Consider the following 46,396-nt stretch of genomic DNA (forward strand, 5'->3'; position numbering starts at 1 on the left):
CCACACAACCCGGCAGCGCCCTGCTATTCCCCACCCTGTGCCTACCCACCACCGCACCACCAGCCACCGCCCCGGCCTCAACAGCCGACCGCAACCTCATGATGCCCACCCGCAAAAACACCCGCAGCCAAAACCGACTCCGGTGCATCGAGGCCGAACGCGCCCACAACGTCGCCCAGCGAGATAGACCTCCGCCTTAGTGCGCCCCCGCGGCTCTACACTCCCAGCGGCGACTCGACCCGGATCGTCTCGTCGCGGATCAGCCCGCGCAGCAGCGCCGTACTGAACTCCGCGGCGATCTCCTTGGCGCTGCGCCGTCCGCTGGGCCGCAACCAGCGGTAGGCCCCCAGCGTCATGCCGATGTAGCCCAGCGCCAGCACGTGCGAGTCGCACGGATAGAACTCGCCGCTGGCGATTCCGCGGTCGATCAGACCATGCACGTGCTCGTAGACCTGGGCTTCCTTCTCCCGGACCTCGGCGACCTGCTCCTCGGTGAACCACTCGGTGATGTAGGGCTGCTCCTGGAAGTAGACCGCCGCGCCCTCGGGATTGACCGCGATCTGGTCGAGCAGGCGCACGGTGTACTGGTACAGCGCCTCGCGTGCGGTCCACGACGGGTCGTCGTGAACGGCCGCCAGCGTCCGTTCCGCAGCCTGCTGGTAGATGTCATAGAGGATCAGCGACTTGCTGGCGTAATAGTGGTAGACCGTCGCCTTGTTCAGCCCCACCACGTCGGCCACGTCATCCATGCGGGTGCCGTGGTAGCCGCGGGCGGCGAACAACTTGGTAGCGACCGCGAGCAACTCCTCGCGACGAGACGGGGTCTGGGAAGATCCCCCCGGCGTAGCCTTGCCGTTTGCCATGTCCACTCACTCTTCGGCCAGGCCGGTGTCATCGGCGTGTCAATCAACTGGTTGGAAGGATTCTAGGCAGTCCGCTGTCGCACCGTTGACGGGCCGACTAAAGTGGTGGAAATCCAAGCTAAGGGGTTGACGACATGGGTCCTGGTTACGGTTACGATCCGAATCCGGATTACGAGCTGAGCGACGAGGCCGAGTTCTTCTTCAAGTACCTGACTTGGGGTATTCGTGGCGTCGAGAGCGGCGGCGGCTACCCCCCGCAGAACTACCCGCCCGTCTAAACGCCACAACGACTCGTCCTGACGACCCCTGATCCGCGCGGATCGGGGGTCGTTTCGCGTCTGAACGGCTAGGCCGCCGGCATGGTGTCCTATCGTGGCCGGGTGACCTCCCAGCCGAATCTGCCCGGGGCGTGGAATTTTCGCGACGTCGCCGAGACCACCGGCGCGTTGCGCCCCGGCCGCCTGTTCCGGTCCAGCGAACTGAGTCGCCTCGAGGACCGGGGCCGCGAAGAACTGCTGCGACTCGGGGTGTCTGACGTCGCCGATCTGCGGTCACCGCGCGAAGTCACGCGCCGCGGGCCGGGGCTGGTACCCGCCGGTGTCGGCATCCACCTGCTGCCCTTTCCGGATCTGGCCGGCGACCAGTCACCGGACAGTTCGGCTCCGCACGAGGACGCGTTCCGCAACATGATGGCCGAGAAGCCCGACGAGGATTCCGCCGCCGACGTCGCCGCCCGCTACATGCTCGAGGAGTATGCGCGCTTCCCTACCCTGGCCGGGTCCCGGCGGGCGGTGCAGCGGGTGGTGTCGCTGCTGGCAGAGGGTCGGCCGGTACTCGCGCACTGCTTCGCCGGTAAGGACCGCACCGGATTCGTGGTCTCCGTGGTGTTGCGCGCGGCCGGGGTGGACCGCGATGCCGTGATCGAGGACTACCTGCGCAGCAACGCCGCGGTGCCGGTGCTGCGCGATCGGATCATGGAGATGATCCGATCGCGGCCCGAGGCTGAGATCACGCCCGAGGTGCTGACCTTCACCGAAGCGCGGCTCTCCGACGAGGTGCTCGGTGTGCGCGCTGACTATCTGGATGCCGCCGAACACTCGATCGAGGAGAACTTCGGCTCGCTCGACGGGTTCCTGCAGGTCGCCGGCGTCACTGACGCCGACCGCGACGGGTTGCGCGGCGCGCTGCTCGGCTGACAGCAGCGCGCCGCGTCCCGAATCTGACCGGCGGTTACAGCGAGAAGCTGGCCGCTTTGGCCGCCGAAAGATCGGCGATCGTCGACCACTGCGCCGCGATCTCGTCGACCGACGGCGGGTTCTCGAAGGTGGCACCGGCGTTCTCGAACAGCGCGGTCCGCTGCACCTTGCCGCCGCCGGCGATGAACACCGAGCCGGTCTCGGCGACCTCTTCGGTGCACAGGTAGGCCACCACCGGTGCGACGTACTCGGGCTTGAGCTTGGCCAGCACCTCCGGCGGCAGGATGTCCTCGGTCATCCGGGTTGCCGCGATCGGGGCGATCGCGTTGGCCTTGATGTTGTACTTGGCGCCCTCGATGGCCAGCGTGTTGATCATGCCGACCAAGCCGAGCTTGGCCGCACCGTAGTTGGCCTGCCCGAAGTTGCCGAACAGCCCGCTGGTGGAGGTGGCGACGACCACGCGGCCGTAGCTCTGCTCGCGGAAGTGCGGCCACGCCGCGCGCACCACGTTGTAACCGCCGTAGAGGTGCACCTGCAGCACGGCGTCCCAGTTCTCGGCCGTCATCTTGTGGAAGGTGCCGTCGCGCAGGATGCCGGCGTTGCTGACCACGCCGTCGACCTTGCCGAACTCGTCGATCGCAGTCTTGATGATGTTGGCCGCGCCCTCGGCGTCGGCGACGCTGTCGTAGTTGGCGACGGCCCGGCCGCCAGCCTCTTTGATCTCAGTGACTACCTGGTCGGCCATATTGTGCCCGGCACCGGTGCCGTCACGGGCACCACCGAGATCGTTGACCACCACACAGGCCCCCTCGCGGGCCAAGGTCAGGGCGTATTCGCGGCCCAACCCACCACCGGCTCCGGTGACGACGACAACACGATCCTGCACTCCGGACATCAGTTTCCTTCCTCGATTCGATCGCCACGCTAGAACAGACCTAGACAAGGCCTAGCGCCAACTTCCAGGCCTTCTCTGTATACGGGGGATGAATCGAGTCCGCTATGTCGGGTCGGGCATGCCGAGTCAGTTGCGCACTGCGGTGACGAACTCCGAGAACGCGTCCGCATCGTCCGTCACCGACACGTCGACCCAGCGGTTCAGCCGACGCATCTCGGCGGTGGAGGGCTGTGAGGCGGCCTGCCAGCCGTGCTCGTCGAGCCATCCCCGCACCGACGCGCGGTCCTCGTCGGAGTAGATCAGATCCTGGATGTCCAGGCTCTGCGTCAGGCCGACCGTCTCGGCGATCTTCTTGAACCGTTCCGCCATCTGCTGTCGCCGCTCGTCCGAGCGGTGGTTACCCGCGGTCTCCGCCGCGATCCGGCTCCCCGGAGCGCTCAGCGCGGTGATCTGGTCGAACAGCCGGTCCTGGCCCTCGGCGGGCAGATACATCAGCAGTCCCTCGGCCAGCCACGCGGTCGGGGCCGCGGCATCAAAACCGGCGGTGGTCAACGCGGCCGGCCAGTCCTGCCGCAGATCGATGGCCACCGTGCGGCGCTCAGCGGCCGGCGTCACGTTGTTGGCCGTCAGCGTCTGCTCCTTGTAGGCCAAGACCTTCGGCTGGTCGATCTCGTAGACGGTGGTGCCGGCAGGCCAGTCCAGCCGGTAGGCCCGCGAGTCCAGCCCGGAGGCCAGGATCACCACCTGACGGATGCCGGCGGCGACCGCGTCGGCGAAGAAGGCGTCGAAGAAGTGGGTCCGGACCGCCTGGTAGTTGCGCATGTGGTGATAGACCGCGGCGACCTCGGCGTCGATGGCCTCGACCTTGTCGACCAACGTGTCGTCGAGCAGCAACTCCCAGATCCCGGTACCGGCCCCGGCGACCAGGAGTTCGGCGTACGGGTCATTGATCAGCGGATCGACGCTCGCCGTCTCGGACGCGCGGGCGGCGGCCACCATCACCGCCGTCGAGCCGACGCTGGTGGCGATGTCCCAGGTGTCGTCGTGGGTACGGAGTGCGCTCATCGGGTTACCTCGCTTGGTCGCGGCCGGTGTCGCACGCGATAGTACCGATGAAAGTTAGCCGGGCTATTAACTTTATCCGTCGGCTGGCTGACGCAACTGCCAGAGTTCCTGGGTCAACAGCGCCTGCAGGGTGGCCACCACCCCCGCCGCCGCCACTTGATTGCCGACCAGCGACACATAGAACGCGATCCCCCACAACACGGCCAACAGCATCTCGGTCAGCTCGCCCATACCCGAGTCGGAGACCAGCTCTCCCCGGTCGACGGCGTCGGTGAGCGCCGCGGCCAGAAACGCCCGCGGCGGGCCCTGGATGTCGCCGACCAATGACTTCAGCGCTGGGTCGCGCTGAGCGTCCACCACAGCGGTCACCGCAAACGCCGCCACTGTGCGGTCTTCTTCGCCCAGTTGGGTGAAGCACACGATGACCGAGGCCAACTGTCCGACCAGAGTCGGCTCGGCGCGGGCCTGATCGACGGCGTGCTCGAACAGGGTCTCAGCCTGCGTCAGAACAGCCTGGTACAGCAGTTTTTTGCTTGGAAAATAGTGGTTGATCGCCGGGCGGGTCAGCTGTGCCCGCTCCGCTATCGCCTGAAACGTTGTCGCGTGGTAGCCGAACTCGCCGAAGACGCCGCTCGCGGCTGTCACGATGCGCTCCCTGGTCATGCCAGAGCGCGCCCCGCGGGGGCGCCCCACCCTGCGAAAAACCGCATCCCGCACTGAACAAGTGTGGCACGCCGTAGCTGCCAACCCCAGAAAAATCGGAACTACCAAGATTCACTTAAGACTCAGCCGTGCTGTATGCCAACGGAGCCCAGCGAACTAAAGTCGACTTATGGGCGCGGTTCTCTCTCGACAGGCGTACTTCGAGACAGGTTTCGAAGTGCTGTCCGAATTGGGCTACGGCGGCCTCAAGCTCGCCGAAGTCTGCAACCGGCTCGGCGTGACGACGGGCTCGTTCTACCACTACTTCACCAGCTGGCCCGTTTACACCCGTGACCTGGTTCAACACTGGCTCGATGAGCGCACCCTCCAGCATGTGGAGTTCGTACGCGCGATACCCGACCCGCGGCAGCGCCTCGATAGCCTGATTCAGATCGGCCTGACCCTGCCCCACGGGGCCGAAGCCGCCATCCGTTCCTGGAGCTCGGCCGACGCCCGGGTGCACGCGGTGCAGGCGGAGGTGGACCAGCAACGCTTCGACATCCTCTTCGAATCGGCGCAGGAAGTCCTCCACGAAAAACGCCCGGCGCAGCTGTTCGCAAACTGGGCGATCTACCTGCTGATCGGCTACGAGCAGGCTCTGCTGCCGCGCGACCCGTCGACGTTCGAGTGGATCGCCGCCCAGTTGCTCGACGCGCTCGACTCCGGGAGGTTTGCCACGGCGACCGCTGACCCGCCCGGCAAGCCGTCTACAGCGAGCTGATCCGCTGCACGGCCAGCCGTGGCCCGCGTCGTTTGCTGACAGCGAGCCCGCTGTCGATCAGCAACCGAACCACGCGGTGCCGGTGCGGCCGCATCGGCTCCATCAGTTCGACCATGGCTTCGTCGGTGAACACCGCGTCGAGCGGCAGGCCGAGCAGTGTGCGGCCGATCATCGTCGCAAGGTGATAGTCGCCGACCGATAAGGCGTCAGCATCGCCGAACGCGCGCTGCGCGGTTTCCGCCGCGGTCCACTCGCCGACGCCGGGCAGCGACATCAGTGCCGTCCGGGCCTCCGCGGCAGGGCGGGAAACCAGCCGTTCCAGGGAATCGGCTCGACCCGCGCAACTGACGATGGTGCGCGCGCGCCCGCCGTCGACGTTGGCCCGATGGAACGTCCAGGACGGGATGCTCCGCCAGGTCTGCGCTGACGGCGGCACTCGCATTCGCGACGGCGCCGGGCCGGGAGCGGGTGATCCGAACTCGGTGACCAGCAACCGCCAGGCGCGAAAGGCGTCGGCACCCGGTACCCGCTGCTCGAGCACGGCCGGGATAAGCGCCTCCAGCACCCGGCCGGTGCGCACCAGCCGCAGGTGCGGCAGGCGACGATGGGCGGCGATGACCATCGGCTCGGTCGGCGCGAAGTCGGTCGCGACGTCGTGGGCGCCCAACAGGCCCGGCGCACCGTCCAGAAACTCCGGGGCGCCGGCACCCCAGGCCGTACAGTCCACCGCATCGGGTGCCACCTGGACGATGTGTGCCGTCACGGGTCCGCTGGACATCAGGCTGGTTCGCCAGATGGCGCCGTCAACCACCTGCAGGCATGGGTCGCCCGGCCCGCGGCGCAGTGGGCCCAGCGTCAGCGCGGGGCTGGCCGGGCCGGGAAAAGCGACGGTACGGCGAAACGAATTACTGATGACGCGATCATAGGTATCGCTGGTCGTCGTTGACCGCTTCGCGCCGCCCGGTCACGATGGAGGAGTGGCCACCCCATTCGATGATCCGCAGGCGGAACTGGCATGGATGTTTCTCCAGGGCATCTGCGGCGACGACGACCTGGACGACATTTTTGCGCTGGTCAGCGACAACTTCACCTGGTGGAGCATCCTGACGCGTCAGGCCGTCGATAAAGACGAGCTGCGGCTGGAAGTCGAACAGCGTCGTGCCGGCTTGCGGATCAACCTGGAGCTGGTCCGGTGTATCAACGAACACGAGACCGTGGTGATCGAAGCGCTGGGCGACTGTCGCGCCGCCGACGGTTCGCACTATGACAGCCCGCTGGCGTACATCATCGACACCCAGGACGGGCGGATCGTCTCGGTGCGCGAGTACACCGACACCCGGTTCGCCGGGCAATTGCTGGGGCTCTAGAGCAGCTCTGCCGAGCCTCAGGCGTCGGCGACGCTGATGTCGGCCTTGTCGGAGTAGAACGCGACGTGCCCGGCGATCGGGGCAACCGCGGCAAAGGGCTGCTCGTAGGTCCAGATCGCGTCGGCGACGCATCGGCCGGCCGCGGTGGTGACATGAAAGTAGGCGGCATCGCCCTTGAAAGGGCAGTAGCTGGTGGTCTGACTGCGGGCCAGCAGGTCGGTCTTGACATCGGACAGCGGAATGTACTGCACCGCAGGGTGATTCGATTCCTGCAAGGTGAGCGCGTTGGCGCTGTCGGCGATGATCTCGTCCCCGATCCGCACCGTGACCCGCCTACCGGTGGGGTTCACGGTGATCGGGTATTCGTCAGTCGGGATGTGTATCGGGCGTCTGCCTGAATGGCCGTGTGTCATGCCGGGGAACCTCGCTTCTTGGCGTTGCGCAGCTTCATCCAGAAACGCGCGGCCTCCCTGATCGATTCCTCAACCGGTCGAGGCTGCCAGCCGAGTTCGCGCACCGCCTTGCTGTGATCGACCGGGGCTTCGGCACGCATCATCCGCACCGACTTCAGGCTCAGCTCGGCGTCCTTGCCGGTCAGGCCGGCCCGCAGGCTGCCGAGTGCGCCCAGCGCGTACAGCGCCGGTACCGAGATCGACCGCGACGGCGCCGGCATACCCGCTTCGTCGGCCGCGATCTTGACCACGTCCTGCAGCGCGATCATCCGCTCGGAGATCAGGTAGCGCTGGCCGTTGCGTCCACGCTCGGCGGCCAGGATCATCGCGCGGGCGGCGTCGTCGACCCCGACCACTTCCAGCTCGATCCCCTTCATCAGGAACGGCAGCTTGCCGAATGCTGCTCCGGCGATGAACGCACCATGCGGGGTCCGGCCCCAGTCGCCGTCGCCATAGGTGGTGGACACACACATCGCGACGGCGGGCAGGCCGGCTTCGGCGCTGCGCAACACCAGCTCTTCGGCCTGCACCCGGGACTGGACATAGGGCGTCAGTCCGCGCGGGTCGATGATGTCGTCCTCGTTGGCGACGTGACCGCGACGCCGGCCCACGGTGGCGTAGCTGCTGGTGAACACGAATCGGCGCAGGCCGGCGGCTATTTCTTTGCGGGAGGCGACTTCCAAGACGTTGCGGGTGCCCTCGACGTTGGTGCGAAACAGCGGGCTCGGGTCGCGCAGCCAGGCGCGGGTGTCCACGACGCAGTAGTACACGTCATCGCACCCGGCCATGGCCTCGGCCAGGGTGGCCGAATCGAAGATGTCGCCGTGGAACCGCGTGACGTCGAGGTGGTCGATGGAGATGGTGTTGGCGCTGGGGCGCACCATCACCCGGACGTCTTCTCCGGCGTCCACGAGCTGACGGGTCACGTGCGATCCCAGGAAGCCGTTGGCTCCGATGACGAGCTTGGGCTTGCGGCTCATGCGTTTCCTCCGAACTGCTTCATCCAGGCGGCCGCTTCGTCGTCGAGGGTGCCGAGTTCCTGGGCTTTGCGGCACCATTTCATGCTCGCGGCGACGAAGCGCAGCGGATTGTAGATGTCCTCTTGGCGCGACCACAGGCCGTCCCCGGCGTAGGTGACGATCGAGATGTTGGTGGCGCTGATGATGGTGCCGTCGCCCGGGTCGCGCATGGGGTTGTCCAGTTCGCAGATGACCCGCCCGCCGTCCTCGTCGATGACGGTCCACAGGGCCGGGAACTCAGTCATATAGCTGCCCGGGAAGGTCGACATGGTCTTGCGGATCCAGCTGCGCACCTCGTCGCGGCCGTGCATAGTGCCCATCGCGTGCTCAACGTATTCGACGTCGGGGGTGTAGTGCGCGACCCAGGCATCCCAGTCGTGGGTCTCGGCGGCGCGAGCGACGGTCTGCTCGAACACGTCAAATGCGGCCGCGAGTTCTGCGCGGCTGAACTGCGGTTTCGTCATGCCAAGAACTAGAACACGTTCTAGCAAGGTTGTCGAGGGTCCACGGCCAGAATCGAATCTGGGTTTATATTCACCGGCAGTGCTACCGTGACGCCGTCGGCCCACCGCGGGCCGTGAGGAGGTTCGGCAGCCTGTGACGTCCCCCAAGCCCACCGTCGGTCTGCACCACGCCGCCTACGCCTGCGCCGACCTGGAGGCCACCAACCACTTCTACGAAGACCTGCTGGGACTGCCGCTGGTGCACACCGAAGTCGAGCACCTGCAAGAAGGCTTCTTCCGGCACGTCTTCTACGACCTGGGCGACGGCTCGTGCATCGCGTTCTTCGACCTGCACGGCGTCGGGGAGAAGCCCGACTGGTCCAGCTCGTTGTCGCGTCCGAACGGACTGCCGGTGTGGGTGAACCACTTCGCCTTCCGGGCCACCGAGGAGAAACAGAACGAAGTCCGGGCGCGGATGGACGCCGCCGGCATCAAGGCGCTGATGGACGTCGACCACGGCTGGTGCCACTCGCTGTACTACCTGGACCCCAACGGCATCATGATCGAACTGTGCCGCGACACCCCTGGGTTCGAACCCGACCCGGAGCAGGCACACAAGTTGCTGAACAGCACCGAGCGGGCCGCTGACCCCAAGGTGGTCACGTCGAAGACGACCACCACCCAGCTCGGCTGAGCCGGCCGCGCATGGCGCTCGATTCGCTGACGTCGCTCACCGTCACCACGGACGGTCCGATCGCCCGGGTCCGCATCGGCCACGGCGAGATCAACCTGATGGACGCCACCATGATGGGCGACCTGTGGCGGCTGGTGAACTGGCTACGGTCGCCCGCCGGCAGCGATGTACGGGTGGTGGTATTGGAAAGCGCCAACCCCGACTTCTTCATCGCCCACGTGGACCTGGCGTTGCTGGCCGCCTCGGTCGAGAACACCGAGGCTGCCGTCGGCTCCTTTCAGGACTTGGTCGGCGCCTTCCGGGCACTGGACCAAGTCACCATCGGGGTGGTCGCCGGGCGGGTCGCCGGTGGTGGGATGGAACTACTGGTCAACCTCGACCTGCGGTTCGCGGTGACCGGCCGGGCGGTCTTCAACCAAGTCGAGACCGGAATCGGGGTGATCCCGGCCGGTTCCGGCCCGCAGCACCTGCTACACCTGCTGGGGCGGGGCCGGGCGCTGGAGGTCATCCTCGGCCACGACGACTTCGATGCGGCCCTCGCCGAACGCTACGGACTGGTCAACAGGGCGTTGGATGCGGACGCCGTCGGACCCTTCCTGGACCGGCTGGTGAAGCGCATCGCCACGGTGCCGCTGGCCGACATCGCCGACGTCAAGGCCACCCTGGCCGCCCCGGACATCGCCACCGGGCTGGCAGTGGAGCGCTCCGCGTTCGCCCAGATGCTGGCCCGCGGTACGGCGCTGCCGAAGATGCAACGCTTCCTGGCAGCGGGCGGCCAGACGCCCACTGGCGAGCGTCTGCTGGCCGACCTGGTGGGCGGCCTGGACCAGACGGAGCCGGCATGACATCCGCGGACGGCGGGGTCGCGGACGAGTCGATCACCCGTCCCACCGTCCGGGGTCGCGACACCCAGGCGCGCATCGAGCAGGCGGCCCGTGAAGTGATCGCCCGCAAGGGCTTCTTCAAAACGACGATCACCGACATCACCTCGGCCGCCAAACGCTCGCCCGCGTCGTTCTACCACTACTTCGAATCCAAAGAAGACCTGCTGGCGTCGCTGGCCGAGGACTTTCGCGCGTCGGCCAAAAGCCGTGCGGTGCAGGCATTGCACCCGGGCCAGGATCTGCACGACATCATCGAGGAATCGGTTCGCGCGCATTGGGATACCTATCGCGAACACCTCGGAGTCATGGTCGGGGTTTTCCAGCTGGCGATGATCAACGATGAGTTCGCCCAGCGCTGGCGGGACATGTGCGCCGACGCGATCGAGTGGGTGGCTCAAACAGTGCGGATGGCGCAGCGCAAGGGCTATGCGGCCGACGCCGACCCCGAGCTGGTCGGGTCGGCCATCGTCGCCATGCTCAACCACTTCACCTATGTCTGGCTGGTGGCCGGCGGCGACGTCGCAGGCCGCGAACTGGACGAGGAAGCAGCAGTCAAGACGCTCACCGACACTTGGTATCGCTCGGTGAGCTGGCGCGATCAGGATTCAAGGTCAAAGGAGTAATGCAGTGGCAGTAACCCGCGAATTCGTTTCGCTCACTTCGGCATCGGCGGGGGTGAACCCCGCCGGCTATCACCCGGCTCAGGGGCTGTACTGGACCCCGGCCGGCGTCAAGCCGAAGGTGGCGGTGATCGCCAGCCACTACAACGTGGACTTCGCCGAGCACTACCTGGCGCCGCTGATCGCCGAACGCGGCTACGGCTTCCTGGGTTGGAACACCCGGTATCGCAGTGGCGAGTCGTTGTTCCTGCTCGAGCATGCCCTGCTCGATATCGCGGCCGGCGTGCAGTGGTTACGCGAGCAGGCCGGCGTGGAGACCATCGTCTTGCTCGGCAACTCGGGCGGTGGATCGTTGATGGCCGCCTACCAGTCGCAGTCGGTGGACCCGCACATCACCGCAGTCGGCGGCGGGCCCGTTCCCGATGCGGTCAATGCGCTGCCGCCCGGCGACCTCTACGTTTCCACCCAGGCCCACGCCGGACGCCCGGAGGTGCTGACCGCCTGGATGGACCCGTCGGTGACCGACGAGACCGACCCGCTGTCCTGCGACCCGTCGCTGGACATGTACGCCGAGCAGAACACGCCGCCTTATACCCCGGAATTCATCGCCCGCTACCGCCAGGCCCAGCGCGACCGCAATGACCGGATCACCGCATGGGCCCAGGCAGAACTGGAGCGGCTCAAGGCCGGTGGCACCTACGACCGATCCTTCTCGGTACACCGGGTGTGGGCCGACCCGCGCTATCTCGACGCCTCGCTCGACCCGTCGGACCGTCCGCTGAACTCGTGCTACCTGGGCGACCCGCGGCGCGCCAACCGCGCGCCGTACAACATCGCCGCGCACTGCACGCTACGAACCTGGTTGTCCATGTGGAGCCTGCAGACGTCGTTCTGTCAGGGCGCTCCGCACCTGGGCCGGATCACGTTGCCCTCGTTGGTGATCCAGGGCACCGCGGATACCGGCGTCTTCCCCAGCGATGCGCACCACATCCACGACTCGTTGGCCAGCACCGACAAGCAGCTCCATTTCATCGCCGGCGACCACTACCTGGAGCAGCCGACGGACAGCCGCACGGTCTGCGCGGATCTGGTGGCGTCCTGGATCGCCGAACGCACCTGATGGACACGCTCGACTTCGATTTCCGCGACCCGGAGCTGCACGCCGATCCGCTGGCGTACCAGCGACGGTTCGCTGAAGCCGAACCGGTACACCGCAACAGCCAGGGGCTGTGGGTGCTGACCCGCTACGCCGATGTGCTGGCGATGCTGCGTGACGGGCGGGTCAGTACCGACCGGCGAAACCTGTACCGCGGCAAGCTCGATCCGGGCCGCCCGTATCTGACCCACGTGGAACACAACCTGTTCTATCGGTCCGGTGATGATCACCGCCGGCTGCGGGCTCCGCTGTCACGGGCATTCACGCCGCGTGCGCTGGCCTCCTTCGAAGCCGAAGTCGCCGCCCGGGCCCGGTCGTTGGCGGCCGGCCTGGACCCCGATGGCTTCGACCTGGTGGCCGAGTTCGCCAAGCCGTTGCCGCTGGGAGCGATCGCCACGCTGCTGGGAGTGCCCGACAGCGAACTGGACAATCTGGCGACCTGGTCGATGGCGCTGATCGCGGCGCTGGAACCGGCGGCCTCACGCGAGGTGTTCGTCGCCGCGGACGACGCCGCCGCCGGGATGAAGGCACTGCTCGCCGATCTACTGGAGCTACGCCGCGCCGACCCGGGCCACGATCTGCTGTCCGTGGTGGCTACCAGCGGACTGCCGGTGTCGGACGACGAGCTGCTGCACAACGCCATCTTCTTGCTGTCGGCCGGGCATGACACCACCACCGCCGTGCTGACCGGGGCGGCCGCGCTGCTGATCGAGGAGAGCGGGCAACGCGGCCTACTGGCCGACTCCCCGCACGCCGTTGACGAATTGGTCCGGATGATCAGCCCCGCCCTGATGATCTCCCGAGTGGCCGGCGCCCCGATCGAAGTCGGTGACGGGAAAAACACCGTGATCGAAACGGGCGCACCGATCCTGCTCGGGCTGGCGGCCGCCAACCGAGACCCTTCGATGTTTCCCGACCCCGACAGGCTCGACCTGGCCCGCTCGCAGACCGGCCACCTGGGATTCGGGTTCGGTCCGCATGTCTGCCTGGGCGCCCCGTTGGCCCGCATGCAGATCCGCTTGGGCCTGCTCGCCCTGTTCGACCGTTTCCCTGAGTTGACGGCGCAGGCGCCGCCGCACCGCGAGCCGAGCGCCGTGTTGACCAGCTACCGTTCCTATCCGCTGGCGGCTCGCGGATAGCTGCGGATAATCGGGGTATGACCAATTTCCCGAGAGCGATCCTGGCCGGCGGCTGCTTCTGGGGCATGCAGGACCTGATCCGCAAGCAGCCCGGTGTGGTGAGCACCCGAGTCGGCTACACCGGCGACCCCAATGTCCCGAACGCCACCTACCGCCACCACGGCTCCCATGCCGAGGCCATCGAGATCACCTACGACCCCACAGCCACCGACTACCGCAGCCTGCTGGAGTTCTTCTTCGCCATTCACGACCCGACCACGCGTAACCGCCAGGGCAACGACGTCGGAACCAGTTACCGCTCGGCGATCTTCTACCTCGACGACGAGCAGCGCCAGATCGCGCTGGACACCATCGCCGACGTGGAGGCCTCCGGCCGGTGGCCGGGCAAGGTGGTGACCGAGGTCAGCCCCGCTGGGGACTTCTGGGAGGCCGAACCGGAGCATCAGGATTACCTGGAGCGGTTCCCGAACGGCTACACCTGCCACTACATCCGGCCGAACTGGCAGCTGCAGCCGCAGCGCTAGCCGGGATCAGTCCCGGCGGCGTACCGTGATCCGACCGCCCTTCTTGGGCGTGAAGGCCACGCCGCGGGAGTGGAACTTCTCGCCGGGCGCGGTGGTGGGCTCGATGGCCAAGCGCTCCAATACCGTCCGCAACACCACGTCCATCTCCAGGTTGGCGAACGTCGAGCCCGGGCAACGCCGGGTGCCGCCGCCATAGGGCATCCACTCGAACGCCGACGGGCTGCCGTCGAGGTAGCGCTTGGGGTCGAACGCCTCCGGGTCATCGAACGCGCCGGAGTTCTGGTGGAGCTGGTTGATCGCGACGATCACCGAGTAGCCGCGCGGGATCACCCACTCGCCGATCTGGATGCTGGGCGCGTAAACATGCCGTCCGGAGAAGTCGATCACGGTGCGAACCCGCTGCACTTCGCGAATCGTGGCGCGCCGCAACCTGTTCCCGCCTGCGTCCGCCTCGGCGGTCAGTTCGTCGAGCAGTTGGGGGTAGCGGCTCAGCCGCTCGAAGACCCAGGCCATGGTCGATGCCGTGGTCTCATGTCCGGCGGCCAGCAGGGTCAGCAGCTCGTCGCCGAGCTCCTGGCGGGTCATGGTCGTACCGTCTTCGTGGTTGCTACGCAGCAGCAGGGTCAGCACGTCGGACCGGTTCTCGAAATCGGGGTCGGCTCGCACATCGGCGATCAGCTTGTCCAGGATGACGTCGTAGTGGGCACGCCATGCCTCCAGCTGGCCCCACGGGGTGAACCGGCCGTACTGGCGAATCGGGATCGGCAAGGCCGCCAGCCGAGAGCCCAGCGTCACCCACTTGGGCAGGATCGCCCGCAACTGATCCAGTTCGGCGCCTTCGGCGCCGAAGATGGTCCGCAGGATGACATTGAGCGTGATCCTGTTCATCGGACCGAAGGTCTCGAAGGGCTTTCCGGTGGGCCAGCCGGCGATCTCGCGCAGGGTCTCCTCGACGATGATCTGCTCGTAGGCGCGCACGCTCTTGCCGTGGAACGGCGGGCTCAGCAAGTTGCGCCGGCGCCGATGCGCCGCGCCGTCGAGGGCGAACACCGACCCCCTGCCGAGGATCCGCGACAGGTTCGGCTGGATGTTGCCCAGGTCGTCCGGGCTGGTCAGCAGCACCTGCCGGGCCAATTCCGGGTCGGTCACGAAAACCGTCGGCCCAAACAGCGGAACGTCAATGGTGAAGGCGGCACCGTATCGACGGGTCAGGCGTTGCAGCGCCCGGCGCCGGGACAGAATGAACAGCACTCCCGCGGTCAGCTTGGACGCGCGCGGGCCGGGCGGCAGGTTGATGGCCGGGTGAACCTGTGCCGCAGCGGCGTCCGCGGCCGTGCTGGCAACCGTGTGGGTCATGCGACGCCTCCCGACGTGATACCTGGTACCAAAGCGTACCAATGCATGCGGGACACGGTACTCTTTAGTACCAACGAGTGGCAAGACCTAGGCGTAGGGGAGGTACGGCGATGACGGTGGCTGCGGTCGATACCCGGGCGGCCAACACTGCCGACCCCTACCGGCGCCGACTGCTCGACGGGCTGGCCGATTCGATCGCCGAGCGCGGGTACCGGGCCAGCACTGTCGCCGAGATTGTGCGCGCGGCCCGTACCTCCAAACGCACCTTCTATGACCACTTCGCCAGCAAGGAGGAGTGCCTCCTGGAACTGCTGCGGGTGGACAACGAGGAACTGGCGCTACGTATCAGGACCGAGGTGGATCCCGAGGCCGATTGGCAGGTCCAGATCCGCCAGGCGGTACAGGCCTACGTCACCCAGATCCGGTCCCGGCCGGCGATCACGCTGAGCTGGATCCGCGACATGCCTTCCCTCGGCGAGGTGGCCCGGCCGGCGCAGCGCCGCGGGCTAGAGCTGATGTCGAACCTGCTGATCGAACTCAGCGGCAGTCCGGGATTTCGCCGCGCGAATCTGCCGGCGCTGAGTCCGGCGCTGGCGGTGATTCTGCTGGGCGGCCTGCGGGAGCTGACCGCGCTGGCCGTCGAGGACGGCGCCGACATCGGCATCATCACCGAGCCGGCCATCGACGCGTCGATTGCCCTGCTGGGACCCCGAGCCTGATCTACGGTTGATCCATCGGTCACCGAGAATCGGAGAGGACCACCATGCAGCTCTCAACGCGCAATCAACTCACCGGAACCATCACCGATCTCGATGTCGGCGCCGTCATGGCCGTGGTCAAGATCCGGCTCGACGGCGGTGAGCAGGTGATCACCTCGTCGGTCACCCGCGAGGCCGCCCTCGATCTCGACCTCAAGGTCGGCCAGCCCGCGACGGTGTTCATCAAGTCGACTGAAGTCACCATCGGGGTGGACTGAGCCGCTTTTTAGTTCCAGGGCAGCGCCAGCTTGCAGATCTTGCGGACCACGCTGCCGAACTGCTTGAGCAGCGGGCCGGTGTTGTAGGGCACTCCGTAGCGCTCGCAGATCTCCCGCACCTGCGGCGCTATTTCGGCGTAGCGGTGCGCCGGCAGGTCGGGAAACAGGTGGTGCTCCACCTGGAATGACAGGTTGCCGCTGAAGATGTGGAACCACTTGCCGCCGGTCAGGTTCGCCGAGCCGAGGATCTGACGGTAGTACCACATCCCGCGGGACTCGTTCTCGGTCTCTTCAACGGTGAACTCTTGTGTGCCGTCAGGGAAATGCCCGCAGAAGATGATCATGTAGGACCACACGTTGCGCATCAGGTTGGCGGTCAAGTTGCCGGCGAACACCAGTGGCGCGAACGGCCCGGCCAGCAGCGGGAAGGCGACGTAGTCCTTGAGGGTCTGGCGGCGTACCTTCTGCCAGGTCTCCAGCAGCATCTCCTTCTTGTCGACGAATCCGATCTCGCCGGCCCGGATGCGCTCGGCCTCCAGTTCGTGCACCGCCACGCCATATTGGAACAGGACCATCAGCAGGAAGGCGTAGAGCGGGTTACCTAAGAAGTAGGGCTCCCAGGGCTGCTTGTCGCTCATCCGCAGGATGCCGTAGCCCACATCGCGGTCCATCCCGACGATGTTGGTGTGGGTGTGGTGCATGTAGTTGTGGGAGTGCCGCCACTGGTCTGCCGGGCAGGCGTTGTCCCACTCGAAGTCCCTGCCGTACAACGCCGGTTCGCCCATCCAGTCGTACTGGCCGTGCATGACGTTGTGGCCGATCTCCATGTTGTCGAGGATCTTCGACAATCCCAGCATCACGGTGCCGGCCAGCCAGGCCGGCGGGATGATGCTGAAGAACAGACACGCGCGTCCGCCGACCTCCAAGGTGCGCTGCGCCTTGATGATCCGGTGAATGTAGTCGGCGTCGCGCTCGCCGAGGTCGTCGAGGACGCGCTGACGCAGCGCGTCGAGCTCGGCGCCGAAGGCATCGAGATTTGCCGGCAGATCCGATCGTTGGAGAACCTGCGGCTGTTCGAGCGCCTGTGGCTGCTCGGTCTGCGGCTGCTCGAGGACTGACTGAGTCATGATTGGCTCCTTTCGTTTTCTACAGGTCGATTTCGACGTCACCGACGGGAACCGACACGCAGATCTGAATGTCTTCGCTTTCGGCGGTGGAGATCGCGCCGGTGATCAGGTTTCGCACCGCGCCACCGGTTTTGCGGCACGTGCAGCTGTGGCAGATACCCATGCGGCATCCGCTGGCCGGTTGCAGTCCGGCCGCTTCGGCCTGCTCCAGCAGGGTTCGGCCGTCGTCGACCACCGACACGGTGCTGCCGAGGAAGCTGACCTGCCCGCCGGAGGGGTCGGCCGGAACCGTGAAGACCGGGGGTACGAAGCTCTCTGAGATCGCGTCGGGGCACTGCTCGCGCACGGCCGTCACCAGCGCCGGCGGCCCGCACACGTACACCGCTTCGGGGTTCGGCATGGCGGCCTGAAGATGCTCGGCGCTGAAGTAGCCCTGCAGGTCGCCGTCTTCGGGAGTGCGGGTGTAGCCGTGCAGGACCCGCACTCGCGGCATGGCGGCAAGTTCATCGTGGTAGCAGGCCTCTTCACGGCTGCGGGCGTAGTGGATGAAGGTCACGCGGCCCGCATATTGCTCGGCGGCCAGCGTGCGCAGCATCGACATCACCGGGGTGATGCCACTGCCACCGGAGATCAGCAGAATGCGCCGGGGGCGGATCGCCGGGAGCACGAAGTCTCCGCCGACGTTCTCCAGTCCGACGACCATGCCGGGCCGCGCGTTGCGGTACAGATGCTCGGAGACCAGGCCCCCTTCGTGGCGGCCGATGGTGAGCTCGAGGAGCCGTTGCCCCTCGGCGTTCGCCGGCGAGTAGCACCGGGTGCGCCGACGCCCGTCGATGTCGACCGACAGGTTGACGTGTTGGCCTGCTCGGAAGCGGGGGAAGCAGCCGAACGCGTCGTTGGGTTCGAGGATCAGGGTCACGCTGCGCGGGGTGGAACGCCGGACTTCGACGACCCGGGCGCGGGCGTCGTTGCGGGTCCACGTCGGTGACACCAGCTCGGTGTAGCGGTCGACCCCGTGCGGGCCGGTGAGCAGATCGACCAGGCTGGAGCCCAGGACCCGCCGCGTCAAAGTTTGAGTGAACATATGTACACAGTGAACACTTGTTTACGAACAGTCAAGGGCTGTTCGCCGGTTGTGTTACGCTTCACAACAGTGAACAGTCGTACTCCGAATTCACGGTCTGGGCGCACGCGGCCACCACGGCCCGAACGGCCTCCCCGTGTCTCCCGCCCCGAACGGGCGCCCCGCCCCGAACTGCCGGAGCGCGTTTCCCGCGAGGAACGCAAGGAAGCCACCCGGCGCGCGATCATCAACGCGGCGCTCACCCTGCTGGACGAACGCAGCTTCAGCGCCCTGAGCCTGCGCGAGGTGACGCGCGCCGCCCACATCGTGCCGGCCGCCTTCTACCGGCATTTCGAGTCGATGGATGCCCTGGGCCTGGTGCTCATCGACGAATCGTTTCGAGCACTGCGCGAGACACTGCGCGACGCCCGCACCGGCGGGGTGGACCCCAGCCGGGTCATCGAGTCCTCGGTGGAGGTCCTGGTCAACAGCGTGGCCTCCCGTCACGAGTACTGGCGGTTTATCAACCGGGAACGCTTCAGCGGGATGACCGTGCTGCGCTACGCGATCCGCACCGAGATCCGGTTGATCACCTCCGAGCTGGCCACGGATCTGGCGCGTTTCCCCGGGTTCAATGCCTGGAGCTCCGAGGATCTCAACGTCCTGGCGGGACTGTTCGTCAACGCGATGATCGTCACCGCGGAGGCCATCGAAGACGCCCCGGATGCCGAGAGCCTGGCCGAGATCAAAGCCGTTGCCGTCAAACAACTCCGGATGATCGCGGTTGCCGCGGGCGGCTGGCGCAGCAAGCCCTGAGCGGGGCGCCCCGCCGCACGGAACACCCCTGGGAAGCCGGCCGGCATCACCGGCTTCAGGCAGCACCGGCCGGTGGGGCGGAGCCATGTCCGCGGCGCCGCACCTGTACGGCTACCGCAGATTCCTCAGTAACTTTCTGGGCAAATGAGGGAAATTCGGCATGAAGCTGAATTTTTCCTGGGGACCGGCTGCTAGGCTTGCCGCCCAGTGGTCCGCGTAACTTCGGCGAGGGAAATCGATCGTGACAAAGGTGAAGCAGTTTCTGTGCACTACGGCCGTCGCCAGTCTGGTTGCGGGAACAGGAGCAGCGGTAGGGGCCCAGGTGGGCCTGTCGACGGTGACTGCCGACTGGATGCTCACCGCCGAGCACGTGCTGCTGATCGGCCTCGACGGCGTCAACCTCTCCAAGGTCCTGGAGTACGCCTACAACGACGACAGCGGGTTCAAGACCGCCATGGACCAGGGCATCACCGGCGCCACCAGTCTAGTGAACCACACCACCCTCTCCGGGCCTTCGTGGTCGACGATCCTCACCGGCGTGTGGGACGACAAGCACGGGGTCTTCAATAACGTGTTCCGGGCCGAGCCCTACAACGCGTGGCCGTCGGTGTTCAACCTGATCGAGTACAACAAGCCGGAGATCGAGACCACGATCATCAGCAATTGGGAGTACCTCAACAAGTTGGCCGACGCCGGCGGATATTCGGTCGACAACAACGTCTTCGTGCCCGCCGGGGACAGCCCGGCCGACAGCGACGCTGCGGTCACCGCGCTCACTGTCGCCCAGATCCTCGGCACCGCGGACAACCCGGATGACATCTCGAACTTCCTGTTCTCCTACCAGAGCCAGGCCGACCACGCCGGACACGAGTTCGCCGGCGGGTCGGAGGAGTACATGCAGGCCATCATCAATCTCGGGGCCAATCTCCAACAGATCCTGGCCGCGATCGCTCAGGTGCAGGCGATCACCGGCGACGACTGGTCGATCATCGTCACCACCGACCACGGCCACCAGCAGACCGTGACCCTGCCCGGTCTCAGCATCGGCCACGGCTTCCAGTCGCCCAACGAGACCTCGTCGTTCGTGATCTTCGACCAAGCGGGCGACAACGCCTCCGACGGCAGCCAGAACCTGAACTTCTCGACAGCCGACATCACGCCGACGATCCTGTCGCTGTTCGGCATCCCCTTGCGCTCGGACTTCGACGGCGTCTCGCTGGTGGACGACCCGACCGTCCTGAACAGCAACGTCACGCCTGTCGATCTCGAACAAGCACTCACCGCCGCGATCGCGATGTTCGGCTACCCGAACATCGGCAACGATATCGAGCTGGCCATCCGGACTGTGATCGGGTCCGTGCCGTACTTCATCGACAAGTTCATGCACCAGATCGACGGTTTCCTGCAGGGGATCGTCGACCAGGACATCTTCTTGATCAGTGGGCTGGCCGAGGTCGCCCAGCAGATCAACGATTTCTTCGGCGGTCTGACGGTGACCGTGACCAACACGCTGGCAATGGGAGCCGCGCACCTGTTGGGGGCGGGTGTGATCGCGCCCGAAGACGCGCCGCTGCCGGCGCCGGGCAGCGCCGAGTTCTCCGATCTGTCCCTGGTGGCCGCCGACCTGTCGCAGCTGCTCGATGTCGAGGCTCTGCTGGGCTGATCCGCCGAAGCGACGGCAGCAACACCAACCACTCCAACGAGGAGACCCGATCGTGACGAAGGTCAAGCAGTTTCTGTGCGCTACGGCCGTGGCCAGCCTGGTTGCTGGAACGGGAGCCGCGACAGCAGGGACACCGCCGGGTCTGTCCTCGGTGACCGCCGAATGGCTGCTGGCCGCCGAGAATGTGCTGCTGCTCGGCACCGACGGAACCCGAATCGACAAGATCCTGGAGTACGCCTTCAACGACGACAGCGGCTTCAAGATGCTGGCGGACCGGGGCATTACCGCCATCACCAGCCTGACCGGCCACCAGACGCTGTCCACGCCGTCATGGTCGACCATCCTCACCGGGGTGTGGGACGACAAGCATGGGATCGTCAGCAACATCTACCGTCCGGAGCCGTACACAACCTGGCCGTCGGTGTTCAACCTGATCGAGTACAACAAGCCGGAAATCGAGACCACGGTCATCTCCGGCCGGGGCCTGTTCACCGAGATGGCTTCCACGGGCAACTACCCCGCTGACAACATCATCGGCATTTCCGGGGGCTCCACGTCGGCCGAGATGGACGCGCTGACAGCCGACGAGACCATCTCCCGGATTCTCGCGACCACCACCAATCCGGACATCTCGAACTTCATGTTCGCCTACCAGTCCCAGGTCGACCATGCCGGACACTCCTACGGCGCCGAGTCGGACGAGTACACGCAGGCCGTCATCAACGTCGGCGCCAACCTCAAACTGATCCTGGAGGCAGTCGCTCAGGCGGAGGCGGCCACCGGCGACAAGTGGACCATCATCCTGACCACCGACCACGGCCACCAGGCGAATCCGGAGCTGCCCGGCTTCAGCCTCGGGCACGGACTCCAGTCACCCAACGAGACCACCAGTTTCATCATGTTCTCGCTGGCCGGGAACGAGGACCAGGCCGGTGCCCAGAACTTGGCCTACCAGACCGTCGACATCGTGCCCACGATTCTGCAGGCCTTCGGCATCCCCATGCGGTCGGACTTCGACGGCACCCCCATGCAGCTCGACCCGGAATTGCTGAACAGCACCGTCTTCCCCGATGACCTGAGGGCGGCGCTGCAGGCCGCAATCGACACCTACGGCTATCCCGACATCGGCACCCACCTCATGCTGGGCCTTCGTGCGCTGGCCGGCGGTGCCGGCTACTTCCTCCGGGACTGGGCCTTCCCCCCGGTCAACAACTTCCTGCAGTCAATCATCGACCAGGACATCTTCCTGATCAGCGGGCTGGCCCAGGGCGCCCAGTGGGTGTTCAACACCGTCGGCGGGCTGGTGATCGACGTGGCCAACGAGTTAGGCCGCGCTGTCGCATACCTGACCGGAGCAGGTGTCATTGCGCCGAACGACGCCCCGCTGCCCCTTCCCGGCGCCGCCGAGTTCACCGGATCGCTGGAAACCTTGCTGGCCGACCCTGCGTTCAGCGCCCCCGACCTGGACGGCTCCGAGCTTCCCCTGCTGCTGGACGTGGACGCCCTGCTGAACTGATACAACTCGTCTGACACCCGCCCCGTCGGGTGAGATAACCCACTGGCCTCCTCAGTAACACCCTGCGCAAATGAGTAATTTCGGGCAGAAAGCTGAGTTTTCGCTTGGGTAACTGTTAGTCTTGCGCCCAATTGGCTCGCACAACTCGACGGGGGAGTCCGACCGTGACAACACTCAAAAAGTTCCTCAGTGGTGTGGCCGTCGCCGGCCTGGTCGCCGGCACAGGCTCCGTCGTCGGGACGCCGGCGGGGCTGTCCGCAACGACAGCCGACTGGCTGCTTGCCGCCCAGCATGTGCTGCTGATCGGCACTGACGGCACCAACCTCTCCAAGATCCTGGAGTACGCCTACAACGAGGACAGCGGCTTCAAGACCGCGATGGACCAGGGCATCACCGGTGCCGCGACCGAGGTCAACCACACCACGATCTCCGGTCCGTCGTGGTCGACGGTCCTCACCGGGGTGTGGGACGACAAGCACGGTGTGATCAACAACGTGTTCGAGCCCGAACCGTATGACAAGTGGCCGACGGTGTTCAACCTGCTCGAGTACCACAACCCGGACATCGAGACCACGGTGATCGCCGACTGGGACTACATCAACGACATGGCCGCCGCGGGCGGCTATGGGGCCGACAACAACTTGTTCGTCCCGTTCCAGAACAGCTGGGCCGACACCGACGCAGAGGTTACGTCGCAGACCATCGCCCAGATCCTGGCGACCACGACCAACCCGAACATCGACAACTTCATCTTCTCCTACCAGGTGCAGGCGGACGAGGCCGGACACTCCTACGGCGGCGGGTCGGCCGAGTACGCCCAGGCCGTCATCAACGTCGGCGCCAACATCCAGCAGATCTTGGATGCGGTCGCCTACGCCAGGGGCGAGACCGGCGATGACTGGTCGATCATCATCACCACCGACCACGGCCACCAGATGTCGCTGGGCTTCGGCCATGGCTTCCAGTCGCCGAATGAGACCACCCAGTTCGTCATCTTCGACCAGGCCGGCGACAACGCCACCGACGGCAGCCAGAACCTGAACTACTCGATCGCCGACATCACCCCGACCATCCTGCAGCTCTTCGGCGTCCCGCTGCGGTCGGACTTCGACGGCTCCCCGATGTTCACCGACCCCAGCATCGTCAACAGCATCGTCTCGCCGGTCGACCTCAAGCAGTCGCTTACCGACGCAATCGCGATGTATGGCTACCCGAACATCGGCAACGACCTCGCCCTGGGCCTCCGTACCGTCGTCGCCACCATCCCGTACCTGCTCAACGGTGTGGTCGCCGACATCGACAAGTTCCTGCAGGGAATCGTCGACCAGGACATCTTCCTGATCAGCGGACTGGCCCAAGCCGCCCAGCAGGTCAACGACTTCTTCGGTGGTCTGTCAGTGGATGCGCTGCAACTGATGGCCCGCGGCGTTGCCTACCTGACCGGCGCGGGAGTCATTCAGCCGACCGACGCGCCGTTGCCGCCCCCGGGAGGCTCCGAGGCCACCATCATCGAGTCCTTGTTGGCCGACCACAGCTTGTCGGCTCCCGACCTCAGCGACTCCGGCCTGTCGGGACTGCTCGACGCGCTGGTGGGCTGATAACCCTTCGCGCACCGATGCCGCATGGTCAATGACCTTGCGGCATCGGTGTTTCGGTCGAGAGCCATACCAGATGCGCCGCTTCGCCTGTGCTGCGATAACGTCGCTGCAACTGCCTCACCCCGCGGGGCCAGGCACCCTTCTCGATCCCCACTGACCGAAGGAGCGGCGACGCCGTGAAGACACCCATCTGCGAGCAGTACGGCATCGACTTCCCGCTTTTCGCCTTCAGCCACTGCCGCGACGTGGTTGCCGCGGTGACCAACGCCGGCGGCTTCGGTGTGCTCGGCGGCGCCGCCTACACCCCTGAGCAGTTGGATCAGGAACTGACCTGGATCGACGAGCAGGTCAAGGGAAAGCCCTACGGCATCGACATCATCGTGCCCGCCAAATTCGAAGGCAAGGGCGAGAACCTGTCCGGCCGCCAACTGTCCGACCGGATCCCCGATGAGTTCAAGGCGTTCATCGCCGACCTGCTGGCCCAGCATGACATCGAGCCCGATGAGAAGCCCCGGTTGGGATCCGCCATGCTCGCCGGTAGCAACGGCGAACAACTGCTCGAAGTCGCTGTCGCCCACCCCATCCGCATGATGGCCAACGCCCTGGGCGTGCCACCGGACTACATGATCAAGTCCGGCAAGGACAACGGGATCCCGGTCGCCGCGCTCGTCGGCGCCAAAGAGCACGCCCTCAAGCAGGTCGCGCAGGGCGTGGATCTGATCGTCGCTCAGGGCACCGAGGCGGGCGGCCACTGCGGCGAAGTATCCACGCTGGTCGTGGTTCCCGAAGTCATCGAGGCCATCGACAACGCGGTGCCCGTGCTTGCCGCCGGTGGGATCGTCACCGGTCGGCAGATGGCGGCCTGCGTCGCCTTGGGTGCCGCCGGCGCGTGGACAGGCTCGGTATGGCTCACCACTGAGGAGGCCGAAACCGCCCCGCACACCGTGCAGAAGATGCTCGCGGCCACCTCGCGCGACACCATTCGCTCCACCGGACGTACCGGCAAGCCCGCGCGCCAACTGATCTCCGATTGGACTGACGCGTGGCGGCCCAACGACAAGGGCCACCCAACCCTGCCACTTCCACTGCAGTCGATGATCGCCGAACCCACACTGCGTCGCATCGACAAGTTGGCCGCTACCGGACACGCTGGGGCACAAGCCCTGTCCACCTACTTCGTCGGCCAGGGTGTCGGGCTGATGAACAAGGTGAAGCCCGCGCGCGACGTGGTGTTCGAGTTCGTCGAGGACTACATCGCCGCCGCCGAACGACTCGGCGGCTCGGTCAGCGACTGACCGCTACGGAGTCTGCGGCTCCCGCCACATCTTCCACAGCGTCGGCCCGCCGTTGGGGACATTGATCTCGCCGATCACCCGGAAGCCGAAACGCTCGTAGTACGGCACGTTTTCGTGCTTGCTGGACTCCAGGTAGGCCGGGCAGAGTTCGGCATCGCAGCGATCCAGCCGCGGCTGCATGACGGCCTGTCCGAAGCCGCGGCCCCGCACGGACGGGTCACTGCCGATCACCGCCAGGTACCAGTGCGGTTCCTCGGGGTGGTTGGCATCCAACAGGTCGGTCAGCGCGCGGCCTTGCGTGAGTCGGAAGCCCAAGGACCGGAACAACGACGGCACCATGCGCAGCTGCGACCAGATCGACTGCTTCCAGCGATTCGGCGGGTCCCACAGCGCAGCCGCCCCGACGACTGCGCCGTCGTCGGCCACCTCGACGCCGCCGCCCGCCAGATGATGAACCCGCGTGGAGGTGCCGAAGAAGGTCGTCAACTGGTCGGTGCGGGCTTCGTCGTCGGGAAGCAGCCACATGGAGACCGGGTCGTCGTAGAACGCGCGCCCCAACGCCTGCGCCAGCGAGGGGATGTCCGATTTCAACGCGGGCCGCGAGTCGATTGCCATGGAGCTAGATTAATGCGTCGCATTCGGGCGGTGCGCAGAGCAAGATCAGCGGCTATGAGCACGCTGCTGTGGGACCAGCACACCTGCCTGCCGTTGCAGGACAACGCCGAGGTGGCCCCGCTGACCCGCTACCAGCACTCCGTCGGCGTGCTGCTGTCGGTGAACGCGGGCTACGCCCCGCAGCGCTTGGCCGACACCTTGGCCCTGCTGCGGCACTTTCGCCGCGCCATCGACACCCACCCGAATCTCACGGTGGCGGCCACCGTCAGCGACGTCGACGCGATCACCGCTGCCGGCGGCATCGCGGTGGTGTTCGACCTGGAGGATTCCAACCCGCTCGACGACGATCTGACCAACCTGGCCGTGTTGGCCGAGCACGGCGTCCGCACCCTGTTGCCCACCTACAACCACGCCAACCGCGCCGGCAGCGGCTGTCTGGACGCCGTGGACTCCGGTCTGACCGCGTGGGGCCGCGCGATCGTCGCCGAGATGAACGCCGTGGGCATGGTCCCCGACGGCTCGCACTGCAGCGCCCGCACCGGCCTGGATATGTGCGCGGTTTCGACCTGCCCGGTCGTCTACAGCCATTCGTGTATGCGCTCACTGTGGGATCACCCCCGCAACATCACCGACGATCAGGCCAGGGCGTGCGCGGCCACCGGTGGCGTCGTCGGCATCACCGCGGTGGGAATCTTCTTGGGCCCCAACACTCCAACGCTCGACGCGGTAGCGCACCATCTGGAGTACGCGGTCGAGCTGGTGGGCATCGAGCACGTTGGTGTGAGCACCGACTACTCCTTCGACCACGCCGATTTCAATGCCGAGCTGCTGGCCAACCCGCAGCTGTTCGACGAGAGCTACACCCGCTGGGGTCCGATCCAGTGGATGCCGCCGGAGACCTGGCTGGGGCTGCGCGGGCACCTGTTGGACCGCGGCTGGACAGTCGGCGACATCGATGCCGTGCTCGGCGGAAACTTCCACCGGGTAGCACGCGAGACCTGGCGGACCTAGGTTTTCTTGGCCCCGCGGGCGAATTCGTTTATCGTGCTGACGAATTCACTGGGTTTCTCGACTAGGGGGCTGTGGCCTGATCCGGCGATGACGACCGGTTGCAGTCCGGCCTGACGATAGCGGTCGATGTTCTGGACGGTCGGAGTCAGCACATCACTGTCACCCCAGACCACCAGCACCGGCTTGCCCAGACCCGCCAGCCGGTCGGCCACCGCTCGCTGTTCGTTGATACGACCCGCGGTCTTGGCGTCACACAATGCGTTGTGGGTCATCCGTTTCAACGAACGGTAGGCCAACGCGGGAACCGGGAAGTCGGCGGCGAAGCCGGTCTGCAGCGAGCTCTTGTCGACGGCATCGACGCTGCGCAACTTATCGACCGCGGCTCCGAGCACCGGCCAGCACACCGCGTTGCCCAGCGCGGGCATCGCGGTCATCCCCAGCGCCGCGGGCGTGTCGGAGACGATCACCCGGTCCACCAGCTCCGGTGCGCTCTCGGCCAGCGCAGTGGCCACCGTCCCACCCATCGAATGCCCGACCAGCACGGCGTGCCGCACCCCCAGGGCATCGAGCGCCTGGCGCACGGCGGTCGCCTGGCCTTCGGCGCTGTAGGGGGCGGCGTCGCTCGGGGCCTCTGACCCGCCATGGCCGACCAGATCGATCGCGACCACCCGCGATGTGTTTGCCAGCGCGGGCGCCACCGCCTCCCACCACTGGATCGACGCCGAATAGCCGTGCAGCAGCACGATGGCGCGGTCCCCACCCGGGCCGTACTCGCGGACGTTGAGATCCGGTCCGGGCAGCTCCAGCACCCGCCCCTGCGCGAACGGCTCGGCAGCCCGCGCGATGCGGTCGGTGACCATGGCGTTGACCAGCACTGCGACAAGGACGAGCGTGATGACCAAAGCGGCAAGGCGTTTACCCACCCGATGACGCTATCTCGGGCCTAACCTGGACCGAGACCGAATCCACAGGAGGTAGCAATGAGCGACCACGACATTCGGATGATCGTCTTATCCACCGACGACCTGGACGAGTCGATCAAGTTCTACAGCGAGACCCTGGGCATGCCACTGAAGTTTCGCGACGGCGCACACTTCGCCGCGCTTGACGGCGGGTCGGTGACGCTGGCATTGGCGACCGCGGTGGACCACCCCATCCACGGGCAGGTGGTGGTCGGCATCAAGACCGACGACGTAGACGGTGCGGCGAAAGCGATCGAGGCCAGTGGCGGCGGAATCGTCAAGGGCCCCTACGACGATGCGCACGAGCGCCGGGCGGTGGTCTACGACAACAAGGGCAATGGGCTGGTGTTCTATAAGCCGTTGGGGCGGTAGGGGGGCGCCATTCAGGGACCCCAGGTCGTAGTCGGGGTCTACCATCCGCAATGTGACCATGACACCACCTCCTTGGCCCACACCTCCTCCCGTTCCGACGCCTCGGCGATCCACTGCGGTGGTACTCGCGGCGCTGGCTGCCTTGCTATCAGTCGCGGCATTGATCGTGGCGATCATTTCGCTAACCCGATCAGCAGACGCGTCAGCGCCGCATTACACGGCCGCGCAGCAAGCCGACGCCAAGAAGCGTCTCTGCGACAGTTACAGGCTTGCGGCTCATGCGGAACACATCGAGACGAACACGCCTGACAACGTTGCGCTCGGGAGGCTATCCGCAACGAACGGCGCCCTCATCCTGGAGACGGCCGCGGCGGACCCCGCCCTAGACCCTAAGTATCGCGATGCAGCTCGCGCGCTCGCCCTCACCTACCAAACGCTCGTGGCGGTTGCTACCGGCAAAGAAGGCGGCGACCCGGAACTCGAAGCGGTGGTTTCCGAGACCAACGCCAACGCTCGCGCGATGCAGGAGCTCTGCGGCGATTAACCGCCTTCGGTAGGAGATCGACGCAGGCTGAAGCTACCCCGATACGCCGGTCTCAGCCCATGGTTGGAGCGTGCGATCACGCCGGTCAGAGTCGGGCATCGCGACGCCAAACCGCTGAGGCGACAGCTTGAGATTCCCCACTGGCCTGATGGCGCGGGTTCCAATCAGGATGTAAACGCGAAATCGCGTTGAGGGCTACCATCCGCAATGTGACCATGCCCTCGCCCTCCTGGCCAGCATCACCAACTGGTCAGCCGCGCCAGCGGTCTGCCCTAGTGTACGCGGCCCTTGGCGCATTGTTGGGTATTGCCTCGATGATCCTGGCAATCGTGGCGCTCACTCGAGTCCCGGCCGGCCCGACCTATTCGACGGCCCAAAAGACGGCCGCCAAGGCCGACTTATGTGGTCAGCTCAAACCGGCCATGGACGCTGTCCATATCGAGACCAACGGACCCGACGCAGGCTTTGGACGTATCGCCTTGGTGAACGGTGCCCTTATCGTCGAAAGCGCGGCATCCAACCCCGCATTGGAATCTACCTATCGCGATGCGGCGAACGCGGTGGTGCAGTCGTACGAAAGCTTGGTTGTTGAGTCGTCCAGCGGTAGAGCGGGTGACTCACGATTCGATTCAGCCGTAGACGCCGTAAACGCCAAAGAACGCGCATTGAAGGAACTATGCGGTGACTGATCTGCCGACTGACCTACCGCCAGGCAAATGGTCGTCCTACTTGGTAGGTGCGTGGTGGCCCGCAGCGCCGGCTGATCCGCATAGCGGTATCCAGTACTGGTCAGACCAATCGAGCGCTAAAGAGCACGAGGCTGTAGAACTCCGGGCATTCACAGACGGCGTAAGCGCGAGAAACAGCGGACAAACGACAGAAGACGAGCTGATTCGGCTACGAATCGGCTACAACCGTCTAGCGAACGCCGCAGAGCACTGTCGAAGCAAGAGCACCGCTAGTCGCAGTGTCGCCAACGCCGGTGATGAACTCCGCCGAAAATTGACCAACATCGCCGACCGGTATAACCCCAAGATTGACGAACTCGTAGCGAAGAACACGCCTGAGTCGATGGCCGAAGCGATTGGCCTGATCGCAACTGCCAACACTGAAGCCAGCGAAGACAGTTCAGAAGCAATCGGTAAGATCGTCGCGGCGACTCAGCAGATGTTCAACGAATTGGGCATTGCGGGTGACGCACAAAAGTGGCTGCAAGACAACGGCGCAAAGTTCAGCCCACCCCCGTCACAACCACCCACCGGTGAAGAGCTGAGCAGGAAGGCCGCCGGCACCGATCAGCTTCCATTCCCGTACGGCAACGGCTATGCGGAGAATCACCCAGGCCCCAAGAGCGTCGACGAACTTCTTCTTCCGGCCGGTCCCGCCAACAGCGGCGCAGGTGGCAACAACATTGGAGGGACGGGCGGCAGCAACAGTGGCAGCGGCAGCAACGGCATCACTACCGGCACCAGCGGCATCACCACAGACAGCAACGGCGGCACCCCAGGCGGCAAGAGCAGCGGCATCACCACAGGCACCAGCGGCATCACCACAGGCAGCAACGGCGGCAACAGCGGCAACAGCAGCGGCATCACCACAGGCACCAGCGGCATCACCACAGGCGGCAACGACAGCGGCACCTTCGGCCCTCAAGGAGGGCAAGCCGGCGCCTCTAACTTCGGCGCCCCCGGCGGCATACCCGGCATGGGTGGAGGTGGCGGCGTCCCCTCACCCATGACCTCCGGAATGTCAGGCCTGGGCAGCCCCGGCGGCGGTGGAATGCCACCCGGCCTTTCTGGCGGCGGCCCCACCCAGGCACTAGCCGCGAGCATGCCGGGCGGCGGCCCTGCGGGACCGGGCGGGCCGCCACCGCCTATACCGCCGGGTGGAGCCGGCACCGGAGGATTCGGTCAGCCGTCGCAGATTCCGCCCTCACCGTCGGTGACGCCGATGGCGGGCGGTGCGCTCGGCAATATGGCCCAGTTGGCCAGCCCCAACACCGAGATCGCCCCGCCCGCTGTCACGGGTGGCGCGACACCGGCAGCACCCGCGGCACCGCCCGTGACAGCGAGCCCGGCCTCCGTGTCGTCGGGGCCGATCAGCGCCGGTCCGGTGGCCCCGTCGGGCCCCTTGCCCGGCTACGGGACGGATTTGCGCCCGGCCGCTGCCGCCGTCCCGGCCGCACCCACGGCACCCGCAGGTCCTGCGGGCCCGACTCCCCCGCCCGGTGGCACCACCACGCCGACGTCCGGGGGGCCAACCGTGGCCTCCACCGGCGATCGTCCGGCACCGGGCAAACCCACACCCGGCGCCGCCAATCAGTCCGGCGCATCGGTGGCCGGCAGCATGGGCGCCGGGAGCACGGCCGGAGCCGGAGCCGGTACGGCCGCCCGGCGCCTGGCCGAACACCAGGATCTGCAGCGCAAAGTCGACGCGGTGGCCCGCCAGGCGCCGGACCTGGCCTGGGCGGCCGGGCTTCGCGACGACGAGACCACCACCGTGCTGGCCACCGATTTGGCCGGCGGCTGGATTCCGCCCACTGTCAAACTCCCGCCCGGGCTGACGTTGCTGGACCCGGCCCACCGTCGCCGCGATACCAGCGCGGTCGATCTGCTGGGTGCGGTGATCGCCGCCGCCGCCCATCAACCGAACACCTATGTCACCGAGGCCGGTCCGAACGATCCGATTCCCGGCAGCGGGGAGCGCGCCCGCTATGGGCAGCACGTCGACGAACTCGGTCCCACGCTCATCGACATCACCGGCACCAACGACCGCCTACCGCGGATCGTGCAGACCGTGGCACGCGCCGTGGCCCGCAGATCCGGTGTCGCCGACAACGAAATCGAGCTGTTCCGGCAGGTAGTCACCGCGACACAGGCGCGCGTACTGTCGGCATATCCGCAGCATGCTCCGCGGGATGTCGCCGACTGGATGCTGTTGGCGGCCATCGACGCCCTGATCGATGGAAGCGAAGAGCTCGCCCGCTACCACCTGGCCTGGTATCTGGCAGTGGCCGTACGGCATGGAGGTGTTAGGCCATGACAGACGACTTCGTGAAGCATTACGGTGCGGACTTCTTGCACATCGCGCTCTCACAGCCCCCGACGGCAATCCCTCCGGGACCGGTCCATCCGGGCGGATCCTCCCCGGTCGACGCCACGATGGCCGCCTTCGGCGCCGCAACCAACTTGAACCTGGTCGAGGAGAACACCGAACTCGCCAACGATCACCGGGACCGCACCGGCCACGCCGCCGATGCCGTGCGCAAGTTCGCCGAGCACGAGGCGGACGCGGTATCGAAGTTCCAGAACGTCGCCTCGCAGGGCGACGCCCTGATGGCGCAGCAATCACCGCAGGAAGCCATGGGCGGGGCGATGCAGGGCGTCAACGGCGCGATGCAGGGCATCACCAGTGCACTCAGCGGGGCCCTCGGCGCGGTGACCAAGCTGCCCCAGGGCTTGATGCAAGCCGGCCAGGGCGCGTTGTCACCACTGATGAGCGCCGCGTCGTCGCTGGGCAAGGCCGGCCTCGGCGGCACCACGCTGGCCTCAGACATCAGTCCCGACCCCGGCTTGGGCGGTGGAGATTTCGGCTCCGGCGGAAGCGGCGGAGGACTGGGTGTGGGCACCACGCCGGCCAGCAACCTCGGTCCGCCCCCGGTTCCAGGGACCTCAACGCCGACAACGCCCGCTAGCTCCCTGGCCAATACCGGTGCGGCCGGCCCCGCTGGCGGTGCGCCCACCGCGGGTGGGGGCGGCGGCGGGATGATGCCGATGATGCCCGGCGGGGCTGGCGCCGGCGGCAAGGGCGGCAAAGACGACAAGACCGACGCGAAGCGGATCGCCGCTCCGGGCGTGGCCAACGGCCAGCCCGTCAAGGGTCGCACGACGGCCCCGCCCAATGTGCCGGTGACCAAGTCCGTCGCAAAAGATGCCGGGCACCCTGGCATCACGCCGCTGAAACGCATTGTGGACACGAACGACTCGTCGAAGTGACAGACCCTTCGCCGCGCTGATCGAAGCGGCGACTATGCGCCGCCGTTGTGGCGCACCCGGCCGAATTATTGGTCCACTTCGCGTCGCGAAAGATGAACCCGGACCAGCAGATAGACGCCTCCGAGTAGGCAAGACACCATGCGCAGCGCAGCCAGCCAGACCTTTCCACCCGCCGAAGACAGCTCGATCATGAGGAGAGGAACACAGAGCACCGCAAAAACGAGGAGTGCTACGCCGAACGCTCTTACCCGGCGGGGGTTTTTATCCAGTAACGGCAACGTCCCTGCCGTCACTAACAATGGCAGCAGTACTTGGAACAAATCACGGAACAAATTGATCACCTAGCACTCGAAGGATGTCTAGCTCGACACCAAAGGAAGCCGTCCGCATTACGTTGATCCGCCCAAGCACCGGATAATGTCGCCGATATTCAGCACACCGTCTCCCAGCGCCCCTGCAGCAGCGACGATCGCGATCGGCGGAGCCTCAGCAAGCGGTACCGCGCCGGCGACCCCCAAACCATCCAATCCGAGCGCGAAAAGGCTTCTAGCTGCGTCGTCAACGCTACATTGGCCCGCCTGCGCCGCTTGCAGCACGCGGATCGCCTGCTCCTGCTGACCCTTCGCGTAGCCCGCTCCTAACGTGTCGGACAATGCCTGCGTCCACTCCGCTGGAGTCCGGTTTGGAACATGGCTGTTAACCCATTGGGTCCCTGCTTCTGCGACTTCGGGGGGAACCCAATACGGCCCAAATTTCACCGGTGGAACCTGAGGGGACTCACCCGACGGTCTGCCGCCGAGTTCAGGCGGCAATTCCGAAAGCGGATGCCCGGTAGGGGGTTGCGGCATCGGCGGATCAGACGGGTCTGGCTTGAGCGGAGGTGTCTGCGGATTTCCAATACCGTGCCTAAAGCCGACCATTTGCGCCGACTCGTTCGCGCGGTCCGGGCCTGTTGACCCCTTCGGCCCACTCGACGCCAGATCGTCACGAGCCCGGTATCGCTCGGTCAGCGCCTGCACCTGCGCACTCCGCTGCTGACTGTCCGCTGCGGCATCGGAGATGACTTGGTGGACTTCCCGAGTCTTGCCCACGAGAAAGGTCTGGAACTGACGGGCCCCGGCCGGGGTGTCCAAGCCTGGCCAACTGGCGGCGGCCTGGTGGATCGCGGCCTCGATCGCATCCAAACGCTGCCGCGCCTGCACGTTGTGCTGGTGGGCTCCGCGCAGGATCCCCTCAAAAGACCGGTCGAGCTCAACCGCCATCGCCAACCGTTGCACCAACTGCTCTTCGCGTGCCCGGGCGGCCTCAGCGAACGCCCCCAACTGCTCCGGCATAGCTCAAAAGCTACGCCCGACGGCGTCATCGCGTGTTCCCAAGTGACTGGTTCCCGCTGGCCAAGGCCAGTAATGTCGTCGCGGTGCGCTTTGTCGCCGCAGGGGGCGGCGCAGCATCACCGAGCGTGCGCCGTTAGGGGTAACAGAGCATGCCGCTGAGTCTGTCGAACCGGGACCAGAACTCCGGTCACCTGTTCTACAACCGACGACTGCGCGCCGCCACCACTAAATTCTCGGTGCGCATGAAGCACGACGACCGCAAGCAGACCGCCGCGATCGTGCTCTCGGTCGTGCTGATCTTCATCGGCATGGGCTGGATGCTGTTGCTGAATGTGCTGCGTCCGGCCGGGATCGTGCGGACATCGTCGATCGTCGGCGACCGCGACTCCGGTGCGATCTATGCGCGCATCGACGGGCGACTGTACCCGGCGCTGAACATCACCTCGGCTCGACTGGCGGTCGGCAACGCGCAAGTGCCCACTTGGGTCAAGCCCGCGGAGATCGCCAAGTACCCCACCGGCCCGATGATTGGCATCCCGGGTGCCCCGACCTCATTGGTCGCCAACACCGGCGCCCCCTCGGCCTGGGCGGTCTGCGACACCGCGGGCTCCCCGCGCCGCGCCGAGCCCCCCGTGGTGACCTCGATCGCGGGCCCGTTGAGCACGGCCGGCCGTGCCGCGCCGCTGGCCCCGGGCGCGGCCGTATTGACCCGCTTCCAGGGCGCCACCTACGTCATCTGGGGCGGCAAACGGTCCCAGGTGGATCCCGCCGACCGGGCGGTCACCCTGAGCCTCGGCATCGATCCGGGCATCACCGCTCCGGTGGAGATGTCGCGGGCACTGTTCGACGCGCTGCCCAGCACGGAGCCGCTGCGGGCCCCGGTGATCCCCCTGGCCGGCACGCCGTCGCAGTGGGTGCCCGGCTCCCAGGTCGGGGCGGTGCTGGAGACCCGGACGGCCGGCGGCGGCTCCCAGTTCTATGTACTGGTGCCCGACGGGGTCCAGAAGATCACCAGTTTCGTGGCCGACCTGATCCGCAGCGCGAACTCATTCGGGTCCGTGGCGCCGCTGGTGGTCAGCCCGGACAAGCTGGTCAACATCCCGGAAGTCAGCACGCTGCCCGTGGAGTACTACCCCAACAGCAAGCTCACGTTCGTCGACACCACCGCCGACCCGACCACGTGCGTGGGCTGGGAGAAGGCACCCGGCGACCGGCAGGCACGGATCACCCTGTACAGCGGGCGAGGCCTGCCGGTGTCGCCCGCGATGGACAACCGGATCGTCCGGTTGGTGCGCGATGACCGCAGCCCCACCTCGGTGGTGGCCAACCAGGTCTTGGTGCTGCCGGGCGCAACCAACTTCGTCACCTCGACCAGCGAACTGCTCGACTCCGATTCCCGCGAAACCCTGTTCTGGGTGTCGCCCAACGGTGTCCGGTTCGGCATCGCCGGTGAGAGCGAGACCCTGCGGGGCCTCGGACTGGATCCCGGCTCGGCACAGCAGGCGCCGTGGCCGCTGCTGCGCACCTTCGCGACCGGTCCGGAACTGTCGCGGCATGCCGCGCTGCTGGCCCGCGACACCGTGGCGTCGGCCGGCGCGGTGCAGCCGGTAGTCCCCACCAATCAGCAGGGCGTCCCAGGAGGGCACTGAGGCGATGTCAAAGCGCGCATTCGTTCCGGTCCGTCTGCAGGTCCCCGAGCCCAAGCCGGTGCGGGTCGCGCCCCGCGCGCCGGACGCCCTCCCCGAACGCGAGCCACGCAACCTGTGGGTGATGATCGGCATGCCCGCACTGATCGTCGCGCTGATCGGCACCATCGTCATGCTCTACGTGTCCGGGGTGCGCAGCCTGGGTTCGGGCATGTTCCCGATGGTGGGCATGGCCGGCCTGGGCATGCTGATGTTCTCCGGGCGATTCGGCCGGGCCCGCAAGATCAGCTGGGGTGAGCAGGAGAAGAACCGGCGCAGCTATCTGCGATCCCTCGACAGCGAGCGCGACGAGATCCAGAAAGCGGTCTGCGCCCAACGCAATTCCCAAGAGTTGGTGCACTCCAACCCGCAGGACTTGGGCGCTGTCATCGGCGGCCCGCAGATGTGGGAGCGTCGCCGCTCGGATGCGGACTTCCTCGATGTGCGGGTGGGCGTCGGCGTGCAGCACGCCCCGGACTCGGTGTTGTCGGTGCAGTGGCCGGAGATCCCGATCGACGAGGAGCTGGAGCCGGTCACCGGCCAGGCGTTGCGCGACTTCATTCTCGAACAACGCAAGATCCGCGACATCGCGAAAGTGGTCAACCTGCGCGCCCGCCCGGGCTTCAGCTTCGTTGGCGAGGACCTGGACGGGGTCCGCTCGTTGCTGCGTTCGGTGCTGAGTGGGTTGGCGGTGTTTCACAATCCGCTGGACGTCAAGTTGATGGTGGTGACCCGGCACCCCGAGCTGTGGTCGTGGATGGTCTGGCTTCCGCACAACCAGCACGACGAGCTGTTCGATGCCTGCGGGTGGCGGCGCCTGGTGTTCACCAGCCCGACCGAACTCGAGGCGACGCTCGGCGCCGACCTGCACATGAAAGGCAAGCGCGGCGCCTGGCGGCCGCCGTCGACGCCCAGTCCCACCACCATGGGCTCGGCGCTGGAGACCGGCACGGACGGGCACGATCTTGGTCCGCACTGGGTGATCGTCGATGACAACACCGGCAGCCCCGAGGCCTGGGAGAGCGTCGTCGGGCGCGTCGGCAAGGAGGGCATCACGGTGCTGCGGGTCGCCTCCCGGCTCGGCAATGGTGTCGGGTTCGCCCGCGATGAGATCTTCGAGGTCACCGGTAATCCGCCGCGTCCTATGCTGCGCTCCGGCGGCAAGTTCTTCGCCCACGCCGACCAACTGTCGGTGCCGCGCGCCTACCGCTACGCGCGGGCGATGGCGCGCTGGTCCCCGACAGCCAGTGTCGACGTCGCCGACGCGGGCAGCGGCGCCCTGGAACTGTTGCGCGCGCTGGGCATCGAGGACGCGCGCGAGCTGAACGTCGACCGGCTGTGGGCCGAGCGGCGCAGTCGCGGCGACGAACGCTGGGCGGAGATCCCGGTCGGCGCCAAACCCAACGGCGAACTGCAGAACGTTGTACTGCGCGCAAAAGACTTCGGCGGCTTCGGTTTCCACTCGGTGGTGATCGGCACCAGCGGCTCGGGCAAATCGGAGTTCTTCCTTTCCCTGGTGTACGGCATCGCGCTGACCCACTCGCCGGAAACCTTCAACGTGATCTTCGTGGACATGAAGTTCGAGTCCGCGGCCCAGGACATCCTCGGCATCCCGCACGTGTCGGCGGCCCTGTCCAACCTCGGTAAGGACGAGCGGCACCTCGCCGAACGGATGCGCCGGGCCATCGACGGTGAGATCGCCCGGCGCTACCGCCTGTTCAACTCCGTCGGTGCGCGCGACGCCAACGACTACGAGGAGATCCGGCTGGCCGGCCGGGACCTGGAGCCGGTGCCGATCCTGCTGGTGGTGATCGACGAATACCTGGAGTTGTTCCAGAACCACCCCAAGTGGATCGACCTGATCATCCACATCGGTCAAGAAGGCCGCGGCGCCAACGTCTTCTTCATGCTCGGCGGGCAACGACTGGACCTGTCGTCGCTGCAAAAGGTCAAGTCCAACATCGCCTTCCGGGTGGCTCTGCGCGCCGAGTCCGGTGACGACAGCCGCGAGGTAATCGGCTCGGACGCCGCCTATCACCTGCCCTCGAAAGAGAACGGCTTCGGGCTGTTGAAGGTCGGCCCGCGCGACCTGGACCCGTTCCGCTGCTTTTACCTGTCGGCGCCGTTCGTCGTCCCCAAGCGCAAGACGTCGACGGGCAAGACGCTCGACATGACCTTGACCAAACCGCGGCTCTACACCTGGCAGTACCAGCCGCTGGACGAGGCGGACGCGCAAGCGCTGCAGGATATGTCGACCACCGATGCCGAGCCCGACGAATTCCTTTTGCACGCCGACGGGTTCAAGAAGAAGAAGATCGTCGATGTGCTGCGCGAGTCCCTGATTGCCGCCGACCGCAAGGCACCGCACCTGCCGTGGCTGCCCCCGTTGGAGATCTCCGAGTCGGTCGATCAGCTGGTGGCCCGCTACCGGGGCAAGCCGTGGAACGTCGACTACGGCCGCAACCCGGGACTGGTGTGGCCGCTGGCCGTCAAAGACATCCCCGAGGATGCCCAGCAGGTGGTGCACTGCGTCGACGTGTTGCGCAGCAACGTGATGGTGGTCGGCGCCAAGAGCCGCGGCAAGACGACGACGCTGATGACGCTGATGTGTTCGGCGGCGCTGATGTACACCCCGGCGCGGTTGACGTTCTTCTGTGTCGGCGGCGCCACGCTGGGCTACGCCGAGACGCTGCCGCATGTGGCCGACATCGTCTCACCGGCCGACCGCGAGGGCGTGGAGCGCACCGTTGCCACCATGGCCGCGCTGATCAGCGCCCGCCAAGACACCTTCCGCCGCGACAAGATCGACATCAACGAATTCCGGGAGCGGCGCTTCGGGTCCGGTGGCGACAGCCTCGCGGGCACCGATCCAGGCGATCCCTACGGCGACGTGTTCCTGGTCATCGATGACTTCTCCGACCTCTACGCCGCCGACACCATGCTCGGCGACCGGATCATCGCGCTCAGCGGTGTCGGTCCCGAGTCCGGGGTGCACCTGATGACCAGCGCTTCCGGCTGGATCCACGGCCAGCGTCAGACGTTGCTGCAGAACTCCGACGTACGCATCCAGTTGCGGCTGCAGAACCCGGGCGAGAACGAGATGGGCACGGCGTCACTGGACGCCCGCGATGCCGCCAAGCGCACCGTGAACCGGCCCGGTTTCGGTCTGACCGAGTCGTTGCACGAGATGCTCATCGGGGTGCCGGAGCTGGCCACCGAAGACGGCGCCCGGATCGGGACCCGGGAACTGGGCGCGCGAGTCGCCGAGGTCGCGGGCGTGACCAAGCACGCCACGCTCAAGCGGCTGCCGCCCGCGGTGGCGCTGTCGGAGCTCCTGGCCTACGACGTCGCCCAGCGGCCACCCGCCCGGACCGCTCCGTCGATCGCGTTCATGATCGGCGAGCAGCACGATCTGCTGCCGGTGCCGCTGATGCTGTCCGAACATCCCGGGATGATGATTCTGGGGCGGGCCCTATGCGGCAAGAGCGCCACCCTGGCCGCGATCGGCGAAGCGGTGATGGCGCGGTTCAGCCCGCAGGAAGCCCAGATCACCATCGTCGACCCCAAGACCGGACCGCTGCGTGACCTGCAGGGCGCCGGCTACGTCAATGCCTACGCCTACGACCAGGACGAGATCGACGAGGTGCTGACCACGCTGGCGCAGCAGGTGCTGCTGCCCCGGCTGCCCGCCAAGGGCCTGAGCCAGGAGGAGCTGCGCGCCCTCAAGCCGTGGGAGGGGCCGCGCCATTTCGTGCTGGTCGACGACGTGCAGGATCTGCGTCCGGCGCAGATCCATCCGGCCAAGCCCCCGGTGGGCGCGGCGTTGTGGAAGCTGATGGAGCGGGGCCGCCAGATCGGGCTGCACGTGTTCGCCACCAGGAACTCCTCCAACTTCGGCCAGCTGGAGATGGACCCCTGGGTCAAGACGCAGCGCGCCGCCAAGGTGCCCACTTTGTTCATGGACAACGACCCGCAGAACAAGGTCAATCGGATGGTGCGCGCACAGGCGTTGCCCGCGGGCCGGGGATTACTGGTCAACGATTCCGAAGTGGAAGGTGTGCTGGTCGGAGTGCCCTCGTCGATGATCCACGATTTCGAGCAGCAGTAACCGGTATTTACATCGTGAAGTGACGGGGACCGAATATCGGTTTACGATCGACTCCGACTTGCCAACGTCGGCACATCAGCGATGAGGCATGGGGAGGAAATTATGTTCTCTGTAGAACCGGAAGCGGTCTTGGCGTCATCGGGCGTCGAAGCCGCGATCACCGCCGAGACAGAGGCGGCCGCCTCCGCGGCCAGCCCGGCCCTGCTGGGCGTTCTGCCGATGGGTAACGACCCCGATTCCATCGCGTTCCAGGCCGCCCTGCTGGCATCGGGAACTCAATACCTGGGCATCGTCGCCGAGCATTCGGCGCAGCGCGGGCTGTTCTCCGGTGCGCAGGCCACCGCCTCGGGTGTCTACGGCGCCACCGAAGCGCTGCGAGCCGCCACCGTCGCACTCGGCGGCTAATCAGTGGCCGACCCGGGGTGGGCCGCCCGCACACCGGAGACCAACGACATGTTGATCAAATCCGGCGCGGGCGTTGCGACCATGCTGACCAATGGGGCGGCATGGACATCTCTGGGCGTGGCCCACCACGCGTCGGGAATCGCCTCGGCAGTCAACACCGCATTGACCTCGATCGGTTGGATCGGCGCCGGATCGGAGGGGTCGGTTCTCAACGCGACCCTGCTGAACGTGGCGTTGCACGGGCTGGCGGGCTGGGTGGATGTCAAGGCGCCGATCGTCGCGGCCGCGGTCGAGGCCTACCAATTGGCCTACGGCAGCATGCGCACCACTGCGGAGTGCGAGGAGAACCGGATCGAGACGGCCACCGACTACGGGATCAACCCGTCGGTACTGGGGGCCTTGACGCCGCGCATCACCTCGCTCGAATTCGAGTACTTCGGCCTGTTCTGGCCCAACAACGCCGCGGTAGGCGCCTCCTATGGGGCCGTGCTGACCGCGCTCATCTCCAGCCTGTCGGTCCCGGCACCGGTGGCCGGGATGGGCGCTTCACCCGCGGCTCCGGCGGCGGCGGCCAGCGCGGTCGGCGAAGCGGCATCGCAGGCCGCGGCCGGCGGTGCCATGCGCGCCGCCTACACCGGTACCTCGACGGCAAGCAATGCCGCCGGCCAGGGTGCCAACGCCGCCCAGGGCATGGGCTCGCAGATGAGTTCGATGCTGGGACCGGTTCAGCAGATCGGCTCGACGCTCATGCAAGCGCCGCAGTCGCTGATGCAGATGCCCCAATCGATGATGAGCCCGATGCAGTCTCTGACGGGCATGTTCATGAATCCGAGCATGCTGGGCGGCGCTCTGAATCCGGCCGGGGCCGGCGGGATGCCGGCCACGGCGATGCTGGCCAATGCGACGTCCACACCCGGTGCGGGCGGCTTTGGGGGCGGCGGGGCGGGCGCGCCGATGTCGGCGTTCACCCGACCGGTGAGCGCATTCGAGTCCGGCGGCGGCCGTCCGGTGGGGTTGCGGCCCAGTGGCGCGCTGGGTTCCGTCGAGTCGCAGCGGGTGACCACCACCAGCGCCGGCGGCATGGGCGGCATGCCGATGGCCCACGGCGCCGGAGCGGGCGGAAAAGGCCAAGGCGACCGGACCAATGACCGGACCAACACCGTGCGAGTTGTCGACGACCGGGTTTGACCTGGGCGTTTGCTGAATACAGGGTGAATCGACACATCCGAGAGGAGCAAATACACTACCGCCAGCTACATCCCGCCGAACCCGGGGGGGTTGTTCTACAACCGAGGAGGAACCGATGGCAGCAATTGTCGTCACGCCCGAACTGATGCGGAACACCGCGTCGAAGTTGGCTCAGCACATCGAACACGCGCAGGCGATCGCCAACCAATACCTGGCCGACCACGAGAACATCCTGGGGGCTGGCACGTGGGACGGTGGCGGCTCCAAGGCCTCGTATGCCACCGCCGCGCAGATCCACGAAGACGTCCAGAAAGTCCTCACCGGCGGCCACCGCCTGACCGAGGGCCTCAACCAGGCCGCTGCCCTGATGGAGTCGCACGAGTCCCACTCCGAGCACGCCTTCCACTCGCTCTTCGGCGGACAGTCCGCCTAACCCCCCACCCCCGTACTCGAAAGGACATCGATCCCCATGGCAGACAGTGGCGGTATCACCTACAACCCCGGGCCCGTCTCCGATCACGCCCACAGCGTGGTCACCAGCGCCGGCACCCTCGACCAGATCCACCAGGACTCCCACCAGCTCACCCAGATGCTGACCGAGTACTTCGCCGGCCACGGTGCCACCGGCTTCTTCGAAGCCCAGGCCCAGATGCTGTCCGGCCTGCAGGGCCTGATCGAGACCATCGGACAGCACGGCTCCACCATCGGCTCCGTGCTGGAAGGCGCCATTTCGACCGACCAGACGATCCAGTCCCTTTTCTGATCGCCCCCGATCGTCACCGAGGTGGGGTATCTGCGCGGACGGCGCAGATACCCCACTTCGTGTGTCAGGCCGACCACCGCAACCACTGAGACGAGGGTGACGTGCTGACTACGACGCTCGACGGGCTGTGGGTGCTGCAGGCCGTCACCGGCATCGAAACGCTCTGCCCGGAACTGGGGCTTCGTCCCCTGCTGCCCCGCCTGGACACCGCCGAACGGGCGCTGCGGCACCCGATCGCCGAGGAACTCACCGCGATCGGGGTGCTCGATGAGCAGGGCGAAGTGGACTCGATGGTCCGGGAATGGCTGACGGTGATCCTGCGGCGCGACATCGCGCTGATGCTCAACCTGCAATTCCCCGGGCGGCCCTCCGGCGACCCCCAGCACCTGACCCGCGTCTCGATCAGCCGGTTCGCCTCCTGGTGGGTGGTGCTCGAACGCCATGACCAAGAGGTGCGGCTCTACCCCGCCGGCAGCGCCACCGATCAGGCGGCCGCGAGCGATCTGCTGGTCGGCCAGATCGAGCGGTTGTGTGGCATCACCGAGGCTGCCCAACTGCGACCGGTCACCCTGGACACCAAGGAGCTGCTGGAGCGGGTCCGCGACCAGGACAGTCTGCGCCGCTACCTGGCCGCACAACGACTCGACATCGACCAGCAGCAGATCGTGGCGCTGGCTGCCGACCCACAGCAGTCCGGGCAGGCCAGCATCGTCGCGATCCAGCCCGGCGCCGGACCCGAGGAGCTGGCGCGGATGGCGATCGCGGACACCGCGGTGCTGATCTCAGACACTCCGTCGGGCCGCGTCTGCGTGGAGAACATCGACAACGGCGGCCGCCGCTACCAGATCGTCTCCCCCGGCACGCGTGGCGACGTCGCCAACGCGATCCTGCGGCTCATCGCTCGACTCCCGGCCGGCGCGGACTGGCATTCACACCGGCGGGTTGTGTGACAGTGAATTCACATCTTCACCATTACCGTGCATTACTGTCCACCGTGAGAAACATTGCAAACGTGGAATCAGCAGCCGTGTTAACATCACGCACGTGACGAGCCCATGGAATAGCCAGAATATGCCTGACGAAGGCTCATCCGGGCGGTGGGATCCGGCATCCAGCCACCGCTACCGGGATTCCGTATCGGACTCCATGCGCATTTCCGACCTGGCGACACCACGCAAGATTCCGCCCGGCTCGGGCTGGCGCAAACTGATCTATGTGGTATCAGCGAAAGTTATTAATCCCGGCGAATCTCCGCGCGAACGTCATTACCGTGATTTGCGTAATCGAATTCGCCGGCACATCCGGCGTCAGTACGTGATCACGTTGGTGTCCGGAAAAGGCGGCAACGGTGTGACGACGATGACCGCCGCCATCGGCAGCGTGTTCCGGGAATGCCGACCGGAAAATGTGATCGCGATTGACGCCGTTCCGGGCTTCGGAACACTGTCCGATCGCATCGACGAACACCCGCCCGGCGACTACTCGGCCGTTCTGAGCGACACCGACGTGCAGGGCTATTCCGACATCCGCGAACACCTCGGGCAAAACGCCGTCGGCCTCGACGTCCTGGCCGGCAACCGGACATCGGACCAGCTGCGCCCGCTCGTTCCGGCCATGTTCAGCGGAGTGTTGTCGCGGCTGCGGCGAACGCACAACGTGATCCTGGTGGACACCGCGGCAGACCTGGAGCACCCGGTCATGAAACCGGTGCTGGAGAACACCGACACGCTGGTCTTCGTCTCCGGGATCACCGCAGACCAGTCCCGCCCGGTGCTACGGGCGGTGGACTACCTGGCCTCGCAGGGCTACCACGAGCTGGTGTCGCGGTCCACGGTGATCCTCAACCACTCCGCCCCGGGCGAGGACAGTGCCGCGGTGGCCTATCTGACCGAACGGTTCAGCAAAACCGGCGCCACCGTGGAGGTAATGCCGCATGACGCCCACCTGGCAAAGGGCGGAATCATCGACGTCCACAACGAGGTAAAGAAGAAGACCCGGCTGCGGTTATTCGAAATAACCGCAGGTCTGGCCGACAAGTTCGTGCCCGACACCGAAAGGTAAGCGCGGTGACTTCTCCGACACCAGCTAAAGTCGCGTTTCCGGCACGCTGTGCGGTGAGTCTCGCATACGACAAACACCTCGTGTCGCAGGTCTTCCCGGCCGGTATTCCGGTGGAGGAATTCTTCGAGGGAATGGTCGAGCTGCTCGACGAGGATCTGCGGCACCACGGTTTCGACGGGGTGGCCCTGCCTCCGGGCAGCTACGAACTGCACAAAGTCAACGGCGTCCGGCTCGACATCACTCGAAGCCTCGACGACTTGGGCGTACAAGACGGCGACACCCTGGTTCTGGTCCCGGCGGTAGGCGGCGACTCCTTCGAACCGCAGTACGAATCGCTGTCGAGCGCGCTGGCCGCGACGGCCCGCCGACTGGGCGCCCAACCCGAGATCAAGTGCCAGGAGTGTGGGCACCGAGCCGACGAGCAGACCGTGACACGCCTGCTCAACTCCCGAGTCGATCGGATGTTCGCGCCGGTCACCGCGATGACCGCCGCGCACACCGCGATCGGGCTGATGGCGATGGCGGTGGTCGTGCTGTCGACGCTGGCGGTTCGCGCCCGGATGTTCAGCGACAGTTGGCCGCCCGCGACGGTCCTGGCCGGCCTCGGCGCACTGCTGGCCCTGGGAGCCACGGTGATCCGGCGGAACTGGCCGGCACGCGATGACCTGTTCAGCGGATTCGGCTGGCTGGCCGTGCTCGCGCTGTCCTGCGCCGCACTGTGCGCGGCACCCGGTGCGCTGGGCGCCCCCCACCTGCTGATCGGGGTGACGGTCCTGGCGTTGGGCGCGATCGGTCTGAGCGTGCTGCTGCGTTCGCAGACCGCGGTGGCCACCGCGATCGTGACCGCCGCGGGGATCGGCGGGGCGGTGGCGGCAGCGCGGATGTGGCATCCGGTATCGCCGCAGGTGATCGGCATCTGCATGTTGTTGGGCCTGTTGATCCTGTTGCGCATGTCGCCGACGATCGCGCTGTGGGTGGCGCGGGTGCGGCCACCGTACTTCGGTTCGATCACCGGGCGCGACCTGTTCGCCCGCCGCGCCAATATGCCGATCGACACGGTCTCTCCAGTCGGCCCGGAGGACGGTGACGACGACGAGGACGATCTGGTCGACATCTCCGCGCGCGGTGCCGCGATCGCGGCCTCGGCCCGGTTGATCAACGCCGTGCAGGTCGGGATGTGCCTCGCGATCGCCACGGCGCTGCCGATCGCGGTCTGGATGGTGCTGGATCCGGGCGGGGCCCACCCGCGTGGCGCGCTGGCGCTGTGCGGTCTGGTGGCCGGCCTGTTCATCACCCAGGGCCGCGGCTTCGCCGGCCGCGTCCAAGCGATCGCCCTGGTGGGCGGGGCGTGCGCGGCCGTGCTCGCCGGAATAGTCAAGTACGCACTGGCCAACCCGGGTGACACCGCCGGCGGGTTCTTGTGGCCATCCGCCGCGATCGCGGTCTTCGCCGGACTCGGGGTGGCCGCCGGCCTGCTGGTGCCCGAGACCAAGTTCGTGCCCTGGATCCGGCTGGCCGTCGAATGGCTCGAAGTACTGGCGTTCATTGTGGTGGGGGTGCTTGGCGCTTGGCTGGGAGGACTGTTCGTGTGGGTGCGCAACTGAGCCGCGTGCACGCCCGCACAGCGGCGGTCGCCGCGGTGATGCTGTTGGTGAGTATGTCCAGCGGCCCGCCGATGGCGCAGGCCATCGAGCCGCCGTCCGTCGATCCGGCCCTGGTGCCGGCCGACGGCGTGCCCGGGCCGGACCAGCCGATGCGGCGGTCGAACTCATGCAGTGTGCCGATCACCGTCGCCAACCCCGACGTGGCGCAGCTGGCACCCGGATTCGACATGCTCGGAATCGCCGCGGCGTGGCAGTACTCCACCGGCAACGGCGTTCCGGTGGCCGTCATCGACACCGGCGTGACGCCGAATCCCCGGTTGCCGGCGGTCGCCGGCGGCGACTACATCATGGGCGGCGCCGAGGGCCTTGGCGGTTTGCAGGACTGTGATGCGCACGGCACCATCGCCGCGTCGATCATCGCCGCGGCCCCGCTCGGCGTGCTGCCGATGCCCCGCCCGATGCCGGAAGTTCCGGCGTTCCCCCCACCGGCCGGTCCCCCGCCGAGCATCGGCGAACCGCTGCCGCCGGCTGATCTTCCCGGCCCGCCGGCACCGCCGCCGATCCCGGCACCAGTGACCATCACTCAGGTGGCTCCGCCC

At 66.6% G+C, this 46,396-nt stretch carries 47 protein-coding genes and 1 pseudogene; 33 read left to right on the forward strand and 15 right to left on the reverse strand.

Translation table 11 applies throughout. The annotated features are described in order from the left end of the window. Positions 1-215: 215 nt before the first annotated feature. The gene (locus tag EJK91_RS15900; RefSeq protein WP_024440280.1) at positions 216-863 is read right to left on the reverse strand and encodes a TetR/AcrR family transcriptional regulator; all 648 of its coding nucleotides are present in this window, start codon (positions 861-863) and stop codon (positions 216-218) included. Between the two features lie 134 nt (positions 864-997). Here EJK91_RS15900 and EJK91_RS15905 point away from each other — a divergent pair, with 134 nt between their 5' ends. Continuing rightward, positions 998-1,141: a hypothetical protein gene (locus EJK91_RS15905; protein ID WP_105295430.1), complete on the forward strand. Its 144-nt coding sequence runs from the start codon at positions 998-1,000 to the stop codon at positions 1,139-1,141. A gap of 81 nt (positions 1,142-1,222) precedes the next feature. Beyond that, positions 1,223-2,059, forward strand: coding sequence for a tyrosine-protein phosphatase (locus EJK91_RS15910; RefSeq protein WP_046301051.1), 837 nt, complete (start codon positions 1,223-1,225; stop codon positions 2,057-2,059). Between the two features lie 34 nt (positions 2,060-2,093). Here EJK91_RS15910 and EJK91_RS15915 read toward each other — a convergent pair whose 3' ends face one another. The 3 genes from EJK91_RS15915 to EJK91_RS15925 all read right to left on the reverse strand — a co-directional run bounded on the left by EJK91_RS15915 (position 2,094) and on the right by EJK91_RS15925 (position 4,664). Next, on the reverse strand, positions 2,094-2,954 hold the full coding sequence (locus EJK91_RS15915; protein ID WP_024440282.1) for an SDR family oxidoreductase: 861 nt from the start codon (positions 2,952-2,954) through the stop codon (positions 2,094-2,096). 126 nt (positions 2,955-3,080) lie between these two features. Further along, positions 3,081-4,019 carry a class I SAM-dependent methyltransferase gene (locus tag EJK91_RS15920; protein ID WP_125079422.1) on the reverse strand — a complete coding sequence of 313 codons (939 nt, stop codon included), beginning with the start codon at positions 4,017-4,019 and terminating at the stop codon, positions 3,081-3,083. 72 nt (positions 4,020-4,091) lie between these two features. After that, positions 4,092-4,664: a TetR/AcrR family transcriptional regulator gene (locus EJK91_RS15925; protein WP_231383947.1), complete on the reverse strand. Its 573-nt coding sequence runs from the start codon at positions 4,662-4,664 to the stop codon at positions 4,092-4,094. 187 nt (positions 4,665-4,851) lie between these two features. On the opposite strand from EJK91_RS15925, the gene EJK91_RS15930 reads away from it, so the two are divergent. Further along, on the forward strand, positions 4,852-5,442 hold the full coding sequence (locus EJK91_RS15930) for a TetR/AcrR family transcriptional regulator (protein WP_024440285.1): 591 nt from the start codon (positions 4,852-4,854) through the stop codon (positions 5,440-5,442). On the opposite strand, the gene EJK91_RS15935 is transcribed toward EJK91_RS15930, so the two are convergent. After that, positions 5,429-6,355, reverse strand: coding sequence for a DNA-3-methyladenine glycosylase family protein (locus EJK91_RS15935; protein WP_036456925.1), 927 nt, complete (start codon positions 6,353-6,355; stop codon positions 5,429-5,431). The two genes, EJK91_RS15930 and EJK91_RS15935, sit on opposite strands and share 14 nt — an antisense overlap. A gap of 64 nt (positions 6,356-6,419) precedes the next feature. On the opposite strand from EJK91_RS15935, the gene EJK91_RS15940 reads away from it, so the two are divergent. Beyond that, complete coding sequence (locus EJK91_RS15940) at positions 6,420-6,809, forward strand: nuclear transport factor 2 family protein (protein WP_024440287.1); 390 nt, start codon at positions 6,420-6,422, stop codon at positions 6,807-6,809. Positions 6,810-6,826: 17 nt separating this feature from the next. Here the strand turns inward: EJK91_RS15940 and EJK91_RS15945 are convergent, their stop codons facing one another. The 3 genes from EJK91_RS15945 to EJK91_RS15955 are packed head-to-tail and all read right to left on the reverse strand — an operon-like array spanning position 6,827 to position 8,744. Further along, on the reverse strand, positions 6,827-7,222 hold the full coding sequence (locus EJK91_RS15945) for a DUF427 domain-containing protein (RefSeq protein ID WP_024440288.1): 396 nt from the start codon (positions 7,220-7,222) through the stop codon (positions 6,827-6,829). Further along, a complete protein-coding gene (locus EJK91_RS15950; RefSeq protein ID WP_024440289.1) occupies positions 7,219-8,241 on the reverse strand; it encodes an NAD-dependent epimerase/dehydratase family protein in 1,023 nt (340 codons plus the stop codon). The genes EJK91_RS15945 and EJK91_RS15950 overlap by 4 nt, the downstream gene beginning before the upstream one ends. Then, positions 8,238-8,744, reverse strand: coding sequence for a nuclear transport factor 2 family protein (locus tag EJK91_RS15955; protein ID WP_024440290.1), 507 nt, complete (start codon positions 8,742-8,744; stop codon positions 8,238-8,240). Before EJK91_RS15955 ends, EJK91_RS15950 begins: the two co-directional genes overlap by 4 nt. A 133-nt stretch (positions 8,745-8,877) precedes the next feature. Between EJK91_RS15955 and EJK91_RS15960 the strand changes: the two genes are divergently transcribed. From EJK91_RS15960 to msrA, 6 genes are read left to right on the forward strand one after another with little or no spacing between them, the layout of a single operon-like run. After that, on the forward strand, positions 8,878-9,417 hold the full coding sequence (locus tag EJK91_RS15960) for a VOC family protein (protein WP_024440291.1): 540 nt from the start codon (positions 8,878-8,880) through the stop codon (positions 9,415-9,417). An 11-nt stretch (positions 9,418-9,428) separates the two neighbouring features. Beyond that, the gene (locus tag EJK91_RS15965) at positions 9,429-10,262 is read left to right on the forward strand and encodes an enoyl-CoA hydratase/isomerase family protein (protein ID WP_125079423.1); all 834 of its coding nucleotides are present in this window, start codon (positions 9,429-9,431) and stop codon (positions 10,260-10,262) included. Next, positions 10,259-10,924 (forward strand): TetR/AcrR family transcriptional regulator, encoded by a 666-nt coding sequence (locus EJK91_RS15970; RefSeq protein WP_125079424.1) that lies wholly within the window; start codon positions 10,259-10,261, stop codon positions 10,922-10,924. The genes EJK91_RS15965 and EJK91_RS15970 overlap by 4 nt, the downstream gene beginning before the upstream one ends. 4 nt (positions 10,925-10,928) lie before the next feature. Continuing rightward, positions 10,929-12,041, forward strand: a complete 1,113-nt coding sequence (locus tag EJK91_RS15975; RefSeq protein WP_125079425.1) for an alpha/beta hydrolase — start codon at positions 10,929-10,931, stop codon at positions 12,039-12,041. After that, positions 12,041-13,216 (forward strand): cytochrome P450, encoded by a 1,176-nt coding sequence (locus tag EJK91_RS15980; protein ID WP_125079426.1) that lies wholly within the window; start codon positions 12,041-12,043, stop codon positions 13,214-13,216. The genes EJK91_RS15975 and EJK91_RS15980 overlap by 1 nt, the downstream gene beginning before the upstream one ends. 17 nt (positions 13,217-13,233) lie before the next feature. Beyond that, positions 13,234-13,740: a peptide-methionine (S)-S-oxide reductase MsrA gene (gene msrA, locus EJK91_RS15985; RefSeq protein ID WP_125079427.1), complete on the forward strand. Its 507-nt coding sequence runs from the start codon at positions 13,234-13,236 to the stop codon at positions 13,738-13,740. A 6-nt stretch (positions 13,741-13,746) separates the two neighbouring features. Here msrA and EJK91_RS15990 read toward each other — a convergent pair whose 3' ends face one another. Continuing rightward, positions 13,747-15,096, reverse strand: a complete 1,350-nt coding sequence (locus tag EJK91_RS15990) for a cytochrome P450 (RefSeq protein WP_125079428.1) — start codon at positions 15,094-15,096, stop codon at positions 13,747-13,749. A 110-nt stretch (positions 15,097-15,206) separates the two neighbouring features. Between EJK91_RS15990 and EJK91_RS15995 the strand changes: the two genes are divergently transcribed. Together EJK91_RS15995 and EJK91_RS16000 are read left to right on the forward strand one after the other, a co-directional pair. Next, on the forward strand, positions 15,207-15,815 hold the full coding sequence (locus EJK91_RS15995) for a TetR/AcrR family transcriptional regulator (protein ID WP_024440298.1): 609 nt from the start codon (positions 15,207-15,209) through the stop codon (positions 15,813-15,815). A gap of 44 nt (positions 15,816-15,859) precedes the next feature. Then, positions 15,860-16,072: a TOBE domain-containing protein gene (locus tag EJK91_RS16000; RefSeq protein ID WP_024440299.1), complete on the forward strand. Its 213-nt coding sequence runs from the start codon at positions 15,860-15,862 to the stop codon at positions 16,070-16,072. Positions 16,073-16,080: 8 nt separating this feature from the next. Here the strand turns inward: EJK91_RS16000 and EJK91_RS16005 are convergent, their stop codons facing one another. Both EJK91_RS16005 and EJK91_RS16010 read right to left on the reverse strand, forming a co-directional pair. Then, the gene (locus tag EJK91_RS16005; RefSeq protein WP_024440300.1) at positions 16,081-17,199 is read right to left on the reverse strand and encodes a fatty acid desaturase family protein; all 1,119 of its coding nucleotides are present in this window, start codon (positions 17,197-17,199) and stop codon (positions 16,081-16,083) included. Positions 17,200-17,218: 19 nt separating this feature from the next. Further along, a complete protein-coding gene (locus EJK91_RS16010; protein ID WP_024440301.1) occupies positions 17,219-18,283 on the reverse strand; it encodes a ferredoxin reductase in 1,065 nt (354 codons plus the stop codon). Between the two features lie 69 nt (positions 18,284-18,352). Between EJK91_RS16010 and EJK91_RS16015 the strand changes: the two genes are divergently transcribed. The 5 genes from EJK91_RS16015 (at position 18,353) to EJK91_RS16035 (ending at position 25,150) form a co-directional block, all read left to right on the forward strand. Then, positions 18,353-19,078: a TetR family transcriptional regulator gene (locus EJK91_RS16015; RefSeq protein ID WP_024440302.1), complete on the forward strand. Its 726-nt coding sequence runs from the start codon at positions 18,353-18,355 to the stop codon at positions 19,076-19,078. Between the two features lie 241 nt (positions 19,079-19,319). Continuing rightward, on the forward strand, positions 19,320-20,741 hold the full coding sequence (locus tag EJK91_RS16020) for an alkaline phosphatase family protein (protein WP_125079429.1): 1,422 nt from the start codon (positions 19,320-19,322) through the stop codon (positions 20,739-20,741). 52 nt (positions 20,742-20,793) lie between these two features. Beyond that, entirely contained in the window at positions 20,794-22,257 is a 1,464-nt protein-coding gene (locus EJK91_RS16025; protein ID WP_024440304.1) for an alkaline phosphatase family protein, read from the forward strand. Between the two features lie 164 nt (positions 22,258-22,421). Then, positions 22,422-23,855 carry an alkaline phosphatase family protein gene (locus EJK91_RS16030; protein ID WP_024440305.1) on the forward strand — a complete coding sequence of 478 codons (1,434 nt, stop codon included), beginning with the start codon at positions 22,422-22,424 and terminating at the stop codon, positions 23,853-23,855. Between the two features lie 176 nt (positions 23,856-24,031). Next, the gene (locus tag EJK91_RS16035; protein WP_125079430.1) at positions 24,032-25,150 is read left to right on the forward strand and encodes a nitronate monooxygenase; all 1,119 of its coding nucleotides are present in this window, start codon (positions 24,032-24,034) and stop codon (positions 25,148-25,150) included. A 3-nt stretch (positions 25,151-25,153) separates the two neighbouring features. On the opposite strand, the gene EJK91_RS16040 is transcribed toward EJK91_RS16035, so the two are convergent. Next, entirely contained in the window at positions 25,154-25,765 is a 612-nt protein-coding gene (locus EJK91_RS16040) for a GNAT family N-acetyltransferase (RefSeq protein WP_024440307.1), read from the reverse strand. 54 nt (positions 25,766-25,819) lie between these two features. Here EJK91_RS16040 and EJK91_RS16045 point away from each other — a divergent pair, with 54 nt between their 5' ends. Then, entirely contained in the window at positions 25,820-26,776 is a 957-nt protein-coding gene (locus EJK91_RS16045) for a dipeptidase (protein WP_125079431.1), read from the forward strand. On the opposite strand, the gene EJK91_RS16050 is transcribed toward EJK91_RS16045, so the two are convergent. Next, entirely contained in the window at positions 26,773-27,699 is a 927-nt protein-coding gene (locus EJK91_RS16050) for an alpha/beta fold hydrolase (RefSeq protein WP_241178717.1), read from the reverse strand. The two genes, EJK91_RS16045 and EJK91_RS16050, sit on opposite strands and share 4 nt — an antisense overlap. Before the next feature lie 57 nt (positions 27,700-27,756). On the opposite strand from EJK91_RS16050, the gene EJK91_RS16055 reads away from it, so the two are divergent. From EJK91_RS16055 to EJK91_RS16085, 5 genes are all read left to right on the forward strand, one after another. Next, positions 27,757-28,110, forward strand: coding sequence for a VOC family protein (locus EJK91_RS16055; RefSeq protein ID WP_019737291.1), 354 nt, complete (start codon positions 27,757-27,759; stop codon positions 28,108-28,110). 166 nt (positions 28,111-28,276) lie between these two features. Beyond that, on the forward strand, positions 28,277-28,654 hold the full coding sequence (locus EJK91_RS16060; RefSeq protein ID WP_241178718.1) for a hypothetical protein: 378 nt from the start codon (positions 28,277-28,279) through the stop codon (positions 28,652-28,654). Between the two features lie 209 nt (positions 28,655-28,863). Then, positions 28,864-29,343: a hypothetical protein gene (locus EJK91_RS16065; protein ID WP_125079432.1), complete on the forward strand. Its 480-nt coding sequence runs from the start codon at positions 28,864-28,866 to the stop codon at positions 29,341-29,343. 382 nt (positions 29,344-29,725) lie between these two features. Further along, positions 29,726-31,696: a DUF5631 domain-containing protein gene (locus tag EJK91_RS21825; RefSeq protein WP_241178719.1), complete on the forward strand. Its 1,971-nt coding sequence runs from the start codon at positions 29,726-29,728 to the stop codon at positions 31,694-31,696. Then, positions 31,693-32,649: a hypothetical protein gene (locus EJK91_RS16085; RefSeq protein ID WP_125079434.1), complete on the forward strand. Its 957-nt coding sequence runs from the start codon at positions 31,693-31,695 to the stop codon at positions 32,647-32,649. Before EJK91_RS21825 ends, EJK91_RS16085 begins: the two co-directional genes overlap by 4 nt. A 65-nt stretch (positions 32,650-32,714) precedes the next feature. On the opposite strand, the gene EJK91_RS16090 is transcribed toward EJK91_RS16085, so the two are convergent. After that, the gene (locus tag EJK91_RS16090) at positions 32,715-32,990 is read right to left on the reverse strand and encodes a hypothetical protein (protein WP_125079435.1); all 276 of its coding nucleotides are present in this window, start codon (positions 32,988-32,990) and stop codon (positions 32,715-32,717) included. A 48-nt stretch (positions 32,991-33,038) separates the two neighbouring features. Further along, positions 33,039-33,983 carry a DUF4226 domain-containing protein gene (locus EJK91_RS16095; protein ID WP_052739914.1) on the reverse strand — a complete coding sequence of 315 codons (945 nt, stop codon included), beginning with the start codon at positions 33,981-33,983 and terminating at the stop codon, positions 33,039-33,041. A gap of 149 nt (positions 33,984-34,132) precedes the next feature. Here EJK91_RS16095 and eccB point away from each other — a divergent pair, with 149 nt between their 5' ends. The 10 genes and pseudogenes from eccB to EJK91_RS16145 all read left to right on the forward strand — a co-directional run. Then, on the forward strand, positions 34,133-35,632 hold the full coding sequence (gene eccB / locus EJK91_RS16100) for a type VII secretion protein EccB (protein ID WP_125079436.1): 1,500 nt from the start codon (positions 34,133-34,135) through the stop codon (positions 35,630-35,632). A gap of 4 nt (positions 35,633-35,636) precedes the next feature. Beyond that, entirely contained in the window at positions 35,637-39,776 is a 4,140-nt protein-coding gene (gene eccCa, locus EJK91_RS16105; RefSeq protein ID WP_164517982.1) for a type VII secretion protein EccCa, read from the forward strand. Between the two features lie 99 nt (positions 39,777-39,875). After that, positions 39,876-40,181, forward strand: a complete 306-nt coding sequence (locus EJK91_RS16110) for a PE domain-containing protein (protein ID WP_024442145.1) — start codon at positions 39,876-39,878, stop codon at positions 40,179-40,181. A 3-nt stretch (positions 40,182-40,184) separates the two neighbouring features. Further along, entirely contained in the window at positions 40,185-41,369 is a 1,185-nt protein-coding gene (locus tag EJK91_RS16115; RefSeq protein ID WP_125079437.1) for a PPE family protein, read from the forward strand. Between the two features lie 115 nt (positions 41,370-41,484). Next, the gene (locus EJK91_RS16120) at positions 41,485-41,802 is read left to right on the forward strand and encodes a WXG100 family type VII secretion target (protein WP_024442143.1); all 318 of its coding nucleotides are present in this window, start codon (positions 41,485-41,487) and stop codon (positions 41,800-41,802) included. Between the two features lie 36 nt (positions 41,803-41,838). Continuing rightward, a complete protein-coding gene (locus tag EJK91_RS16125; protein ID WP_024442142.1) occupies positions 41,839-42,132 on the forward strand; it encodes a WXG100 family type VII secretion target in 294 nt (97 codons plus the stop codon). Positions 42,133-42,233: 101 nt separating this feature from the next. Then, positions 42,234-43,082: an ESX secretion-associated protein EspG gene (locus EJK91_RS16130; protein ID WP_024442141.1), complete on the forward strand. Its 849-nt coding sequence runs from the start codon at positions 42,234-42,236 to the stop codon at positions 43,080-43,082. A 94-nt stretch (positions 43,083-43,176) separates the two neighbouring features. Next, complete coding sequence (locus EJK91_RS16135; protein WP_024442140.1) at positions 43,177-44,193, forward strand: MinD/ParA family ATP-binding protein; 1,017 nt, start codon at positions 43,177-43,179, stop codon at positions 44,191-44,193. A gap of 5 nt (positions 44,194-44,198) precedes the next feature. Continuing rightward, entirely contained in the window at positions 44,199-45,797 is a 1,599-nt protein-coding gene (eccD, locus tag EJK91_RS16140) for a type VII secretion integral membrane protein EccD (RefSeq protein ID WP_081654531.1), read from the forward strand. After that, positions 45,782-46,396: pseudogene (locus EJK91_RS16145) on the forward strand (type VII secretion-associated serine protease); the annotation flags it as partial. The gene eccD and the pseudogene EJK91_RS16145, both read left to right, overlap by 16 nt.

It is taken from the genome of Mycobacterium sp. P7213, assembly GCF_900604305.1.
Classification (GTDB): Bacteria; Actinomycetota; Actinomycetes; order Mycobacteriales; family Mycobacteriaceae; genus Mycobacterium.

Bases quoted from the DNA above. Each gene is read 5' to 3' on its own strand.
- EJK91_RS15900 (WP_024440280.1), bottom strand. From the start codon at position 863: ATGGCAAACGGCAAGGCTACGCCGGGGGGATCTTCCCAGACCCCGTCT.
- EJK91_RS15905 (WP_105295430.1), top strand. From the start codon at position 998: ATGGGTCCTGGTTACGGTTACGATCCGAATCCGGATTACGAGCTGAGC.
- EJK91_RS15910 (WP_046301051.1), top strand. From the start codon at position 1,223: ATGGTGTCCTATCGTGGCCGGGTGACCTCCCAGCCGAATCTGCCCGGG.
- EJK91_RS15915 (WP_024440282.1), bottom strand. From the start codon at position 2,954: ATGTCCGGAGTGCAGGATCGTGTTGTCGTCGTCACCGGAGCCGGTGGT.
- EJK91_RS15920 (WP_125079422.1), bottom strand. From the start codon at position 4,019: ATGAGCGCACTCCGTACCCACGACGACACCTGGGACATCGCCACCAGC.
- EJK91_RS15930 (WP_024440285.1), top strand. From the start codon at position 4,852: ATGGGCGCGGTTCTCTCTCGACAGGCGTACTTCGAGACAGGTTTCGAA.
- EJK91_RS15945 (WP_024440288.1), bottom strand. From the start codon at position 7,222: ATGACACACGGCCATTCAGGCAGACGCCCGATACACATCCCGACTGAC.
- EJK91_RS15950 (WP_024440289.1), bottom strand. From the start codon at position 8,241: ATGAGCCGCAAGCCCAAGCTCGTCATCGGAGCCAACGGCTTCCTGGGA.
- EJK91_RS15955 (WP_024440290.1), bottom strand. From the start codon at position 8,744: ATGACGAAACCGCAGTTCAGCCGCGCAGAACTCGCGGCCGCATTTGAC.
- EJK91_RS15965 (WP_125079423.1), top strand. From the start codon at position 9,429: ATGGCGCTCGATTCGCTGACGTCGCTCACCGTCACCACGGACGGTCCG.
- EJK91_RS15970 (WP_125079424.1), top strand. From the start codon at position 10,259: ATGACATCCGCGGACGGCGGGGTCGCGGACGAGTCGATCACCCGTCCC.
- EJK91_RS15980 (WP_125079426.1), top strand. From the start codon at position 12,041: ATGGACACGCTCGACTTCGATTTCCGCGACCCGGAGCTGCACGCCGAT.
- msrA (WP_125079427.1), top strand. From the start codon at position 13,234: ATGACCAATTTCCCGAGAGCGATCCTGGCCGGCGGCTGCTTCTGGGGC.
- EJK91_RS15990 (WP_125079428.1), bottom strand. From the start codon at position 15,096: ATGACCCACACGGTTGCCAGCACGGCCGCGGACGCCGCTGCGGCACAG.
- EJK91_RS15995 (WP_024440298.1), top strand. From the start codon at position 15,207: ATGACGGTGGCTGCGGTCGATACCCGGGCGGCCAACACTGCCGACCCC.
- EJK91_RS16000 (WP_024440299.1), top strand. From the start codon at position 15,860: ATGCAGCTCTCAACGCGCAATCAACTCACCGGAACCATCACCGATCTC.
- EJK91_RS16005 (WP_024440300.1), bottom strand. From the start codon at position 17,199: ATGACTCAGTCAGTCCTCGAGCAGCCGCAGACCGAGCAGCCACAGGCG.
- EJK91_RS16010 (WP_024440301.1), bottom strand. From the start codon at position 18,283: ATGTTCACTCAAACTTTGACGCGGCGGGTCCTGGGCTCCAGCCTGGTC.
- EJK91_RS16040 (WP_024440307.1), bottom strand. From the start codon at position 25,765: ATGGCAATCGACTCGCGGCCCGCGTTGAAATCGGACATCCCCTCGCTG.
- EJK91_RS16045 (WP_125079431.1), top strand. From the start codon at position 25,820: ATGAGCACGCTGCTGTGGGACCAGCACACCTGCCTGCCGTTGCAGGAC.
- EJK91_RS16055 (WP_019737291.1), top strand. From the start codon at position 27,757: ATGAGCGACCACGACATTCGGATGATCGTCTTATCCACCGACGACCTG.
- EJK91_RS21825 (WP_241178719.1), top strand. From the start codon at position 29,726: ATGGCCGAAGCGATTGGCCTGATCGCAACTGCCAACACTGAAGCCAGC.
- EJK91_RS16085 (WP_125079434.1), top strand. From the start codon at position 31,693: ATGACAGACGACTTCGTGAAGCATTACGGTGCGGACTTCTTGCACATC.
- EJK91_RS16095 (WP_052739914.1), bottom strand. From the start codon at position 33,983: ATGCCGGAGCAGTTGGGGGCGTTCGCTGAGGCCGCCCGGGCACGCGAA.
- eccB (WP_125079436.1), top strand. From the start codon at position 34,133: ATGCCGCTGAGTCTGTCGAACCGGGACCAGAACTCCGGTCACCTGTTC.
- eccCa (WP_164517982.1), top strand. From the start codon at position 35,637: ATGTCAAAGCGCGCATTCGTTCCGGTCCGTCTGCAGGTCCCCGAGCCC.
- EJK91_RS16120 (WP_024442143.1), top strand. From the start codon at position 41,485: ATGGCAGCAATTGTCGTCACGCCCGAACTGATGCGGAACACCGCGTCG.
- EJK91_RS16125 (WP_024442142.1), top strand. From the start codon at position 41,839: ATGGCAGACAGTGGCGGTATCACCTACAACCCCGGGCCCGTCTCCGAT.